53 protein-coding genes and 1 tRNA gene (1 of these 54 running past the window's edge) are annotated in these 57,671 nt (G+C 65.5%); 12 read left to right on the forward strand and 42 right to left on the reverse strand.

Annotated elements, in window-relative coordinates:
- From VN706_21770 to rsmH, 3 genes are all read right to left on the reverse strand, one after another.
- A partial coding sequence (locus tag VN706_21770; protein HXT18275.1) for a penicillin-binding protein 2 occupies positions 1–1,659 on the reverse strand: 1,659 nt, incomplete at its 3' end.
- The gene (locus tag VN706_21775) at positions 1,646–2,008 is read right to left on the reverse strand and encodes a hypothetical protein (protein HXT18276.1); all 363 of its coding nucleotides are present in this window, start codon (positions 2,006–2,008) and stop codon (positions 1,646–1,648) included. The genes VN706_21770 and VN706_21775, both read right to left, overlap by 14 nt.
- Positions 1,987–2,919: a 16S rRNA (cytosine(1402)-N(4))-methyltransferase RsmH gene (gene rsmH, locus VN706_21780; GenBank protein ID HXT18277.1), complete on the reverse strand. Its 933-nt coding sequence runs from the start codon at positions 2,917–2,919 to the stop codon at positions 1,987–1,989. The genes VN706_21775 and rsmH overlap by 22 nt, the downstream gene beginning before the upstream one ends.
- On the opposite strand from rsmH, the gene VN706_21785 reads away from it, so the two are divergent.
- Entirely contained in the window at positions 2,918–3,811 is an 894-nt protein-coding gene (locus VN706_21785) for a YegS/Rv2252/BmrU family lipid kinase (protein HXT18278.1), read from the forward strand. The two genes, rsmH and VN706_21785, sit on opposite strands and share 2 nt — an antisense overlap.
- An 87-nt stretch (positions 3,812–3,898) precedes the next feature.
- Here VN706_21785 and VN706_21790 read toward each other — a convergent pair whose 3' ends face one another.
- From VN706_21790 to tilS, 35 genes are all read right to left on the reverse strand, one after another.
- Positions 3,899–5,647: a hypothetical protein gene (locus VN706_21790; GenBank protein ID HXT18279.1), complete on the reverse strand. Its 1,749-nt coding sequence runs from the start codon at positions 5,645–5,647 to the stop codon at positions 3,899–3,901.
- A gap of 121 nt (positions 5,648–5,768) precedes the next feature.
- Positions 5,769–5,842, reverse strand: a tRNA-Val gene (locus VN706_21795).
- A 289-nt stretch (positions 5,843–6,131) separates the two neighbouring features.
- Positions 6,132–7,133, reverse strand: a complete 1,002-nt coding sequence (locus VN706_21800; protein HXT18280.1) for a hypothetical protein — start codon at positions 7,131–7,133, stop codon at positions 6,132–6,134.
- A gap of 32 nt (positions 7,134–7,165) precedes the next feature.
- Complete coding sequence (locus VN706_21805; GenBank protein ID HXT18281.1) at positions 7,166–8,023, reverse strand: tetratricopeptide repeat protein; 858 nt, start codon at positions 8,021–8,023, stop codon at positions 7,166–7,168.
- Entirely contained in the window at positions 8,016–8,534 is a 519-nt protein-coding gene (locus VN706_21810) for a chemotaxis protein CheW (protein ID HXT18282.1), read from the reverse strand. The genes VN706_21805 and VN706_21810 overlap by 8 nt, the downstream gene beginning before the upstream one ends.
- Positions 8,531–8,998, reverse strand: coding sequence for a chemotaxis protein CheW (locus VN706_21815; protein ID HXT18283.1), 468 nt, complete (start codon positions 8,996–8,998; stop codon positions 8,531–8,533). The genes VN706_21810 and VN706_21815 overlap by 4 nt, the downstream gene beginning before the upstream one ends.
- Positions 8,988–10,067 (reverse strand): chemotaxis response regulator protein-glutamate methylesterase, encoded by a 1,080-nt coding sequence (locus tag VN706_21820; protein HXT18284.1) that lies wholly within the window; start codon positions 10,065–10,067, stop codon positions 8,988–8,990. Before VN706_21820 ends, VN706_21815 begins: the two co-directional genes overlap by 11 nt.
- Entirely contained in the window at positions 10,057–10,545 is a 489-nt protein-coding gene (locus tag VN706_21825; protein HXT18285.1) for a chemotaxis protein CheD, read from the reverse strand. The genes VN706_21820 and VN706_21825 overlap by 11 nt, the downstream gene beginning before the upstream one ends.
- 10 nt (positions 10,546–10,555) lie before the next feature.
- The gene (locus VN706_21830; protein HXT18286.1) at positions 10,556–11,371 is read right to left on the reverse strand and encodes a protein-glutamate O-methyltransferase CheR; all 816 of its coding nucleotides are present in this window, start codon (positions 11,369–11,371) and stop codon (positions 10,556–10,558) included.
- A gap of 2 nt (positions 11,372–11,373) precedes the next feature.
- A complete protein-coding gene (locus VN706_21835) occupies positions 11,374–12,993 on the reverse strand; it encodes a DUF4388 domain-containing protein (GenBank protein HXT18287.1) in 1,620 nt (539 codons plus the stop codon).
- Positions 12,993–14,906 (reverse strand): DnaA/Hda family protein, encoded by a 1,914-nt coding sequence (locus VN706_21840; GenBank protein HXT18288.1) that lies wholly within the window; start codon positions 14,904–14,906, stop codon positions 12,993–12,995. The genes VN706_21835 and VN706_21840 overlap by 1 nt, the downstream gene beginning before the upstream one ends.
- A 6-nt stretch (positions 14,907–14,912) precedes the next feature.
- The gene (locus VN706_21845) at positions 14,913–15,515 is read right to left on the reverse strand and encodes a GTPase domain-containing protein (GenBank protein ID HXT18289.1); all 603 of its coding nucleotides are present in this window, start codon (positions 15,513–15,515) and stop codon (positions 14,913–14,915) included.
- The gene (locus VN706_21850) at positions 15,512–16,027 is read right to left on the reverse strand and encodes a hypothetical protein (GenBank protein HXT18290.1); all 516 of its coding nucleotides are present in this window, start codon (positions 16,025–16,027) and stop codon (positions 15,512–15,514) included. The genes VN706_21845 and VN706_21850 overlap by 4 nt, the downstream gene beginning before the upstream one ends.
- Positions 16,024–16,374, reverse strand: coding sequence for a roadblock/LC7 domain-containing protein (locus tag VN706_21855; GenBank protein HXT18291.1), 351 nt, complete (start codon positions 16,372–16,374; stop codon positions 16,024–16,026). Before VN706_21855 ends, VN706_21850 begins: the two co-directional genes overlap by 4 nt.
- A complete protein-coding gene (locus VN706_21860) occupies positions 16,371–17,195 on the reverse strand; it encodes a tetratricopeptide repeat protein (GenBank protein HXT18292.1) in 825 nt (274 codons plus the stop codon). Before VN706_21860 ends, VN706_21855 begins: the two co-directional genes overlap by 4 nt.
- Entirely contained in the window at positions 17,188–18,138 is a 951-nt protein-coding gene (locus tag VN706_21865; protein HXT18293.1) for a DUF4388 domain-containing protein, read from the reverse strand. Before VN706_21865 ends, VN706_21860 begins: the two co-directional genes overlap by 8 nt.
- A 2-nt stretch (positions 18,139–18,140) precedes the next feature.
- Complete coding sequence (locus VN706_21870; protein ID HXT18294.1) at positions 18,141–20,843, reverse strand: tetratricopeptide repeat protein; 2,703 nt, start codon at positions 20,841–20,843, stop codon at positions 18,141–18,143.
- Positions 20,844–20,845: 2 nt separating this feature from the next.
- Positions 20,846–21,472 (reverse strand): chemotaxis protein CheC, encoded by a 627-nt coding sequence (locus VN706_21875; protein ID HXT18295.1) that lies wholly within the window; start codon positions 21,470–21,472, stop codon positions 20,846–20,848.
- Positions 21,473–21,511: 39 nt separating this feature from the next.
- A complete protein-coding gene (locus tag VN706_21880) occupies positions 21,512–23,470 on the reverse strand; it encodes a chemotaxis protein CheA (GenBank protein ID HXT18296.1) in 1,959 nt (652 codons plus the stop codon).
- A 45-nt stretch (positions 23,471–23,515) separates the two neighbouring features.
- The gene (locus VN706_21885) at positions 23,516–23,878 is read right to left on the reverse strand and encodes a response regulator (GenBank protein ID HXT18297.1); all 363 of its coding nucleotides are present in this window, start codon (positions 23,876–23,878) and stop codon (positions 23,516–23,518) included.
- Positions 23,879–23,917: 39 nt separating this feature from the next.
- Positions 23,918–24,436 (reverse strand): chemotaxis protein CheW, encoded by a 519-nt coding sequence (locus VN706_21890; protein HXT18298.1) that lies wholly within the window; start codon positions 24,434–24,436, stop codon positions 23,918–23,920.
- Positions 24,411–25,412: an RluA family pseudouridine synthase gene (locus tag VN706_21895; GenBank protein ID HXT18299.1), complete on the reverse strand. Its 1,002-nt coding sequence runs from the start codon at positions 25,410–25,412 to the stop codon at positions 24,411–24,413. Before VN706_21895 ends, VN706_21890 begins: the two co-directional genes overlap by 26 nt.
- A 66-nt stretch (positions 25,413–25,478) precedes the next feature.
- Complete coding sequence (lspA, locus tag VN706_21900) at positions 25,479–26,057, reverse strand: signal peptidase II (protein ID HXT18300.1); 579 nt, start codon at positions 26,055–26,057, stop codon at positions 25,479–25,481.
- A gap of 11 nt (positions 26,058–26,068) precedes the next feature.
- Positions 26,069–26,632: a signal peptidase II gene (lspA, locus tag VN706_21905; protein ID HXT18301.1), complete on the reverse strand. Its 564-nt coding sequence runs from the start codon at positions 26,630–26,632 to the stop codon at positions 26,069–26,071.
- A 7-nt stretch (positions 26,633–26,639) separates the two neighbouring features.
- A complete protein-coding gene (locus VN706_21910) occupies positions 26,640–27,071 on the reverse strand; it encodes a TraR/DksA C4-type zinc finger protein (GenBank protein HXT18302.1) in 432 nt (143 codons plus the stop codon).
- 2 nt (positions 27,072–27,073) lie between these two features.
- Positions 27,074–30,304 carry an isoleucine--tRNA ligase gene (ileS, locus tag VN706_21915; GenBank protein HXT18303.1) on the reverse strand — a complete coding sequence of 1,077 codons (3,231 nt, stop codon included), beginning with the start codon at positions 30,302–30,304 and terminating at the stop codon, positions 27,074–27,076.
- An 11-nt stretch (positions 30,305–30,315) separates the two neighbouring features.
- The gene (locus tag VN706_21920) at positions 30,316–31,158 is read right to left on the reverse strand and encodes a purine-nucleoside phosphorylase (protein HXT18304.1); all 843 of its coding nucleotides are present in this window, start codon (positions 31,156–31,158) and stop codon (positions 30,316–30,318) included.
- A 17-nt stretch (positions 31,159–31,175) separates the two neighbouring features.
- Entirely contained in the window at positions 31,176–31,706 is a 531-nt protein-coding gene (locus tag VN706_21925) for a DivIVA domain-containing protein (protein HXT18305.1), read from the reverse strand.
- Positions 31,703–32,368 carry a YggS family pyridoxal phosphate-dependent enzyme gene (locus tag VN706_21930; GenBank protein HXT18306.1) on the reverse strand — a complete coding sequence of 222 codons (666 nt, stop codon included), beginning with the start codon at positions 32,366–32,368 and terminating at the stop codon, positions 31,703–31,705. The genes VN706_21925 and VN706_21930 overlap by 4 nt, the downstream gene beginning before the upstream one ends.
- 47 nt (positions 32,369–32,415) lie before the next feature.
- The gene (locus tag VN706_21935; GenBank protein ID HXT18307.1) at positions 32,416–34,398 is read right to left on the reverse strand and encodes a DUF2723 domain-containing protein; all 1,983 of its coding nucleotides are present in this window, start codon (positions 34,396–34,398) and stop codon (positions 32,416–32,418) included.
- Positions 34,373–35,197 carry a diadenylate cyclase CdaA gene (gene cdaA / locus VN706_21940; protein HXT18308.1) on the reverse strand — a complete coding sequence of 275 codons (825 nt, stop codon included), beginning with the start codon at positions 35,195–35,197 and terminating at the stop codon, positions 34,373–34,375. Before cdaA ends, VN706_21935 begins: the two co-directional genes overlap by 26 nt.
- Positions 35,170–36,024 carry a dihydropteroate synthase gene (gene folP / locus VN706_21945; GenBank protein ID HXT18309.1) on the reverse strand — a complete coding sequence of 285 codons (855 nt, stop codon included), beginning with the start codon at positions 36,022–36,024 and terminating at the stop codon, positions 35,170–35,172. The genes cdaA and folP overlap by 28 nt, the downstream gene beginning before the upstream one ends.
- A 117-nt stretch (positions 36,025–36,141) precedes the next feature.
- The gene (gene ftsH, locus VN706_21950; GenBank protein HXT18310.1) at positions 36,142–38,127 is read right to left on the reverse strand and encodes an ATP-dependent zinc metalloprotease FtsH; all 1,986 of its coding nucleotides are present in this window, start codon (positions 38,125–38,127) and stop codon (positions 36,142–36,144) included.
- Between the two features lie 5 nt (positions 38,128–38,132).
- Positions 38,133–38,654, reverse strand: coding sequence for a hypoxanthine phosphoribosyltransferase (gene hpt / locus VN706_21955; protein HXT18311.1), 522 nt, complete (start codon positions 38,652–38,654; stop codon positions 38,133–38,135).
- A 10-nt stretch (positions 38,655–38,664) separates the two neighbouring features.
- Positions 38,665–39,969, reverse strand: coding sequence for a tRNA lysidine(34) synthetase TilS (tilS, locus tag VN706_21960; protein ID HXT18312.1), 1,305 nt, complete (start codon positions 39,967–39,969; stop codon positions 38,665–38,667).
- A 126-nt stretch (positions 39,970–40,095) separates the two neighbouring features.
- Between tilS and VN706_21965 the strand changes: the two genes are divergently transcribed.
- From VN706_21965 to VN706_22010, 10 genes are all read left to right on the forward strand, one after another.
- On the forward strand, positions 40,096–40,281 hold the full coding sequence (locus tag VN706_21965) for a hypothetical protein (protein HXT18313.1): 186 nt from the start codon (positions 40,096–40,098) through the stop codon (positions 40,279–40,281).
- Positions 40,282–40,359: 78 nt separating this feature from the next.
- Complete coding sequence (locus tag VN706_21970; protein ID HXT18314.1) at positions 40,360–43,203, forward strand: hypothetical protein; 2,844 nt, start codon at positions 40,360–40,362, stop codon at positions 43,201–43,203.
- Between the two features lie 155 nt (positions 43,204–43,358).
- Positions 43,359–44,768: an outer membrane protein transport protein gene (locus VN706_21975; GenBank protein HXT18315.1), complete on the forward strand. Its 1,410-nt coding sequence runs from the start codon at positions 43,359–43,361 to the stop codon at positions 44,766–44,768.
- A gap of 18 nt (positions 44,769–44,786) precedes the next feature.
- Positions 44,787–46,031 (forward strand): SGNH/GDSL hydrolase family protein, encoded by a 1,245-nt coding sequence (locus VN706_21980; protein ID HXT18316.1) that lies wholly within the window; start codon positions 44,787–44,789, stop codon positions 46,029–46,031.
- A gap of 203 nt (positions 46,032–46,234) precedes the next feature.
- On the forward strand, positions 46,235–47,266 hold the full coding sequence (locus VN706_21985) for a nitronate monooxygenase (GenBank protein HXT18317.1): 1,032 nt from the start codon (positions 46,235–46,237) through the stop codon (positions 47,264–47,266).
- Between the two features lie 41 nt (positions 47,267–47,307).
- Positions 47,308–47,868 carry a sigma-70 family RNA polymerase sigma factor gene (locus tag VN706_21990; protein ID HXT18318.1) on the forward strand — a complete coding sequence of 187 codons (561 nt, stop codon included), beginning with the start codon at positions 47,308–47,310 and terminating at the stop codon, positions 47,866–47,868.
- Entirely contained in the window at positions 47,865–48,716 is an 852-nt protein-coding gene (locus tag VN706_21995) for a hypothetical protein (protein ID HXT18319.1), read from the forward strand. The genes VN706_21990 and VN706_21995 overlap by 4 nt, the downstream gene beginning before the upstream one ends.
- A 10-nt stretch (positions 48,717–48,726) precedes the next feature.
- Positions 48,727–50,118 carry a HEAT repeat domain-containing protein gene (locus VN706_22000; GenBank protein HXT18320.1) on the forward strand — a complete coding sequence of 464 codons (1,392 nt, stop codon included), beginning with the start codon at positions 48,727–48,729 and terminating at the stop codon, positions 50,116–50,118.
- The gene (locus tag VN706_22005) at positions 50,115–50,849 is read left to right on the forward strand and encodes a HEAT repeat domain-containing protein (protein HXT18321.1); all 735 of its coding nucleotides are present in this window, start codon (positions 50,115–50,117) and stop codon (positions 50,847–50,849) included. The genes VN706_22000 and VN706_22005 overlap by 4 nt, the downstream gene beginning before the upstream one ends.
- A gap of 11 nt (positions 50,850–50,860) precedes the next feature.
- Positions 50,861–51,607 carry a HEAT repeat domain-containing protein gene (locus tag VN706_22010; GenBank protein ID HXT18322.1) on the forward strand — a complete coding sequence of 249 codons (747 nt, stop codon included), beginning with the start codon at positions 50,861–50,863 and terminating at the stop codon, positions 51,605–51,607.
- A gap of 83 nt (positions 51,608–51,690) precedes the next feature.
- On the opposite strand, the gene VN706_22015 is transcribed toward VN706_22010, so the two are convergent.
- Positions 51,691–52,476 (reverse strand): CPBP family intramembrane glutamic endopeptidase, encoded by a 786-nt coding sequence (locus VN706_22015; GenBank protein ID HXT18323.1) that lies wholly within the window; start codon positions 52,474–52,476, stop codon positions 51,691–51,693.
- 700 nt (positions 52,477–53,176) lie between these two features.
- The gene (dut, locus tag VN706_22020) at positions 53,177–53,689 is read right to left on the reverse strand and encodes a dUTP diphosphatase (GenBank protein ID HXT18324.1); all 513 of its coding nucleotides are present in this window, start codon (positions 53,687–53,689) and stop codon (positions 53,177–53,179) included.
- Positions 53,690–53,779: 90 nt separating this feature from the next.
- Between dut and VN706_22025 the strand changes: the two genes are divergently transcribed.
- Positions 53,780–56,431: a M1 family aminopeptidase gene (locus tag VN706_22025; protein HXT18325.1), complete on the forward strand. Its 2,652-nt coding sequence runs from the start codon at positions 53,780–53,782 to the stop codon at positions 56,429–56,431.
- Here the strand turns inward: VN706_22025 and VN706_22030 are convergent.
- A complete protein-coding gene (locus tag VN706_22030; GenBank protein HXT18326.1) occupies positions 56,338–57,606 on the reverse strand; it encodes a glutamate-cysteine ligase family protein in 1,269 nt (422 codons plus the stop codon). The genes VN706_22025 and VN706_22030 overlap by 94 nt on opposite strands.
- A protein-coding gene (gene egtD / locus VN706_22035) for an L-histidine N(alpha)-methyltransferase (protein ID HXT18327.1) crosses the window boundary here: on the reverse strand, positions 57,603–57,671 show its final stretch. Its footprint extends 909 nt past the window's final position; the window shows 69 of its 978 coding nt (coding positions 910–978); its start codon lies off the right edge, out of view; it ends in the stop codon at positions 57,603–57,605. Before egtD ends, VN706_22030 begins: the two co-directional genes overlap by 4 nt.

Below are 57,671 nucleotides of genomic sequence, written 5' to 3' on the forward strand. Positions count from 1 at the left end.
CACGCTTCCCGCCAGCTTCCCGCGATCGAGCGCGGCGTTCTGCGCGGCGACCGCCGCCTCGAGAATCGCCTTGCTCACGGGCGCCGCCGTCTGTGCCGCATAGATCGAGCTCTGCGGCGCGGTCATCTTCACCACGATGACGTACTGCGGATTGTCCGCGGGGAAAATGCCGACGAAGTTCGGATTGTATCGGCCGGCGACGTACCGCCCCTTCACGGTACTGCGCGGCGTTCCCGTTTTTCCGGCGAGCGAAAAATTGTCGACCGCCGCTTGCAGCGCGGTGCCTTCGTCGACGACGTCGAGCAGCATGTGCCGCACCTTGTCGGCCGTCGCCTGCGAGACGACGCGCCGGACGATGCGCGGCTGGTGCTTGTAACGAACCGAACCGTCGGGCCCGATCACTTCCTTGACGAGCGCGGGCTGGACGAGCAAGCCGCCGTTCGCGAACGTCGAGTACGCGGCCGCGAGTTGCAGCGGCGTCACGGAAACCTCATAGCCCATCGCCATCGAAAGCGGCGACTGGCTCGACCAGCTTTTCGGCGAGCGCAGAATGCCGCCCGACTCCGTCGGAAATGGCAGACCGGTCGGCACGCCGAAGCCGAAATCGCGAATGGTTTCGTACTCTTCGCTGCCGCTCAAGCGCGACGCGAACTTCACGATGCCGATGTTGCTCGACCAGCGCAGCACGTCGGATAACGGCGCGCGGCCAACGAGATGGTCGTCACGAATGGGATTCGAGCGGCCGGGCACCACGAGGACGCCATTGCCCGTGTCGACCGAGTCGCGATCGGTCACGCGATGCCGCTCGATCAACCCCGCCGCGATGAACGGCTTGAACGTCGACCCCGGCTCGAACGGTTCGGTGATCACCGTTGCCGACGTTTGCCGCGGATCCAGGCGCCGGCTGGCCATCGCGAGAATGTCGCCGGTGTGCGGATCGAGCACGACGATGTCGCCACCCTCCGCCCCCATCCGCGCCACCGCGTCGGCCAGCGACTTCTCGGCGATCTCCTGCAGATCCGCATTTATTGTCAAAACGATACTATTTCCCTTCACCGGCGCCGTACCCGGCGTGACCGGCGACTCACGACCCTGGCCGCGCGAATCGCGCACGATCGTCGCCGCGCCGGGCGTGCCGCGCAGCAGCGTGTCGAGCGCGAGCTCGAGACCGTCGATCGGCTTGTTGTCCGCGTCGACGTGGCCAAGAATTCCCTGCGCGCCCTGCGACACGGCGTACGACCGCGCGATCGTCGCGAAGCTGTGCACGCCGCGGAGCTGCATCGCGGTCGACGCATCGACGGCCAGGAAGCGTCCCGGGATCGTCAAATACTTCGACGACGTGTCGACCGCGCGCGCGATCGTTTGCGCATCGACGCCGAGCGAGGCGAGCGCCGCGCGGAGTTTGGCGGGCTCGCTGACTTCGCGCGGCGCGACTTCCAGGCGCACCATCTCCCGGCTCTGCGCCAGCACGCGGTGCGTCGCGTCCAGAATCTCGCCGCGCGGCGCGGGCACGGTGCGGTCGGTGGTCTGCTGCCGTTCGGCGCGCTGCCGCCACGCCTTGCCCTGCACGAGCTGCACGTTCGCCGCCTTCACGAGGCAGGCAACGGCGAAGATCGCGAGCGCGAGATGTGCGAGACCGATTCGTCTAGAGCGAATCATGCGGCGTAGAAGTGGAACGGCGCTGCGGTGGCGGGGCGAGGATCACCTGCTCCTGCGGCGTCGCGATGTGCATGTTCAAACGTTGCTCGGCGATCGGCTCGAGAACTTGCCGGCTCGATGCGTCGCGAATCTCGCCATCCAGCCGAATACGGTCGGCTTCCAGGGCGTCACGCTTCTGCTCGAGCTTGCGAATTTCCGTCTGCTGCTTCACGCCGATCACTCTGCGCAGTATGACGACGGTCGACACCGCGACGAAACCGATCAGCACGAGCGCGAGCATGCCTCGCGTCGACGGACCGCCCGATCCCTTCCCCGCGCTTCGCTTCGCTACTCCGCGCTTCGGCGCCATGCGCGAAGTTTAGCGCTGCGTGCGCGTGCGTTGCGAATGATTTCGTCCTCGGAGGCCGTGAGCCCGCGCTTCGTCAGCGTCTCGCCGAGCGCGCGGCCGCGGCACGTGCAGATGGGATGCTTCGGCGGGCAGATACAGTCGCTCGACCACTCGCGAAAAAAGTTCTTCACAATTCGATCTTCGCCGGAATGATATGTGATCACGGCGAGGATTCCGCCGGGCGACAACCTGTCGCGCAGCGCCGGTAAGGCACGCTCCAGCCCGGGCAGCTCATCGTTCACCGCAATGCGCACCGCCTGAAACAATCGTGCAAACTCCGGCGCGCCGCTTCGCGGACCGAGCACCGCGCGAATGGCGCCCACGAGATCGTCGCTCGTCTCGAACTGACGCGTCGCGCGGCGGCGCACGATTTCGCGCGCCAGGCGAACGGCGTGGCGCTCGTCACCATAGTCGCGAAATACGCCGGCCAGAGTCTGTTCGGTCTCATCGTTCAACAGATCGGCGGCCGTGGCCGCGGCGTCGCTGCCCATTCGCATGTCGAGACGTGCGCCGGGCCTGAACGTAAATCCGCGGGTCTCGGCGTCGAACTGATGCGACGACACGCCGAGGTCCAGGAGAACTCCGTCGAAGGTCATGCCTTCGAGTGCTGGCAGTTCCGCAACGCGGGCATAGTTCGACTCGAGCGCCGAGAACCGGCCGGCTTCCGCGTAGTCGTGCAGGCGCGTCGCAGCGGCGGCGAGTGCCTCGGGATCGCGGTCCACGCCGACGATCTGTTCGACGCCCGCGTCCAGGAGCGCCAGCGAATGGCCGCCGCCGCCCAGTGTGCCGTCGAGGATGCGGCGCCCGCGGCGAAGCAGCTCGATCACCTCGGTGACGAGCACAGGCGCGTGATATGCGCTATCGATCGGCATGAACTCCAAGCATATCGCGCTGATCGTGCACGGCGGGCGAGCGGACCGTCCCGATGTTCGTCATCTGATCAACTGGGTCCGGGATAAGGGGCACTTCGTCGAGCCGCACGCAACATTCGAGACCGGCGAAGCCGCGGCGATCGCCTCCGATGCCGCGCGCCGTGGCGTCGACGTGGTCGCGGCGGCGGGTGGCGACGGCACCGTCAACGAAGTCGTGAACGGCCTGGACGGATACGACGTCCCGCTCGGCATCATTCCGTTGGGGACCGCGAATGATTTCGCGCGGCAGGTTGGGATTCCGGCCGACGCCGATCATGCCATGGATGTTATCCTGCAACGCAAGCCCACGCGACTCGACACCGCATCGCTGAACGGACGGCGTTTTCTGAATGTCTCGACGGGCGGCGTCGGCGCCGAAGCAACGGCCGAGACTCCGTCGGAGATCAAGGAGTCGCTCGGGCCCGTCGCGTACGCGATCAGCGGCATGCGGAAGTTCGCGGGATTCAGCGCGTCGTACGCGCGGTTCGAGGGCGACGGGTTCTCATACGACGGCGAGTTTCTCATGTTCGCCGTGGGACTCACGCGGTCGACCGGCGGCGGAACGATGGTCACGCCGATGGCGTCGGCGACCGACGGACTGCTCGATCTCTGCATCGTCGAGGGCATGTCACGCGGCGAGTTCGCGCGCACGGTGCTCAAGGTGAAGCGCGGCGAGCACGTTGGTCTCGATGGCGTGCGCTACGTACAGCTCAAATGGGTGACGATCGACGGACGCGATCCGATCGCCGTCAACGTCGATGGCGAGATGTCGAACGCGACACGGCTCACCTATCGCGCACGGTCGCGCGATCTCTGGGTGCACGTCGCGCATTTGCCGGGGGAAGAGGCGTGATGCTGTCATCCTGAGCGAAGCGAAGGATGCCCGGTCAACAAGAAAGGGCTGCCGTGTGGCAGCCCTTTCTTGTGTATCAGCAAACGCTTACTTGCAGTGGAGCGCGTTCTTGACCTGCGTCGCGAACTCGCTGTACTGCGGCAGCGACTGGAGCAGCTGCCCTGCCGTCTGCGGGTCGGCGCGTCCACCCTTCGGCAACGCTTCCTGCGCGATCGCGAGATTGTCTTCCGCGACCTTGATCTCGGAGCAGGTGGTCGCCTTCTCTTTCGTGTTCTTATAAATCTTCTGAACGTTCTGCAGCGCGTCACCGGCGATGCTGTACGCCGCGACACCGATGTAGAATGAGCTCTGCGGCGACGGCGCGATCTGATCGACCGTCTGGAACGCCTGCAGCGCCGCCTGGAAGTCCGCGCGCGTCTTTGTTTCCTGCGCCTTCTTCAGGGCCGGTGCGGCGATCGCGAGCAGCGATGCACCCAACGTGTCTTTCGGCACGCCGGCGGCAATCGCCTTCTGTGCCGAGGCCAGCGCGCTGTCCGGCTGGCTCATCTGGCTCTGAATGGAGATGATGAACTGCCACGCGCCGGTGTTCTTCGGATCGATCTCGGTGGCGCGGCGGGCCATGGCGAGCGCTTGCTGCAGCTGTCCGGCCTTGTAATAACCTTGCGCGGCGAGCAGCGGGAAATCGATCGGCACCTTGTTGCCGAACTTCTGCATCGCCTGCGCGATGAGCTGCTGCTGCATCGCGACGTTGCTGTCGAGACCGGCCGCGGCGATCGAGCGCTGGAAGTAATCGAGATCTGCCTTCGACGTGTCGGCCTTCACGTACTCGGCGCCCGTCGCGAGCGCGGCCTTGTACTGCTTCGCGCGCAGCTGGAGCAGCCATTTCGTCTTCAGCATGCCCACGTCGCCGGGGTTCTGCTGAATGAGCGTATCGATGATCGGAATCGCCTTGTCGGGCGCGCCGGAGTTCGCGAGCACTTCGATGATCGTCGTCACGGTGTTCGTGTTCGACGGATCGAGACGGTAGATCGAGAGGTACGTGTTGATCGCGTTCGCGGTGTCGTGCTTCGCCATGTACGCGTCGGCCAGGTTGGCCAGCGCGACCATCGCGGTGGAGTCGACGTTCCGGATGGCGGTCGCGACGGCGATGATCGAGTCAGGCGACGCCTTGGGCGTCTGGTTCGTGTACGCGAGCAGAATGCACTGCTGCGCGAGCACCGACTGCGGGTAGAGCGCCAGACCCTTTCGCGCATCGGCGATCGCGTCGGAATACTTCGCCGCGCGGAGATCGTTCGTGCACGTGCGATACGCCGGGAACGACTTCTGGGCGTCCGTCAGCTTTTGCTCCAGCTGCTTCACCGCATCGCCGACGTCCTTGGCGTTGATGCGCGGCAGCGGCTGCGCGACGGTCTGCTGGCCGCTCCGCATGAGCACGCGCGCATCGACCTGAATGCCTGCACCAACCTTATTTGCGGTGCCATCGATGACCTGATCGCCGCGGAGCGTCTTGGCGAGCTCCATGAGGTCCGACGCGCTCAGCGCCGAGTCCGCGCGATAGCCCGAGGCCTCGAGCGTGTTCTTGATGTTCTGCTGCGGAATGACATACAGCTCCTTCGCTGCATGCTCCGAAATCAGGCGGCGCCGAAACTCGTCGCCCATCTGCACGCCGAGCTGCCGGTCCGTGCTGTGGAACGTCGTGACGAGAATGTACGGGGTGTCCTGCACCGGCGGTCCGCCGCGCTGCTGCTGCCCCGCTTGGCCGAGCAACGGTGCACCGGCGAGCGGAAGCGCGACAAAGCCGGCGGCCAACGCCGCACGGCGAGTGAATGCCTTCACGGTTTCTACCTCCCAAACGTTGAACAAAATACCCCGTGGCTTCGACTTGGGTTCGCGAATTGTAGGGCGAGCCCTGCACTGTAATGCGCGCGGCTCGTCACGTTCGCTAGTAGCCCCTCCATGGGCGAAGAGGGACTCGAACCCCCGACCCCCTGCGTGTAAGGCAGGTGCTCTAACCAACTGAGCTATTCGCCCCACAGGTCGCCGGGATCGGTGTCCGACTCTACTTCAAAATCGCAAGCGGAACGAGCACGCAATATCCGACGGTCAACAAGATCGGAGCGATCGTTTCCCCGCCGCGCGCCAGGTCCGCAAACCCGGCCAGGAGGACCACGACCGCGATCCCCCACCACATCAAGCCTCGTGTACGAGGCGGCGTCTCGCTCTCGACCATAGGGGAAGTAGTGTAGACCTTCTCGGGAACAGTGTCAAGCAACGTGCTGACGCGCAGTTACGTCACGATGTATCCGAGATTAACGCCGGATTAAGACGTCTCCGCTTCGGACCTTTTGTCCCTGAAATCCGGCCCTTCGTCCCCAGCCAGGAGAATGTCCAGCACGCTCTGCCGTGCCGCACGCTCGGCGGCCTCGTCCGCGGCAAGGAGCGCCGCCATGCGCTCCTTCTCCCGCCGGCGCCGCGCGAAGTAGAGCGGCAGCACGATCACCAACATCACGAGTCCGCCCAGCGTCAGATCGCTCGCCAGCGCGAGCGCGCCATACCGCCGCCGCGTGCGCGCCTGCCAATCCTTCTCGAATCCGGCGAGCGTCATGCCGTACGACGCGCGAATGGCGCGATCGAGGTTCCGCTGGACTTTCCAGTTCTCGAACAACCGCGCCAGGCCGCGCGCGGTGTCGAGCGCCGCGAGATCGACCACCGCGCGATACGCCAGCGCATACGCGTTCTCCGCGGTCGTCGCACCGGCGCCGAAATCCGCATCGAGCTCCTCGAACGTCGGCACGCCTTTGAGCGCCAGCGCCACGTTCGCCGACAGTGCGTCCTCGCGACGCCACTCGTGCGCGGCGAAACTGGCGTACCCTTCGTCGAACCACCGCGGCGGCAAGTCGTCGAGATCCTCGTGCAGCGCGAGATGCGCCAGTTCGTGGCGGAGAATCTCGCGCGGATCGCCGGCCGCGTTGCCCGCGGCGCGGCCTTGCATCACGATGCGGCGCGATTCGGGAAACGTGATCGCGGCGCCCCATTCCGGCGCCGACGGCCCCGCCCATTCGCGAAACCGTTTGAGATCGGGCGCGACGGCGAGCAGCACGCGCTGCGTGGGCCGTGGGAGTCCGGGAAACGTGTCGGTGCGGACGGCGTAGTCGAGCAGCGACTGCACGAGCGTCGCGTCGCTCGGATAATAGACCGCGGTGAATCGCCCGCGATCGACGCGCTGCGGCGCGTCCTGCGCTGGGAGATGGGCGGTGGGCGTTGGGCGGTGGACGACGGGCGTGAACAGCCAAGAGGCGAGCAAAATTGTGCGACGGAGCAACCGCCCATCGCCCAACGCCCAGCGCCTACCGCCTACGGTTCCCCGCCTTCCTCCACCGTCTTCAGCACGTCCGCGCAGCGTTTTCCCCACGGATTGAACTTGTTGGCCGCGAAGCCCGCCTTCCAGGTGTCGATCGCCTCGTCGCGCTGCCCATTGAACCAATACGCGCGCCCCAGCTCGTAATACGCCTCGATCAGGTTCGGACCGAGCGCAAGCGTTTTCTGAAAAAACGTCTGCGCGTCCTCGAACATGTCACGCTCGAGATACACCAGCCCCAGATAGAAGTGCGCGTAGAGCGTGGCCTTCTTGTCGTTGTCCAGCCGAATGGCGCGCGACAGATGCTCGATCGCCTCGCCGAAGATCCGCTTCTTCAGGCAAATGTAGCCCACGTTGATGCGCGCCACCGCGTTCTGCGGCTCACGCACCAGCACCTTCTGAAAATTCAGCAGCGCGTCGTCGAACTTGTCCTGCAGCATCAACGCCCAGCCGAGCAGCGATTCGGCCTGCGGATCGTTCGGCGACAGCTGCAGCGCCTTCGCCAACACCTGCTCGGCGCCCTCATAGTCGCCCGCGGAGATCTTGCCCCAGCCCTTCTCGATGAACGTCGACGCGCCGATGTGATCGGCGTGCACCGACGGCTTTTCCCCCGAGAACTGCGGCACGAACGACGGTCGCGCCGTTCCGTTCTTGAGACCCTTCCACTTCTCGACGAGCGCGAGCACGTCGTCCTTGAGCGTCGTGAGCTCGGCGAGCTCCTGCTCGACGCGCTTGAACAATGTCGCAATGTCGTTCTTCAGCGCATCCAACTCGTTCGCCGCGCTCGGCGCGGTCAATCGCGCTTCGAGCGCGTTACGGCGTTCGCGAAGCTCGTCAGCCGAACGGTCAGGCACGCGCCGCGACCGCGGGTGCCGCGGGCACCGCGGGCAGCGACTGTTCGCCGGCTCCGGACGCGCGATCGAACGCGATGCGCGCCGCGCTCGTCAGCACGCGATCGACGTCCAGCACGACGATCAACTGATCGCGGACCTTCGCGATGCCGCGCACGAATTCCGCGGACAGGCCGCGAAACAGCGCCGGCGGCTGCGTCACGCTCGTCGCGGGAATCGACGCCACTTCGTGAACCGCGTCGACGATCGCACCAACCCAACCGTCGGCGGTGGTCAGCACCAACACACGCGTGTCCGGCGTGATCTCGAAATCGCCGAGACCGATGCGGCGGCGCATGTCGACGACCGGAATGACCTGGCCGCGATGCTCGATCACACCCTCGATCCACTCAGGGACGTCCGGCACCGCACTCGGCGACGTGTAGCGCAGGACGCGCTCAACGGAAAACACGTCGGCCGCAAACAGATCGAGGCCGAGCTGAAACGTCACGAGCTTCACCATGTCGGTCTTCATGATCTGTCCCCTCCGTCGGTCGCGACGGCCATTGCCAGGTCGAGCACCGCATCCACGTCCAGTACCGCGATCAGATCCGCGTTGCGTCGTACGACTCCGAGCAGCGTGCGATCCGATGCATCCGCCCCCGGGATCGCGCGCAGCTCGTCCTCGGCAACGGTGATCGCGTCGTGCACGTCGTCGACTGCCAACCCCACACGCCTCGCCTCGCGCTGAAACAGGAGGAGCGTGCCGCCCTGACCGCTGTCCAAAGTGTCGGCACGCGCGCGGAGCACCTGAGCCGCGCCGTAGACGGTGATCACCTCGTCGCGCAGCGTCGCGAGTCCCAGCTGGGTGGCCGATGCATCGGGCAGCGGCTGGATTGCCGGCGCTTCGATGACCTCGTCCACCGCACTGAGGGGCAGGCCGAAGTGCTCGGATCCCACGCGAAAGACGAGAAGGCGCGCGGTGCCGTCACGAAACATGACGCACCGCCTCGACCAGTTCGGCGATCTGCCCACCGATGTCGTTGAGCGGCGCCACGCGATCGGCCCCGGCCTGCTGCAGCGCCGCCTGCGGCATGCCGAAAATGGTGGCCGTTTCGCGGTCCTGCAGCAGCGCGCGGCCGCCGCCGTCGCGAATGACGCGCGTGCCTTCAGCGCCGTCGCGGCCCATGCCGGTGAGCACGACCGCAACCGTCGAGGGCCCGAATACCTGCGCCGCCGAGCGAAACAGCTTGTCCGCCGCCGGACGCACGCCCCAGATCGACGGTGTCGAATCGAGCTTGATCGCCGGTCCCGCGCCCTCGTCGACGACCGTCATGTGGAATCCACCCGGCGCCACGTACCCCCGCGAATGCACGATCGGCTCACCGTCTTCAGCTTCGCTGATCGGAAGAGGGCTCATGCCATCGAGCCGGTTCGCGAGACTTCGCGTGAATCCCGCCGGCATGTGCTGCACGATGAGCACCGCGGCGGGAAGGTTGCGCGGCAAACGCGGCACGATGGCGGCCAGCGCGCGCGGTCCGCCGGTCGATGCGGCGATGACCACGGCGCTCGTCGCGCGCGACGTCGTCACCGACCCGCTCGTCGTGTCCGGCGCCGCCGTGCGCTGAAGCATGCGCAAGCCGGACGGATTCGCCGCGACGGCGGCGCGAAGCGCGTCGAGCAGACGCTTCGAGATCGACGCCACGTCGAGGCTGATCGAGCCCGACGGCTTCAATACGAAGTCGACCGCCCCGAGCTCGAGCGACCGCAGGGTCGCTTCCTGGCCGCTGTGTGTCGTGCCCGCGCTCAGCATCACCACCGGCCGCGGCGTTTCGCTCATGATGTAGCCGAGCGCGGCCAGGCCGTCGAGCTCCGGCATGTCGACGTCGAGCGTCACGACGTCCGGATCGAGCGCGTGAATCTGCTTCAGAGCATCGAAGCCGTTGCGTGCGGTACCGGCGACGATGAATTCGCCGGAGTCGTCGATGATCTCCGACACCATGCGGCGCATGAATGCGCTGTCGTCGACGATGAGCACGCGCGGCTTGCCCGCTCGGCTAGAGGACACGCGATCCTTTCCTCAAGGACCGAACTTCGACACGACCGTCACACACATGAAAAAAGACACTCCGGCCATAGTCGCTCCCCGTATCCTCGGCGATAATGGGTACATTGGCGTCCGACAACGCGTCGCGCACGGCGACGATGTTCCGCTCGCCGATATTGATCCCGCCGGGCGGCAAGAGATTCCCGAACATGCTCGCGCCGCCGACGATCTTGGCGCGCACGCGTTGGAGACTTGCGCCGAGCCGCCGCATTTCATCGAGCAGCAACGGAATGGCGGTGCGGGGGAACTTGGCCGGGTTCGAGCGATCGCGCGACATCGTCTCGCTCGGCAACAGCACGTGCGCCATGCCGCCGACGTGGGTCGAGGCATCGTACAGCATGATCGCCACGCATGAGCCCAGGCCGATCGTCGAGATCGTCCCGTCCGCCGTGACGGCGTAGTCGGCGACCTTGACCCGGATTTCGCCGTTGCCATTCATATGAGTTTCCTCATAGCCGGCGGAAGATGCGCTCGCGCGCGTCGACGGGGGCGAACTTCGTGCGGGCCGCGCCCAGCAGCGTCTCGACCTTTCCGAGCACGAGAAATCCATCCGGCCTGAGCGCCGCGTGAAACTTGTCGAACAGGCGCTCCTGCGTGTCGCGATCGAAGTAGATGAGCACGTTGCGGCACACGACCATGTCGAACTGCCCCGACGGCGCGGGGTCGCTCAACAAATCGCGCCGCTCGAACTGCACCAGCGGGCGAATGGCCGGCGAGACGGTATGCGGCGCCTCGGGCGAGAAGTAGCGCGAGCGCAAGTCGTCCGGCGTGTCGGCGAAATCGCCCTCCTCGAACTGTCCTCGCGCCGCCGCCGCCAGGACCTGCCGGTCGATGTCGGTGCCCACGACCTGCACGCGCGACAATTGCGCGAGCATGCCGTGCGTCGCCGCGTAGCGATGGAACAGAATCGCGAGTGAATACGGTTCATCGCCCGACGAACAACCGGCGCTCCAGACCCGAATGTGCGACGTCTCGCGATGCCACAGCGCCGGCACGACGTTCGCCGCCAACGACGCGTAGACCTCCCAGTTACGGAAGAGCTTCGTGACGTTGATCGTCAACGCGTCGAGCAGGCGATCGTACTCACCCGCGTCGTCGTCGAGAATACGCGCGTAGTCGGTATACGTATGGACACCCCGCGCGCGCATCCGAACCGCGATGCGGCGCCGCAGACATTTTTCCTTGTAGCTCGCGCAGCCGAAACCGCGCTCCGACGAAATCTTCCGGGTCAACTCCGTGAAGTCACCCGGGGACTGCTGTTCCACCATCAAAACACCTGTCGAACGGATTCCAGGTTCGTGCGCACGATGGCGTTGTCGGGATCGAGCTCGAGAGCCCGCTCCCAACACCGCAGCGCTTCATCACGTTCCTGTCGGCGTAGCCGGATGTTACCAAGCTTCAAATAGACGTCGGCGCCCAGCGCGGGATTGGCCTTCGTCGCGCGCGAATACGCCTCGAGCGCGTCGTCGTACCGTCCCGCGCGATAATACAGGTCGCCGAGATTCTTGTGCGATTGCCCCACCCCGGGGTCTTCCTGAATCCCGTGCTCCGCCGTGGCGCGTGCGGTTTCGTAATCGCCCGCACGCTCCAGGACCGCGGCCAGGTTGTTCAGAAGCACCGCCGCGTGCGGATACGCCTGGCCCCCCTCATTCAGTATCGACGCGGCGCGTGAAACGTCGCCGAGCAGTGCGGCGGTCAGCGACATATAGTGAAACCAGGCCCCGGTGGGCGGCCGCTTCCCGAATAAAGGCCGGGCCGCCGATAATGCCGAGTCCGCTGCGGCCAGGTCGCCGTCCAGCAGACTGACCACGCCCAGGGACGTCTGCACGCGCGCGTCGGTCGACCCGCCGCGACGGACCGCTTCGTCCAGCGCCACCCGCGCCTCCGCGAAGCGATTCTGCTGCTCGTACGCGTATGCGAGATTGTGAAACACGGCCATCTTGGCGCCGGGTTGCGCCGCCGCTTCGGCGAACGCGGCGATCGCGTCCTCCCATTTCTGCTGGCGCGCGTGAACGAGCCCGATGAAGAAGCGCGCCGTTCCGTCGCCCGTGCGCAGCTCCAGCACCCGGCGAAACTCGCGGATGGACTCGTCGAGCATGCCAGTTTTATAAAAGGCGATGCCGAGATTGCGGTGCTCGTCGGCGCGCCCTTCGTTCAGCACCACGGGCACCGCGGTCGTCTTGCCGATGCGGTGAATGAATCCGGCGTTCACGAGGCCGTACAGCACCTTGCCGACCTCGAACTCGACCAGGCCCGACGCGTCGATGATCGCCTGCACGTCGCGCGTGCCGTCCACGAGCTCGAGCACCGCCCGCTGGTCTTCGGTGAGTTCGATCTCGCTCGTCAGCACCTTCGTCCGGTCCGTCTCGAAGACCAGATCGAACGACGGAATCTTCTTCTCGACGAGACTCCATTCGTCCACGCGCCGCGCGCCCTCGAGCAGCAGCGACTCGGGATTGATCGAGACGACGTGATCGTGCGGATCGGGCAGCACGTCCGCCTCGAAATTGAACGTGCCTTGATTCCACGTGAACAGGAAGTACACCGCTTCCTGGATCTGCACTTCGATCGCATCGTGCAGATCCTGTAGGGTGATCACGCCCTGCTCCACCAGCAGCTCGCCCAGCCGCTTGTCGCGCCGCTTGTCCTGCAGCGCGACCGCGGCATCGATCTGCGCCTGCGTCACCGAGCCGATCTTGATCAGCATGTCGCCCAGGCGGTCGCGCCGATTCACGATCGACGCGTAGCAGATGCGGCCCTTGTCGAAGTAGATGTAGCCGAAGCTGTTTCGATGCGTGACGCTCAGGCAGCCCGTCTTCTTGCCCATCGACAGGAGCTGCAAGACGTCAGGCAGGCTGGCCTCTTTCAGACTTCCGCGAATGGCCATTAGCGGAATTCCTCGATGAGACGGGCCGACGCATCGGGCCACTGCCACACGATCTTTTCGCGGTCGAGGAAGAACGTATCCGCCGCGCTCTTGAGCGCCGCCGTGCGCGAGGCTTCGCTGTCATCCGGCTCGAGCTGCGCGCGAATGAAGCCGATCGTCACGGGCACCGCCGCCACTTCGGCCGACGCGAGAATGCGATTCGCCGTTCCAATGATCTCGCGCACGCTCGCCACCGGCCGTTCGGCGAGATACGACAGGATCTCCGGCGTCGGATCGACGCCCAGGTCGCGCATGAAGCGAGCATACAGCCGCTCGCGGAGCGCGCGATCGGGCGACTGCATCTGGACGACGAGGCCGCCCTCGAAGCGCGAACGCAGCCGCTCCTCGAGACCCGACAGCTCACGCGGCGGTCGATCGCTCGCGATCACCAGTTGCTTCCCGTCCGCGTACAACGCATTGAACACGTGGAAGAGCTCTTCCTGCGTCCGCTCCTTGCCGGCGACGAATTGCACGTCGTCGAGCAGCAGCGCCGAGGCCGCGCGATAGCGCGTGCGCCAGCGATCCACCGTGCCTTCCTGGAGCGCGGCGATCAACTCGTCCACGAACAATTGCGCCGGCACGCATGCGATGGCGCCGCCCGTCGCTTGCACGAGGCCGTTCCCGATCGCGTTCAACAAGTGCGTCTTGCCCACGCCGCTCGGCCCATGCACGAAGAGCGGATTGTAGCGGCTGCCCGGCACACCGACGATCGCATCGGCCGCCTTCACCGCGAGCTGATTGCTCAGCCCGACTTCGAAGCCGCCGCGTGTGAATGCGGCCGATGGCCCCGGAGGCGGCGCCGACGTGCGCTGCGCGCGCTCGAGCAGTTGCTCGGCTTCGCTCAGTCGATCGGGATCGCGAAGGACGTCGTGCGACGCGAGCGTGGCGTCGATGCGCACGATCTGCTTCTCGAGCTCGCGCAGCTTCGACACTGTCGCCTCGAACTCGCGCAGCAACGTCTCGACGCTCGGCGGAGGCGCCGGGTCGCTCAGCGCGCGCTCGAGAGGCCCCGTCTTGAACCCTTCGCCGCGCCAGTAGTCGATGCCCTCGCTCAAGCGCGCCTTCCACTGCTCGACGTGCTGCGACACCACCGACGCGATGTCCGTGAGGAAAGTCGCGAATTCGCCGCTCAGTCGCGGCGGCGCGCTTCGCGCGCGCTGATCCGCGAGGTCCCCGAGAATGCTCAGCACCTGTTCGGGCGCGATCTGCTCTCCGCCGAGCGTCTGGAACGCGATCAATCGGTTGAGCGCGCCCTGTAGCTCGCGCACGTTCTTGAACTCGATGCGCCCGACCTCTTCGGTCACGCCGGCCTTGAAGCGCACGCCGCGCTCCTCGCACTTCGCCTTGAGAATCGCCATTCGAGTTTCATAATCAGGCGTTCCCATGTCCACGATTAATCCGCCCGACAGCCGCGTGAGCAAACGCTCATCGACGTCGGCGATGTCCGTGGGCGGGCGGTCGCTCGTCATCACGATCTGACGGCCGTCCGCCTGGAGCGCGTTGAAGATGCGCAGCAGCTCGTTCTGCGTCTCCTTGTGGCCGGTCAGGAACTGCATATCGTCGATCAGCAGCAGCCCGACCTTGAGATACTTCTCCTTGAAACGCTCGGTGTCGCCCGCCGCGACCGCCGCGTGCAGCTCCTCGACGAAATCGTCGAGCGTCACCAGCTCGACGACCGCACCACGCTTCGCGACGACGTGGTTGCCGATCGCGCTCATCAAATGCGTCTTGCCAAGCCCCGACGAGCTGTACATGAACAGCGGGTTGTACACGGCGCCCGGCGCATCCGCCACGGCGCGCGCCGCCGCGACAGCCAGGCGATTCGCCGAGCCGACGACGAAATTGTCGAAGCGAAGTTTGGAGTCGATCTGCATGGGCGCCTATCTCGTCGCGCCGTTGCCGGCGAGCCGCTTGAGCACCAGCTCCGAGATCGACTTCAGCGTCTCGAACACACCCGGGCCGTGCAGCGCATCGGCCGAGAACTCGGGCACCCCCCGAAAGTTCAGCGCATCCGACAATTCGTTCGTGCTCAGGATCAGCTCCGGCGGTAAATCCTGCTTGTTGTACTGAATCACCAGCGGAACACTGCGGGCTTCCACGCCCTGATCGGCGAGGTTCGCATGGAGATCCTGGAAGCTCTCCACGTTCTCGTCGAGCTGGCGCGACTGGCTGTCGGCCACGAACACCACGCCGTCGGCGCCTTGCAGCACCAACTTTCGCGTCGTTTGATAATAGACCTGTCCAGGCACCGTGTAGAGCTGAAACTTCGTCGTGAACCCGGAGATCATCCCCAAGTCGAGAGGCAGAAAATCAAAGAAGAGCGTGCGATCCGTCTGCGTCGCCAGCGACACCATCTTGCCTTTGCGGTCGTCCGGCACCTGGCCGTAGATGTAATGCAGATTCGTCGTCTTCCCGGACCGCCCCGGCCCGTAGTAGACGATCTTGCACGTGATCTCGCGCGTCGCGTAGTTGACGAGACTCATGACAGCGGCACCCCGCCGGGCCGCTTCGTGACGCTCGGCTCTTCGCGCCCGAACAGCGCCGCGAGATTGCGATTCAAATCCGCTTCGAAATCGACCGCGAGCGCGGGCGCGGCCACCGGCTCGCTCGCCGGCGCCGCCGCGGACAACTCGCGCTGCAAGTCGTCGAAGTAAATCCGCACGAGCCCAAGCGAGCTCGCCGAGTCGAACACCGTCAGACAAACGTACGCGCCGCGTGTCGTTTCGATCGCCGCCATGTAGAGTTGCTTGTCCGGGCCGGCATAGTGAAGACCGCGAAATGGTTTGCCGTCGACGCGACGTCCGAGCTCGCCCGCCGTCGCGTGCGACGCGGCCGCGAGCGCGCACGCCGTCATCACGTCGACCTCGCGCGTGAATCCCGCCTGGGCCATGACCTGGCCGGAGGGATGCAGCAACAAGGCGAGACGCGCGCGCGCATCGTCCACGAACCGCCGGAGCGGTGCTTCGACCCACGCTTCGACCGCGGCGATGTTCATTCGAGCGTCTCCAGCGCCTTCAGCAATTCCATGCGGATGAGACCGACGTTCGCTGCCGCATCCGCAACGACCACGATCACGAGGTCACTACGGCCACCGACGGCGCAGATCCGTCCGCGCTCGGCATCGAGCTGCAGGAACGCAACCGCGCCCAGTCGTGCGGCGCGCGCCGACAACCGGGCTTTCCGGTACATGGAGGCCGCCAGGGCGGCGACCCGCTCGCCGTCCTGGCCGAATCGCAGGTTCGAATCGACGACGAGTCCGTCACTCTCGGAGACGATCAAGCTCGCCCGTACGCCACGCTGCCGCGTCAGAGAATCGAGCATTTCGCTAAAGGGCGTGCTCACTGGCGGTCTCCCCCGTTCCGCTCGACGCCGAGCCACACGGCGGCCCGGTCGGCGCAACGTTCGAGGAGCCGGCGAAGCAAGCCCAGCGGGGTCGCGCGACTGGCGGCCACGACCATCAAGCTGTTGTCGCGTCCGGGCGCCATGGCGACGACGGCTGCCTGGGTCTCGAACGTGATCGCCTTCCAGTCGCCGATGTCGAGGTGCCGCGCCGACCGCAGCACTTCGTCCGAGATGCCACTCAGCTGCGCACCGACGTCCTGCGCGACGTTGGTCCCTTCGGCGTCGAGATACACACCCGCCATCACGTAGCCGCTCGCATCGAGGAGCAGCGCCGTCTGTCCCGCGTCGACCAGCAGATCGGCGAAGAGATATTGGGGATCTTCGGCCTGCGCTTCCGACGGCAGCGTCGGAGCGAGCATGCCACCCGACGAGCGACGCACCGTCGCGAGCGCGTTCGACACATCGCTGCCCGCGCCGCCCGCCGCCGCTTTGCTGAGAAATCGCTCGGCATCCTCGAAGCGGCCCTGCTGGAAACAGACATAGCCCAGGCCCTTCATCGCGCCGAGATGCGCCGGCTTGATGCGCAGCACCGTTTCCCACTCTTCCATGGCGCGCGCGAAGTCGCGGCGATCGACCGCGATCCGCGCCACGAGATCGTGCGCATCGGCGTTCATCTGATGCCGATCGAGACCGCGCAGCGCGATCTTGAGCGCCACCTCGAGCTGTCCCTGCCGGCGCAACGCTTCGCCGAGTTGCAGGAACACCAGACTCGAAGGATCGCGCGCGAGCTCATCGCTCCACCGCCGGACGTCGTCAGCCATTGGGCCGCACCTCCAGCACGCGTTGGAGCTTGGCGATCGCATCGAGCGCATCGCGCGCATCGGCCGCCACCGGACCACTCGGCGACATCTTGAGCAGTTGCTCGACCGCGCTGCGCGCCGTGGTGAGATCCGCCGCGACGAAGCGAATGGTCGTCATCGGCAGACTCGGATCGTTGGCGGCGTACACCGGCGAATCCGGTGTCGCGCGCGTGGACTTGGCCGCTCCCGCAACGACGACACCCGTCGTCGCCAATCCGTACGCGATCTTCGCGATCTCGAATTCGTCGCGGCCGAGCGATGCCGCGATCGCTCGCAGATTCCGCTCGCCGTCGATCATCGTGAGCACCTGCCACTCGTGCGGCAAGAGATCGAGCATCGTGCCTTCGCGATCGTTCTCGACCGGCGCGAGCTCGGGCACCACGTCGAGATTCGGAATGACGTCGTCGATGCGCGACCATTCGTCGATGCGCCGCGCGCCCTCCATGAGCAGCGACTCCGTCGAGACGCTGATGCGCGTTTCCACCGCGATCTCGTCGCGTGGACGCTCGTCGAAACGGAAGAACCCTTCGCGCCACGACATGAGCTCGAACACCACGCTCTCGATCTGCAACCGAAGCTGCCGCTCGAGCTCGCGCTGCGTGATCGCGCCGATCTCGACGAGCAGATCGACGACATCCCGATTCGCGCGGCCGTTCTGCTGACACGACCGCGCGCGCGCGACGTCGGCTTCGCTGACGCGCCCCGCCTGCATCAGCGCCTCTTCGGTCGTCACCGGCTTGCTGCGAATGGTCGCCTGCACGACGCGGCCGTTGTCGAACGCCACGACGCCTTCGTCTTCGCGAAGATCCGAGGTGACGCGCAGCGTCCCCGTCTTCCGGCTCAAATCCAGAAGCTGGAAGACGTCGTGAATGCCGAGCTCGCGGAGCGGTCCTTCGATCGCCATGGCTATGCGGCTCCGCGCGCGCCGAAGACGCGTTGCAGGTCGTTCGCCGTGCGAATCTCGCGGCGCGCGCGACGGGCGTAGTCGCTCGTCGGCGCCAGCGCGAGCACTTTCTCCCACCGCTGCACCGCATCGCGATACCGGCGCTGCTCGGCGAGAATCGTCCCTTCGTGAAACAGCGCGCCAACGTGCGTCGGATCGAACCGCAGCACGCGCGCGAATGCGTGGATCGCATCGCGCTTCCGACCGAGGGTCAAGAGCGTCTCGCCGAGTCCGATCAACGCGTCGAAATGATAGGGATCGCGCTGCAGGAGATCGATCAACAGCGACAGCGCATCCGACGTCCGGCCAATGCGCCGCCGCAGGCCCGCCAGCTCGAGCGTGGCTTCAGCGTACGTCGGCACGGCATCGAGCGCCGCGACGAGCTCCTGCTCAGCTTCGCGCGTATTCCCCTTCGCCTCGAGGAGCTTGGCAAGATGGAAGCGCACGACGGCGAAATCCTGATCGAGCTCGAGCGCGTGACGGTACGCCGCGATCGCGCCTTCGTTGTCGCCGAGCGAACGCGCGATGTCGCCCACCTTTTGCTGCACGTCGGCCCGCATCGGCGCCACGCGCCGCGCGGCATCGAGCAGCGCCAGCGCCGCGGCGGGATCACCCGCTTCCGCACACGCCGTCGCCGCAAGCATGAGCACGTCGGGATCGTCACCGTGTTCGTCGAGCAGACGTTCCGCGATCGGGCGCGCCTCGAGCGCGCGTCCGAGTCGCACGAGCGACCAGGCTTCGCCCACACGCGCCGAACGGCGTGTGGAATCCAACCGCAGCGCTTCGCGATAGCGCTCGAGCGCTTCGCCGAACAATCCTTGTTTCGCGAACACGTCGCCGAGCAACGCCATGCCATCGGCGCGCGCGTGACCACGGCCGATCGCGCGATTGATCTCAGCGGACGCGCGGTCGTACAAGCCCTTCGACAGGTAATCGGCCGCCATCGCGAACGGCGACGCTTCCGTGCTGCGTGCAGGCGTCGGCGTGGCGGGCGTCGGCGCCGGCGTCAACTCCGTGAAGAGCGTGTCGAGGGACTGCGGATCGAAGTTGAAATCGGCGACGGCCGTATCGGTCGGACGCTCGCCGCCCAAATCCGGCTGGATCGAGAGATCGGGATCCTCGTACTCGACGTCCATCGCCAGCTCGAACTTCTGCGCGACGTAGTACGGATCGAGCTCCAAGGCGCGCTTCGTCTCACGCAACGCGCCCTCGAAGTCGCCGAGATTCGAGAGCGTGAAGCTCATGTTGTAATGCGCTTCGGCAAAGTCCGGACGCGCCTGAATCGAGCGGGCGAATGCATTGCGCGCATCCTCGAACTTGCGCAGCTCCGTCAGCACGAGGCCGATGCCGTTCCACGCGACGGGATGCTCCGCCTCGGTCGTGAGCACCTGGCGATACGCGTCGAGCGCGAGCGGAAAGCGCTTTCCGCGGCACAGGAGCAGCGCCAGGTTGAGGCGCGCCTTCACGAACGTCGGCTGCCCATCGAGCGCCTGCCGAAATGCCGCGATCGCGCCATCGACGTCGCCGCTGTGATACAGCGCGACCCCAAAATTGTTTTGCGCGATCGCATACCCCGGCTCGACATGCAGCGCACGCGCATAACTCTCGGCGGCTTCCGCGTAGCGGCCTTGTTGATGCAGCGCGACGCCGTGCTCGCTCCACAGCTTGGGGCTCTGCGACTGCCGGTGCAGAAGCTCCTCGTACACGGCGAGCGCCTCGTTCGGCTGTCGCATGAGCAAATGCACTTCGGCCATCGCCTGCAGCACGAGGTCCCGCTCTTCGCCGCGCTCCAACGCTTTCGCGTATTCGCGCAGCGCCTCGGCGTAGTAGCCCTTGCTGCGGAACGCGAGGCCGAGATTGTACTGCGCGAGCTGGCTTTCACCGCTGACCTGCAGCTCGCGCTTTGCGTCGGGCAGCTGCGCGGCATCCCGCGCGATCCCGCCTTGCCGCTGTTGATCGATCGCGAGATTGGCGTGCGCGCGGGACAGCGCCGGGTTGAGCTTGATCGCGCGCCGCGTGACGGCCTGCGCGTCGGTGTGCCGGCCGATGTCGCCGAGCACGAAGCCCATCAGATACAAGGCGTCGTGATTCTCGGGATTGAGCTCGATCGCGCGCTCGAGCGCGCGCAGCGCGTCGTCGTTCAGGCCGCGATGATACAGCACTTCGCCGAGCGTGAAATGCAGCAGCGAGCTGTCGGGATCGAGCGAGAGCGCGCGCTCGACGTACGACTGCGCGCGCTCGATGTCGCCCGACAGTTTCTCCGCCAGCGCGAGCTGCAGGAGCGCGCCGACGTCGGTCGGATTGAACTGGAGCAGCGACCGAAACTCTTCGGCCGCCTCGTCCTGCTGGCCGAGCAGCGAGAACGTGCGGCCGAGCTCCCAGCGCGCGTCGCGGTCGTCGGGCTTGAGGCGCAGGCGGTCTTTCAGTTCTGGTATTCTAGTATCGTAATAACCGGTGTTGAAGTACGCGACTTCGAGGTTGCGCTGCGCGACCTCCATCTTCTGATCGAGCTCCAGCGCCTTCATGAACGCCGCGACGGCCTCGGCGTACAGGCCCTTGTTGTAATAGAGCACGCCGAGGTTGTTGTGCGCCCCCGCGTCCGACGGATCGATCCGCCGGGCGAACGACCGAAGAACTTCGCGATCGCGTTCGGAGGTCAGCACCATGATCAAGCGACGCGGACAGCCTTGAGAATGGCCTGCAGCGAGGCGGGATCGGGAAGCAACAGGAAGAATCCGCGCAGCTTCTCGTCGGTGTCGTTCATGTAGAACTCGCTCTCGACGCAGAACACGTAGTCCCGGTCGGAACCGAACTGCAAGTAGGTCGTCGTCAGCACCGCGTTCGACATGTCCACCGCCAGCGCCGGCGGCGACGGCAGGAGCATCATCCCCATGAAATCGCTGAGCGCGTTCATGTACGCGGAGCTCAGGATGTTGCCGGCTTCCTTGATCGCCGACTGATCCATCTCCGAAAACTCGTCGCTGTCCGGATCGACGACCGGGCGGCGCATCAACATGCCCGCCAGCCGCCGCGCCGTGCGCCGCGGAAAGACGAGCAGCGTGCGGCCCGTGAGATCCCCGAGCATGTGCATCAACACCGCCGCCACGGGCTCGTCGGGCGCCGCGACTTCCGGCCCGACATCCTCGAGCGGCGACACGTTGATCGTCGGCACGCTGATCATGATCGTTTCACCGACCATTTGCGACAACGCCGTCGCCGCATGACCAGCGCCGATGTTCGCGACCTCGCGCAGCGCGTCGAGCTGAATGGCCTTCAGACTCCGCAGATCGTCCATGAGTTCCTCAAAGAGGAGTAACCACACCACGCACACGCATCACAGCAGACTGCTCACATCGACGATCAACGACGGCGTGCCGTCGCCGAGCAGCGTGGCACCGCCGAAGAACGTCGGCCCATCGTGCACGGCATCGTACTGCTTCACCACGATCTCTTCCTGGCCCGTCAGCTCGTCGATCACGAGCCCCGCCCGACGATCGCCGACGTCGATCACCACGACCTGTTCGAGATCGATGTCGCTGCGCGGCTCATACGCCGGCAAATCGACGAGCGAACGCAAACGAAGCAGCGGCAGCACTTCGTCGCGCGCCAGCAGCACCTCACGCCCCTTCACCGTTCGCACCACATCGGCTGTGAGCTCGATCGTCTCGTTCACGTGCACGAGTGGAATGGCGTACGTCTCGTCGGCGACGCGCGCCAGCAACGCGCGCACGATCGCGAGCGTGAGCGGCAGACGCAGGAGCATCGTCGTGCCTTGTCCCTGCACCGACCGAATGTCCATGGCACCGCCGAGCGACCGAACGCGCGTGTACACCGCATCCACGCCGACGCCGCGACCGGAGAGATCCGTGACCTTCTCCGCCGTCGAAAACCCCGGCCGCGCGATGAGTCGCAGCAGCTCGTCGGGGCTCAGATCCGTCTTGTGCTCGTCGACCAGCCCATCGCGCTTCGCGCGCGCCAGGACCTTGTCGCGGTCGATGCCTTTGCCGTCGTCGCTCACCTTGATCACGACCGCCGAGCGATCGCGGACGGCGCTGAGCGTCAGTCGGCCCACAGGCGATTTGCCGGCCGCTTCACGCACGGCCGGCATCTCGAGCCCGTGATCGATCGAGTTGCGCAGCAGATGCACGATCGAATCGCCGATCTCGTCGAGCATCGAGCGATCGAGCTCGATATCCTTGCCCTCGACGATGAACTCGACCTGCTTGCCGACCGCACGCGCCGCGTCGCGCACGACGCGCGGAAAGCGATCGAAGACGTGCGACACCGGCACCATGCGGCTGGCTGTGATTTCGTCGCGCAGCTCGGTGATGAGCCGCGACGATTGCGACACGGTCTCCTCGAGCGCGGCATCGCCGATCTCCGCGGCGAGCTGCGTCAAGCGTCCGCGCGCGATCACCAGCTCGCCGATGAGATTCATCAAGTTGTCGAGCCGCCGCACGTCGATGCGCACCGACCGCGCCGGCGCCGCTGCAGGCGCACCTGGAACTGCACCTGGACCTGCCCCGCCCTGCGGCACGGCGGCGACACTCGTCGGCGTCGGCGAGCGGGGCGCGGCGGCGATGGGCGCGGATGCCTGCGCCGCCGCATGCTCCTCGTCCTCTCCGACCTGCACGTCCGTAACATCGCCGGCGCTGCGCGCGACACGATCGATGTCGGCGGCGCCCGACGGCGTCAACAGACGCAGCGCGAAATCCGCATCGAAGCCGTCGATTTGAATTTCCTCGAGCGGCGGCTCGGTGCCCGTCACTTCGCCGATGCGCCCGAGCGCCTGCACGATGATGAACGCGCGCACGCCCTTGAGCGGCGTGTCGGGCGCAAGACGCACGCGCACCAGCGTGCCGTCGCCCGGCGGCGCGTCGACCGTCCACCCTTCATCGCCCGCCTCGTGCTCGACCATGCCGCGCAGTCGCTCGACGAGCTCTGTCGTGACGACCGCGCCTTCGCGTCCGGCGACCGCGGCTTCGACCGCTTGCTCGAGGACGTCGGCCGCGCGAAACAACACGTCGGTCACGTCGCCGTCGATCGCGAGCTCGTTGCGCCGCACACGATCGAGCACGGTCTCGAGCTCGTGCGCGAGCTCGGCGACGATGGCGTAGCCCATCGTCGCGCCCATGCCCTTGATCGTGTGGACGGAGCGGAAGATCGCGCCCACCGCCGCCGTCGCCGACGCACCCCCGCCGCCCTGCTCGAGCTCGAGCAGCGCCTGATTCACCGCGGTGATGTGCTCGCGGCTCTCGGTGAGGAATAGCTCCGCGTACTGCTCGTTATCCACGAGACGTCACACCCTCGGCCGGCATGCGAATGCGTTGCACCGCGCTCAGCCGAGTACGCGCTGAACCGCTTCGAGGACGCGGCTGGGTTGAAACGGCTTGACGACGAAGTCCTTCGCGCCGGCTTGAATGGCTTCGACGACGAGCGCCTGCTGACCCATCGCGCTGCACATCAGAATGCGCGCTTGCGGATCGAGCTTGCAGATCTCGCGCACCGCGTCGATCCCGCCCATGTCGGGCATGACGATGTCCATCGTCACGAGGTCGGGACGCAGCTGCTGATACTTCTCGACCGCCTGCACGCCGGTCTCGGCCTCGCCCACGATCTCGAATCCCGCCTGCTGCAGAATGTCGCCGACCATGGTGCGCATGAAGATCGCGTCGTCACAAATCAGAACGGTGTGGCTCAAGTACGCCTCCCTGGAGTGCCTGTCTTCCCGCCGACGATCCTACGACAGCAGGACTTGCTTGAATAAGAATTCGAGATCCAGCAGCACGACTGCCTGTCGCTCGCCATCCGATAAATCGGCCGCCATGCCGTCCTTGCCCTCGGCGCCTTCGACGGCTTCGACGCCTTCGTCGGATTCCGCACCCGCGTCACCGACGGTCGCCACGCCGCGCACAATGCCCTCCTCACGCGGCTCGACGTCCAGCGCGCGCACATCCGCGACTTCCTCCACGATCAAACCGACCAGTCGCTCGCGATGCCGCACCAGCAGAATCGATCCGTCGGTGATGGGCGCGCGCGATGGATCGAGCCGCATCCCGAGATCCAGCACCGTGACGATGGTGCCGCGCATGTTGATCAGCCCGCGCACGAACGGCGGCGCGCCGGGAAGGCGCGTGATGCGTCGCAGCGGAATGATCTCCTGCGCGGCACTGATGTCACACCCGTACAAATTCGCCCCCACGCGAAAGAGCAGCGCGGAAGCAGCAATGAGATCAGGTGTCGACGTTGTAGAATCCAAAGAACTCGAGCGGGTTGGCGTGCTGCTGGTCGGTAATCGAAACGTCGGGGCCGGCGGCGGCCGCGAGGGCGCGGTGCAGATCTTCGGGCAGCGGCGCGCGCAGGTCGATCGTCTCCCCCGTTTCAGGATGACGGAAGACCAGCCACGCAGCATGTAAGAAGTGTCGGCGCGAGGGGAGATTTACCAACCTTCGCCCTCCACCTCCGCCGTACGTGTCGTCGCCGACGACCGGGTGCCCGATCGAAGCGAGATGTACTCGGATCTGGTGGGTCCGTCCCGTAAAGAGATGTGCCCGAAGCAGATCCGCGGAGTCGAAGCGCGCGAGACGAGTCAAATCGGTCCTCGCAGACCGTCCGGTACTGACGATTGCCATGCGCTTTCGGTCTCGCGGATCCCGAGCGACCGGCTTCTCGATCGTGACACGGTCGTCGGTCAGATGCCCCCAGCAGAGAGCGGCGTACCGCCGCACGATTTTCCGAGCTTGCAGCGCGGCGCCGAGGACACGATGCGCCCGGTCGGTTTTGGCGACCAAAAGGAGGCCCGACGTCTCCTTGTCCAGGCGATGGACGATTCCCTCGCGTCCTTCCTCGGAAGCCTCGGAGCCCTCGGAACCCTTGGAAAGCGGGCCGCCGCGCCCTTTGAGCGCGTTGACGAGCGTCCCGGACCAGTTGCCGGGCGCCGGATGCACGACCATCCCGGCGGCCTTGTTGACGACCAGGACGGAGTCATCCTCGTAGACGACGTCGATGGGGATGTCCTCGCCTTCGACCTTGATACCCCTGGGTTCCGGGATATTGACGGTTACTTTTTCTCCTGGTCGAGCCCGGTACGCCGATTTCTCCCGCCGGCCGTCAACCAGCACATGCCCTTCGGCAATGAGCGTCGCCGCCTGGTTCCGGGAGAGATCGAGCGCGCCGGCGACCAGCAGGTCGAGGCGAGGCGCATCATCAGGCGTGTCGAGGGTATGGGTCGGCATGGGGCGGGAAAGATACTCGCACCCATGTCATCCTGACCCGATCTTCTTCTCGACGCGCGGGTGAAGCTACTCTTTCGCCGGAACCGTCTCGCCGGGGTCGAAATCCCGCGCCGCCGCTTCCGCGGCCTGCATCGCCAGCTCGCGCCGATCCTCGCGCCACAGCACGAAGGCTAGCAGCAACGCGCCGATCGTCACCGCCGAATCCGCGACGTTGAACGTCCAGAAACGCCAGGTGCCGACGCCGATATCGATGAAGTCGACCACACCCTCGGCGTTACGGAAGCGGTCGAGCAGATTACCCGCCGCACCGCCCCACGCCAGCCCGAGCGCGAGCACGCGCACCATGTCGCCGGGCAGCGTCGTGCGATAGAGCCGCCACAGTATCACCAGCGCGATCACCGCGAACGCGCCGAAGATGTAACGCGAGTGTGGGCCCAACCACATGCTGAACGCCGCGCCCGGATTGAACGCCAGCGTGAAGCGCACGACGCTGCCGATGATGTCGTGCGGAATGTGCTGCGGCATGAGATGGCGCACCGCGAGCATCTTTGAAACGATGTCGAGGACGAGAACGAGGACGGCCGCGGACCAGAACACGCGGCCGTTCGTGCTGCGACCGGGCTGACGAATGGCGGGACTGGTCATGAGGCCTTGGCTTACGTGAGCTCCCGCGGCTCGCCCGTCACGGTCGCGGGCGCCGGAACGCGAACCATGTCCGTGTCGGCGTCCTCGCCCCACAACACCCACGCCAGCAGGAACGCGCCGAGACTCACCGCCATGTCGGCGATGTTGAACGTCGGCCAGCGCGAATCGCCAAAGCCAATGTCGATGAAATCGACGACGCCGAACGGCGAGCGAATGCGATCGAGCAGATTGCCGACGGCGCCGCCGCACACGAGCGCGAGCGACAGCGTGCGCACGACATCTCCCGGGCGCGTCGACGCGTAGAGCCGGCCGAGGATCACGAGCGCGACGATCGTCAGCAGCATGAAGATCCACCGCGAGTACTGCCCCACGTGCAGCCCGAACGCCGCGCCGGGATTGTGCACCAGCGTGAATCGAATCCACTCCCCATAGACCGCGTGCGGCAGGCCCTGCGGCAGAAGGCGCGACGCGGCAACTGCCTTCGTACAAAAATCCACCGCGGTCACGAGCACCAGCACCGGCCAGAACAAACCCCCGTTCGCCGACGGACTGCCGTTACCGCCAAAGCCGCTCATACCACTGCTACTTCTTGGCATCTTCCTCACGCTGCTTGCAGTCGATGCAATAGCGGGCGTGCGGAAGCGCATCCAGGCGCTCGAAGGCGATCTCGTTGCCGCACTGATGGCATCGGCCGAAGGTTTCCGGATTGCGAATCAACCGCCGCAGCGCTTCGTCGATGTGCCAAAGGAATCGTCCTTCCTGGCTCGCGAACAGAAACGCTTTCTCGCGCTCCATGGCATCGGTCCCTTGATCGGCCATATGGAACGAGTAGCTGCTCAGATCACCGTCCGCCGACTGCGGCGTCGCACCAAACGCCTCGTCGTTGCGACCGAGCTCCTTGAGCACGCGCTTCCGCTCCTCGAGCAACCGCTTCTCGAAGTGCTGCAGCATCTTCTTGGTCATTCCCTTCGGCTTCTTGGCGCTCGCGCTATTGGCGCTGTTCGCTGTCGGCATTGCTACTGTATCCTGGTGATGGCCACGTGGGCCGTGATCCCGTCGAGATCGATCGCGTTGCCGTTCGTGATACTCTCCGCCCCATCTCCCGCGAACACGAGCTCGGTAGCCAGCACTTCATCCGCGATCCACGCACCGTGTGCGTCGATCGCAGCCTTGACGTCCGCGCCGCCCGCCACGGTCAACACGATCCGGTCGCTGACCGCGTACCCCGACTCTTTTCGCATACGCTGTACCCGGCTAATCAACTCCCGCGCGTACCCCTCTTTCTTCAATTCCGGCGTGATCGTTGGATCGATCGCGGCGAAAAATCCCGCGTCCTCCTGGACCGCCAACGCGCCCGACGCTCGGCGAATGATCGTCAGGTCGTCAACCCCAAGCTCGTGCGACTCGCCCTCAACGCTAACAACGAGCGGCTCGCCCCGCTCGAACGCCCGCACGTCATCGCTCGTGAACGCCGCGACCGCTTGCGCGGCCAACGGCGTACGCTTGCCGAACTTCTTACCCAGCGAACGGAAATTCGGTTTCGCTTCGAGGGTCACGAGCGCGTCACCCGACGTAGCAAACTCGACCTGCTTCACGTTCAGTTCCGCGGCCAACAGGGACACGAACGGGGCCAAAGCGGCCTCGGAGACGTTCGGCGCCACGCACACCATTCGCGATAACGGCTGCCGCACCTTGATCCCAATTTCTTCGCGCGCCGCGCGGCCCAGGCGAGCCAGCGTCCGAATCGCCTGCATCGCGACGTCGAGCGTCGCATCCACCGCCACGAGGCGCGGCGCCACGAACGGCGCCAGATGCACCGACTCGCCGGTCAGTTCGCGATGGATCCAGTCGCTCACGAACGGCGCGAACGGGGCCAGCAGCCGGCACACCGACGCAAGCACCTCGTGCAACGTCGCGAACGCCGCGCGATTGTCGTCGCTGTCGACTTCATAGAAGCGCGAGCGATTCAGCCGCACGTACCAGTTGGCGAGATCGTCGTCGACGAATTCGATGATCGCCCGCGCGGCCGTGGTCGCATCGTATTGCTCCAACGCCTCGTCGACCGTGTGTTCGAGATGCGCCAGCCGCGCAATCATCCAGCGGTCGATCGCCGGCCGGTCGGCCAGCGCCGGATCGTCGTCCGAGGGTGCCCAGCCGAAATTCGCGTATTGCGCGAAGATGCCGCTATACACGTTCTTGAACGTCCGCACGAAGCGCCCCGCCTGCTCGGCCAGCACTTTCTCGTCGAAGCTCCGCGGCACCCAGGGATTGCTCGCCGCGATGAGGAACAGGCGCACCGCATCCACGCCGTGACGCTCGAACGCGGCCCACGGATCGACGATGTTGCCGCGGCTCTTCGACATCTTGAGCCCCTCGCCGTCGAGCACCATGTCGTTGACGACGACGGCGCGATACGGCGACGCCCCGGACCGGTCGCTGTTGTTCGGCAGCGCGGGCCCAAGCGCCGTGGCGATCGCGAGCAGCGAATAGAACCAGCCGCGGGTCTGGTCGACGCCTTCGGCGATGAAATCGGCCGGGAACTGTGTCGCGATCGTATCAGCGTTCTCGAATGGATAGTGCCACTGCGCGAACGACATGGAGCCGGAGTCGTACCACGTGTCGATGACTTCCGCCGCGCGGCGCATCGTGCCGCCGCAGCCGTTCGCGCGGCACTTCCACGTATAGCGATCGACGTGGTGCTTGTGGGGATCGAAGTCCGTGGGCAGCGGCGCGCCGATCTTGTCGGCCAGGTCCGCGAAACTTCCGACGCACTCGACGTGCGACGCGTCGCCGTCGCAGATCCACACCGGCAGCGGCGTGCCCCAGTATCGGTCGCGCGAGATCGCCCAGTCGATGTTGTTCTTGAGCCATTCGCCGAAACGCCCTTCGCCGATGGCGGGCGAATGCCAATCCACGCGCGCGTTGCGCGCGAGCATGGCGTCCTTGATCGCGGTCGTGCGAATGAACCACGACGAGCGCGCGTAATACAGGAGCGGCGTGCCGCAGCGCCAGCAGTGCGGATACGAGTGCGTGATCCGCCCGGCGCGAAAGAGCACGTCCCGGCGTTTGAGCTCTTCGATGATGAGCGGATCGGCATCCTTCACGAACTCGCCGCCGACGACGGGCATCGACGACGGAAATTCACCGCGCGCGCCGACCGGCTGCAGAAACGCGAGATTGTGCCGCTGGCCCGCCGCATAGTCGTCGGCGCCGAACGCCGGCGACATGTGCACGACGCCCGAGCCGTCGTCCGCCGAGACGAAGTCTTCGCCGACGATGATCTCGTGGTTGGTGCCCGCGGGATAGTCGAGCCAGTCCAATGGCCGTTTGTAGGTCGTTCCGACCAATTCGGCCCCTTTGAGCCGGCCAACGAAATTCCAGCGATTCTCATAGTCGCCGCCGAACACCGCCTGCACGCGCGACTCGGCGAGGATGAGCGTTCTCTGATCCTCGCCCTCCTTGCGCACCAGCTCGACGTAGTCGAGATCGGGATGCACGGCGAGCGCCGTGTTGGAGACGAGCGTCCAGGGCGTGGTGGTCCAGACGAGAATGCGTCGCGCGATGGGCGATGGGCGTCGGGCGATGGGCGCGGTCTCGTCGCCGCCCAACTCCAGCGCGATATAAACGCTCGGGTCCTCGACGTCCTCGTACCCTTGGGCGACTTCGTGGCTCGACAGCGCCGTCCCGCAGCGCGGACAATACGGCAGAATCTTGTGCCCGCGATACAAGAGATTCTTGTCGAACAGCGTCTTGAGCGACCACCACACGCTCTCGACATAGTCGTGCGTGTACGTGACGTACGGATGCTCGTAGTCGAGCCAGTACGCCATGCGCGCGCTCAGCTTCTCCCAATCGCTCCGATACTTGAACACGCTCTCGCGGCACAGGCGATTGAACTCGGCGACGCCGAGCGCTTCGATCTGTTGCTTGCCGCTGATGCCGAGCTGCTTTTCGACTTCGATCTCCACCGGCAGGCCATGCGTGTCCCACCCCGCCTTTCGCTCGACGCGAAAGCCCTTCATCGCGCGGTGGCGGCAGAAGAGATCCTTGATCGTGCGCGAGAAGACGTGATGAATGCCCGGCTTGCCGTTCGCGGTCGGCGGGCCTTCAAAAAACACGAAATTCGGCGCGCCCTCGCGCGCGGCGAGGGTCTGGTGGAAGAGATCTTCTTCTTCCCACCGCGCGAGCAGCTCGCGCTCGACCTCGTCGGCCGGTCGCTCCGGCGGCAACGGTTGGTATTTCGTCATTGGCGACGCGGTCATAGAGCGTGGAGGACTCCCTTCACCACTTCGGTCAACTTCGGCTCCGCCGTATTCGCGACCGAAAGGATCCGCTCGAGCGTCGCCGGCTCGAGCGCGTCGGGGAGACACATGTCGGTGATGATCGATAAGCCAAGCACGCGCATGCCGCCGTGAATCGCCACGAGGACTTCAGGCACCGTCGACATTCCCACCACGTCGGCGCCGATCGCGCGCAGAAAACGATACTCGGCGCGCGTCTCGAGATTCGGCCCCGCGACCGCGACGTACACGCCTTCGCGCAACGCGATCTGTTTTTCGGCAGCAACCTCGCGCGCGCGTGCGCGCAGCGACGCATCGTACGGCGCCGAGAGATCGGGAAACCGAGGCCCGAGCGCGTCATCATTCGCGCCGATGAGCGGACTGTCGCCCAACAGATTGATGTGGTCGGCGATGAGCATGACGTCGCCCGCGCTCCACAGCGGATTCAATCCGCCGCACGCATTCGACACCATGAGCGTGTCCGCCCCAAGCGCGCGCAGCACGCGCACCGGAAACGTGACCTGCTGCAGCGAGTAGCCTTCATACCGGTGAAATCGCCCTTGCATGGCGATCACCGTTTTTCCGCCGAGCGTTCCGCAGAGGAGCCGGCCGGCGTGCGACTCGACCGTCGACAGCGGAAACCCCGGGATGTCGCCGTACTCGATCACCGTCTGCGATTCGATGTCCGCGGCTAGGCGGCCGAGGCCGGTGCCGAGGATGATCGCCGCGTCGGGCCGACGGGCGAACCGTTCACGCACGACGGCAGCGGCCCGCTCGATCGACGCGGACGAATGCAGTGCGACCGGGAGCGTGGCTCCCACCGAATACGCAGTCGACGTCATTCCTTGACGAGCGATCCCATCCAGGCCGGCGCGTTTCCATCACGCACCGCGGCATCGTTGCCAGGCGTCTGCTCGGCGGCCGTGATCTCCGAGAGTTGGCGCTCGACGAGCGCGCGGATCTGCGCCAGATAGGCGCGGCGCGCGCGATCGAGCGACGCGAGCTGGTCCTCCATCCGCCGCACTTCGGCACGCGCTTCGTCGATCAAACGGTCGCCCTCGGCGCGCGCTTCGCGGACCACGAGCTGCGCCTCCTTGTCCGCCTGCTCGCGGATCTCCCCGCGCAGCTGCTGCGCGGAAACCAGGGCTTCGTTGATCGCCTTGTCGCGCTCGCGAAAGGCGCGGAGCTGTTCGTGAAAACCGCGCGCCTTCGCGTCCAGATCCTGATTCAGGCGCGAGAGCCGCTCGAGCTCTTCGGCAACCTGTTCGCGAAACTGCTCGACGCGATCGGGATCGTAGCCGCGCAACGCTTTACCGAACTCATATCGGCGAACGTCGAGGGGGGTGAGATGAAAGGTCTCGTCCATCATGCGTTAGGCACCTCTGGTCCCTCTCTCGCTCCGAAGAGAATCGTACCGAGCCGAATGAGCGTCGCGCCTTCCTCGACCGCGACCTCGTAGTCGTTCGACATGCCCATCGACAACTCAGTGGCCGGATGTCCCGCGGCGCGGAAGATGTCCCGCGCTTCGCGCGTTCCGGCAAAGACGTTTCGCAAGATACGGTCGTCGGCGTTCAGCGGCGCCATCGTCATGACGCCGCGAACGGTGACGTTGGTGAGACCGCGCATCCGTTCCGCTTCGGCACGCCACTCGGGACGCTCGAAACCGCCCTTGGTCTCTTCACCGGCCACGTTCACTTGCACGAGCACAACCGTGGCCTGGTGATTTGGCGCGTCCAGCTCGTTCACCGCGTCGGCCAACCGGGCGCTGTCCAGCGAATGGAGGAGATCGAAGCGAGGGAGGGCCTTCACCTTGTTCCGCTGCAGATGTCCGATGAGATGCCAGCGCACCGGCGCCGTGGTCGCATCCATCTTGGGAAGCGCTTCCTGCACCCGATTCTCCCCGACGTCGCGAAGCCCGGCGTCGTACGCCGCCTGAACGGCATCCGGGCCGTGCGTCTTGGTGACCGCCACGATCGTGACGGCTTGGCCGTGACCGCCGCGGCGCCGCGCTGCCTCGATTCGATCGCGCACCTCTCGAAGCCGTTCCGGGAGGTCAGAAAACGGCATAAGACACCAAGTTACCGTAAGTTACAGAGTGAATCAAGGGAAGCGAGTTGGACCTTGGCCGACGCCGGATCGAGCACTGTGCGCGGACAGGAAAGGACGTTCACAAAATACTCGTTCACCGGATCGGTAGACGGCCGGACATCGCGCCCGTGAAACAACGAATCCACCCACTGAGCCGCGCGTCTCGTGGCAGCCAGGTCGATCGACATAACCTTCAAATGCTGTTTTGAAGGGTCCAAGCTGGACGCGTCGATTGCCACATGGCCCAAAAGCGTCCAACTGATCGCCAACGGTTCGCGCTCGGCCGCGTCGACCGTGATTGCCGCGGCGACCGGGCGGCCCTGCCCTCGGGCCATCGCCGCAATGCGCTCGGTACTCGGACCAATGAGACCATACCGGCGGCGCAGCTCCTCGAGGTACCAACCCGCGCCAAGCAGCGGCAGTGTCACGGTAACAACGTCGGGTCGCACGTGCTCGACCTGCTGGGCGTACCAGAGCGGATAGGTGTCATTGTCGCCGGATACGAAGAGCACCGACCGTGGCGGGAGCGGCTCGAGCAGTGCCAGCGCGACGGCGCGCGGCAACGCCGCCTCGGGCATCGAACGACGCGAGACGGCGCTCCAGTTGAGCGCGACGGGAAGCGCCGCGACGAGAACGCCCAGCGGCGCCGGCCACCGCAGTCGGCGTGCGAGAGCAACCGCACCCGCGCCCGCCCACAATCCCCACGCCCAGAAGCCAAGCACGAAGAAGTAATCGCGATCGCGCGCCTCGTGATTGTCGGCGTTCGGCACGAATTGCCAGCCGAACGATGTACCCGCCTTGAGATTGAGATAGACGATCACGCCGAGCGAGCCGCAGAGAAAGAGCAGGAGCGTCGCGCGCCAGGTCCGACGGTCGCGCGCGCGATGCCAGCGACTGCCGGCGACGCCGAGGCACGCAAAAACGACGGTCGCGGCAATGCGCGCCGCATTGGGGATCACGGTCGGCGCCAGCGACAGACCGAATTGCCAATCCGCGTACTCGAACCAGTTGGCGATCTGCAGCCAGAACGGCGCCTGCCGCGGAAGCATCCCCTGCACGGCGTATTGCCGCCGCGAAACCGCGTAGGCAAGCGCGTCGAACGTCGACGGGTTGCCCTGGTTGATCGCGGGATCGTGCCGCGCGCGAAGCAGGAGGAACGCAAGTCCGGAAGCCCCCACCGCCACGGCGGCGAACGATGGAACCCACTCGCGCACGGTATCGCGAACGGCGGCGTTGGCGAACGTCGTCGACACGGCGAGCCCCGCCACCCCAATTATGAAAATACTAATTGACAGTTTACTCATGGCGACGACGCAGAGGGTCACCGACAGGAGCACCCAGCCAGCCCGCCAATCCCGCTCGCCGTCCTGGCGCTCGCTCGCGAGCTGGATGACGACCGGCGCGGCGACGAGCGAGCTGAGATGCAGCGGCAGCGCCAGCGCCAGGCAGTACGCGGCCAGCGCGACCCACTTGCGATCCCCGGTGCGCCCGGCGACGTCCGCCGCGGCGATCGACACCATCGCGAGCGCGAGTGACGCCGCGTACACCTCGGTCTCGGTGGCGTTCTGCCAGATCGACGACGTCGCGCCGGCGGCGATCGCCGCGGCGAAGCCCGCGGTGCGCGAGCCCGTCGCGCGCGCGACGAACCACGCGGCGACGCCACCCGCCGCCGCCGTCGCGACGGCCGAGAACAGATTCGTCGCGACGGCGTATGGCAGAAGCGCCAACATCCGCGCCCACGTGTTGAGCAGCACGATGAACAACGGCGTGCCGGGCGGATGCGGAATGCCCAGCGAATGCGCCGCCGCGATGAATTCGCCCGCGTCCCAGAAGGTTACGCTCGGCGCGAGCGTCGCGACGTACACCGCGAGTAGTGTCGCGGCCGCGGTCAACGCGGTGAGTCGCTGTGTCGCCGCCAGGCTCATGCGAAGCCGCGACGCAGTGCCGTCAGGAAGAGATGCCAACTTCGGCATCGCGGGACAGTTGCCGCAGCGTTCGTCCCGACACGAGCTCGCGCACCTGATCGATCGCCATATCACGGCCGAGCCGGCCGTTCTGCGCGACGGTGATCGTCGCCGTCTCCTCGGACACCACGATGACCAGCGCGTCCGTCTCTTCGCTCAGGCCGAGTGCGGCACGGTGGCGCGTGCCGAGCGACCGGTCGAGCGCCATCGTCTGCGACAAGGGGAGAATGCAGCCCGCGCCGACGATCGTGTCGCCGCGGATGATCACGGCGCCATCGTGCAGCGGGGAGTACGGCGTGAAGATCGTCGCGAGCAAATCGGCGGAGACCGTCGCCTGCATCTCCGATCCGGACTGCACGTATTCCTCGAGCGACACCTCCCGCTCGATCGCGATGATCGCCCCCACCCCGGAACGACTCAGCCGCCCGACGGCGTCGGCCACCTGATCGGCGATCTCCGATTCACGCATGTGTCCGAAGAGCCGGGACATCGGCGAACGTCCGATCTGCGCGAGCGCCGCGCGCAACTCCGGCGCGAACACCACGAGCAGCGCGATGGCGCCGTAGCTGAAGATCAGTGTCAACAAGTACACGATCATACCGAGCCGCAGGACGTAGGCAATGCCATAGGCCACGGCGAGCACGATGATGCCCACCAGCACCTGCATCGCGCGCGTGCGGTGGATGAGCAGCAGCACCCGATAAATCACGACGGTGACGATCGCCACCTCGAGAACGTCGCGCCAACCGGGATGCAGCAGCTGCAATTGCTCGAACACGTTCATGCGGCGCTGGCCATGATCGCCCACGCCACGTCCAGGGCATCGCGATTGGGTTTCACGTCGTGCACACGAAAGAGGCGCGCGCCGCGCTCGAGCGCGGCGACATTCGCGCCGACGGTGCCCGCAACGCGCGCCGACGGAGTGGAAACGCCGGTGAGCTCCCCGATGAATCGTTTGCGCGAAACGCCAACGAGCACGGGGAAACCCAACGATGCCACGCGGCCGAGCGCCGCCAGCAGCGCGAGAGAATGTTCACCGCGCTTGGAGAATCCAATGCCCGGATCGAGCACGATGCAGTCGCGCGAAACCCCGGCCCCCACGGCCTCCGCGACACGCGCGCTCAGCTCACGCACCACGTCGCCCGCGACGTCGTCGCCATACGTTGCGTGCGTGAACGTCGCCATGTCCGACACGCCGCCGCGCGAATGCATCAATACCACGCCGGCGCCGCGCTCTGCGCACAACGCGCCCATGGCGGGATCGAGACGAAATGCCGAGACGTCGTTCACGATCGAGACGCCGGCGTCGAGCGCCGCGCGCGCCACTTCGGACTTCACGGTGTCGATCGACACAGGCAGTGCCGGGTGGACCCGCCGCACCGCTTCGATCACCGGCATCACGCGATGCAACTCTTCATCGGCGTTCACGGGAATCGCGCCCTGCGGCCGGGTGGATTCACCACCGACGTCGATGACGTCCGCGCCTTCGTTCACCATCTGATCGACGTGCCGCAACGCGTCGTCGAGCGACCGCAATCGCCCGCCGTCGCTGAAGCTGTCCGGCGTGACGTTGACGATGCCGAGAATGCGCGGCTTGTCGAGTGACAGTTCTCCGGTCGCGTGGTGCCAGGGCATGCGGGGAAAATAGCGGGCGTATGGGCGCATGGGCGCATGGGCGAAACGACAAAGGGCGACGGAGTACCCCGTCGCCCTTTGCAGTTACACCCATCGCCCAGCGCCCAACGCCCATCGCTACGCCGGGCTCGGCTCCGGTCCGCCCAGCAGCGGCGGCGGACTGCGGCGTGGCTCGACCACCGGCGCCGGCGCGACAGGCGCCGGAAGCGGACCCGCGCCCGACGTACGCGGCGGCAGCGTTTCGCCGCGCGAAAGCATTTCGATGTCGTCGCGCGTCAACGTCTCGCGCTCGAGCAGCGCCGCGGCAACCTTATGCAGCAGGTCGATGTTCGCCTGCAGCGTCGCCTTGGCCATGTCGTACGTGCGCTTGATCAGCGCCTTCACTTCAGCGTCGACCATCTGCGCCGTCTGCTCCGACACTTCTCGGCGATGCTGAATCTCGCGGCCGAGGAAGAGCTCCTGCTCGTTGTCGCCCACGAGAATCGGGCCGATTGCGTCCGAAAGTCCCCACTGCGTGACGTACCGCCGCGCGATCGACGTCGCCTGCTGAATGTCGCTCGCCGCGCCTGTCGTCACACGATCGTGGCCGAAGATGAGCTCTTCCGCCGTACGGCCGCCATACGCCATGACGAGACGCGCCTCGAGCTGCTGGCGCGTGACAGACACGCGATCATCCTCAGGCAGCGTGAACGCCAGCCCCAGCGCACGCCCGCGCGGTACGATGGTCACCTTGTGCAGCGGATCGTTGCCGACGACGCGCATGGCGCAGATGGCGTGGCCACCCTCGTGATACGCGGTCAGGCGACGCTCCTCTTCCTTCATCACCATCGACTTCCGCTCGGCCCCGAGCATGACCTTGTCTTTCGCGTCCTCGAGATCGACCATGTAAATCTTCTCATGACCGCGACGGACGGCGAGCAGCGCGCCTTCGTTGACGAGGTTCGCGAGATCGGCGCCCGCCATGCCCGGCGTCCCGCGCGCCAGCGTCGTGATCTCCACGTCGTCGGCGATCGGCTTGTTGCGCAGGTGCACCTTGAGAATGCCTTCGCGCCCCTTGAGGTCGGGCGCGTCGACGACGATCTGGCGATCGAAGCGGCCAGGCCGGAGCAGCGCGGGATCGAGCACGTCGGGCCGATTCGTGGCGGCGATCAGAATGACGCCGTCGTTCGACTCGAAGCCGTCCATCTCGACCAGCAGCTGATTGAGCGTTTGCTCACGCTCGTCGTGACCACCGCCCAGGCCGGCGCCGCGATGGCGGCCGACCGCGTCGATCTCGTCGATGAAAATGATGCAAGGCGCATGCGCCTTGCCCTGCTCGAACAGGTCGCGCACGCGGCTCGCGCCCACACCCACGAACATCTCGACGAAGTCGGAGCCCGACATCGAGAAGAACGGTCGCGCGGCTTCGCCGGCCACCGCCTTCGCGAGGAGCGTCTTACCCGTTCCGGGCGGGCCAACGAGCAAGGCGCCCTTTGGCAATCGTCCGCCGAGCTTCGTGAACTTCTGCGGATCGCGCAGGAACTCGATGATCTCCTGGAGCTCCTGCTTCGCCTCGTCGGCGCCCGCTACGTCGGCGAACGTGATCTTTGGCGTGTCGCCGGTGAGCAGCTTCGCTTTCGATTTCCCGAAAGAAAAGGCCTTGTTGCCCCCCGCCTGCATTTGCTTGAACAGGAAGAGATAGAAGCCAATCAGCAGCAGCCACGGCACGAAGTTCAGAATGGTGCCGAGCCACGAAATGTTCGCGTCCTTGGCTTCGATCGCCACACCCTTGGCGTTCAGCGCCGCGACTTCCGACTCGGAATTCTCGACGGGCAGGCGAACGGTGAAGTTGCGCGCCTCACCCTGCGTTCCGACCGTCACGCGATTGCGGAACTTGCCGGTGACGAGCTTGCCCGCGGTGATCGTGACGCTCGCGATGTTGTCGTGCTCGAGCTCGTCACGATACTGCGTGTACGTGATCTGCTTCGTCGCCCCGTCCCGATTGCCCGAAAGCTGAATCAGAACGACGGGGATGAGCAGGATGAGAATCCAGAAGGACAGGGTCTTGGAGAACCGGCCCCAACTGAACTCCTTCTTGTTGCCGTTCTTTGGAGAAATTGGCACTGGCATTACTGCAAGCTCGCGATATACGGAATGTGCCGAAAATTCTCGGCGTGATCTAACCCATACCCCACCAGGAACTCGTTGGGTGCATCGAACCCGATGAACCGCGTCGGATACCGGAGCTCGGTCGCGATGTGCTTATGCAGCAACGCGCATATCTCCACCGAACGCGGTTTCCGTGCCTGCAACAGGTCCATCAGCCGGCTCAACGTCCGGCCGGTGTCCACGATGTCCTCAACGAGCAAAATATGCTTCCCCTCGAGCTCGGTCTCCGGATCGTACAACAACCGGACGTTCCCGCTGGATACGGTGGAATCCCCGTAGCTGGATGCCACCAGAAAGTCGACCTGCAGCGGCCGACCGATCTCACGCACCAAATCGCTCAAGAAAATAAAACTTCCCTTCAACAGCCCGAGCACCAGCAACTCGCCTTCCGGATACGCGCCGGTGATCTCCGCGGCCATTTCGCGGACGCGCTCGGCGATCTGTTCTTTCGTGTAGACGATACGGCGAACCGTACGTCCCATCAGTCGTGGATCAGCGGTTGATGTATTCACAGATGAAAGGTAAACCCGGCTGGCCCGGCCGTGCGGTCGCCGCCTCGCTGCGGCGCACTCCGGGAATCCACACGATGCGATCCCCTGCCAGCACTACGGGCCACCCCGCCCGTTGGTGTCCCGTCACACCCGCATCCGACAAATAGTGTTTCACCTTTCGCGGCTCCGCACCTTCGCAAACGACCATCGAGTCGCCGGCCTGCCACGGCCGCACCACCAACGGCTCGTCGGCGGGCAACCATGCCGACCATGAATCATCGCGTTCCGTAGCGTCGGGGTGCCGCCGAAACGACCAGTCGCCCCAGTTCGTTTGGTTGGACAGCTCGAGCGCCGCCGGCGTTACGGCCTCGATATCCGACGGCCGCAATTGGAACGCGTCACGCGACCGAACAACTTCCCAACCACCGGCGAGCGGAATTCGTGCGCCGACACGACCAAGGCGCGTGAACGCCGCCAGTCGTTCGACGCCGCGGCGATCCAGAATCGCTCCGGCGCGCGCCGCAATCGCCGGCCACAGCACAGCGACTTCCACCTCCCGCCGCGACTCGAGCGCCGCGGCCGGAATATCGAGGCCACGGCCCGCCTCCCGCATGCGAATCCCGAGCTCTTCGACATACGCTTCGACGTCGGCGCGCCAACGGGCTGCCTTGCGCGCCACGCCAACCAATTCCTGCTCGATGTTCGGCCGCGCGCGCCGCATGGCCGGCAGTAAATCGTGTCGTACACGGTTGCGGAAATAGTCCGCCGACATGTTCGACGGATCTTCCACCCACTGCAGTCCTTCGGCACGCGCGTACGCCGTGACCTCGCGCCGCGACGTTCTGATCAGCGGGCGCAGATGCGGGCTTGCCGCAAACAAGCCGGCCAATCCTCGCGCCCCCGCGTCGCGCAAGGTGCGCATCAGGACGGTTTCGACCTGATCGTCCGCGGTGTGCGCCGTACTGACGACCGCCTCACGCTCGGTCGCGACGCGACGCAGAAAGGCCCAGCGCGCCTCGCGCAGCTCGGCCTCGGTGCGCAGCGCATCGACGGCGCGATCGGTCTCGAACTGAATTCCGAGCGAGGCAGATCGGCGCTCCACTTCGGCGCGCGCCGTCGCCGCGGCGACGCCGGTGCCATGATCGAAGGTGGCCACGATCAAGCGGTCGCGCGGCACCGCGTGCGCTGCGGCATCGAGCAGGACCATGGAGTCGAGGCCGCCCGACACGGCGAGAACGACACGTGCATGCGAATTGAACGCCGCGCGCACGGATTGACGAATGGATGACGTTTCCCGAATGCTCACCCTCGAAAGATAGCCGAGGGATTCGCGCGGGTCGGTCCACTGGAACGGCAGAACGGAGCCCACTATACTGTTCTGCGGTCGGCGCGTTGCGTCTTCTCTGGTTCGACGAGCTTCAGGAGCACTCGCTTGGAAACACACGGTCCACTCGGCACGCTCTGGGTCAGCATCGCTCTCGGATGCTTCTACATCGCGCTGATCTGGTTGAACACCCTGCTCGGCTTCTTCCTCACGCCGTTGTTCATGATTCCGGCGACGTGGGTGATGGACCGGCTGGGCGATCGCCGCGACGAGCCGAACACGTCGCGCGTTTAGTTCGGCCTGATTCGACGCGGAGCGTCGGTCGTCATGCGTGTCTTGTCGAGGACGGGGAGCTTCCCCGTCCTTTTTCTTTTGGCGGCAATCTCATTGCCGGCGCGCGCGCAGTACACGATGCGCACCTGGCTGCCGTGGAGCACGATCGAGACGGCCCACTTCGCGTTTCACTATCCCGCGGATCTCGAGCAGTGGACGCGCAGCCTCGCCACGCGCGCCGAGGCGATCCACGATGTCGTGCAGTCGATCGTTGGATATGCGCCGCCCAAGCGAACACAGGTCGTGGTCGACGATCCGTACGATCTGTCGAACGGATTCGCGTATCCGTTCATCGACGAGCCGGTGATCAATCTCTGGGCGGTCGCGCCCGATCCCCGCGAAGACGTCGGCGAGTTCCGCGGCTGGGGAGAAACGCTCCTCTCGCACGAGTTCACGCACATTGCTCATCTCTCACGGCCGTCGCGTAATCCGCGCACGCGACTCCTGACGCGATTGATTCCGATTCAGTTCGGTCCAATTCCCGTCAACGCGCCGCGGTGGGTCATCGAGGGATACGCCACTTACGCCGAGGGCAAAGCAACGGGCTCGGGACGACCGCATGGCGTCTGGCGACCCGCGTTTCTGCGACAGTGGGCACTCGAGGGCGCGCTTCCGCGGTACGAACAGCTCGACGGATTCGGCTCGTTCAACGGCGGCGAGTTCGCATACCTCGCCGGCTCGGCATTCCTGGAATGGCTGGCGCAGCGGCAAGGCGATTCATCGCTCGTCGCACTATGGCGCCGCATGAGCGCGCGGCAGCTGCGAACGTTCGACGACGCATTCATCGGCGTTTACGGCGAGAGTCCGCGCGCGCTGTATGGTCGATTCACGACCGAGCTGACGGGCAACGCCCTCGAGATCTCGCGCCACCTTCGCGCCGCGTTTCCCGGCGACACGGGCGAGGTCGTGCAGCGCCTCGCCTGGCAGACGGGCGATCCGTCCATCTCACGCGACGGCAAACGTGTTGCACTCGTCATGCGGGCGCCGAACCGCCCATCGCGCGTCGTGGTGTGGAGCACGGCGCCGCAACCGGACACGGGTCGGGCGAAACACGACTCGCTGCTCCTGGCGCGTGATCCCGAAGACGTTCCCGCTCGCACGATCTATCCTCCGCCGAAGCGCGTCCTCGCATCACTGCAAGCCAGGGCGGGCGCGCCGTACGACAATCCGCGCTTCCTGAAGGATGGACGCATCCTGCTATCGCGCGAGACGCAAATCGGCGACGGCACGACGCGTCCCGATCTCTACATTTGGAACCCGGCGAAGCAATCAGTCAAGCGCATCACGCACGGCGCAGCCGTCCGAAACGCGGATCCGATGCCCGACGGCCGATCCGCCGTCGCCGAGCGTTGTGTGCATGGATGGTGTGACGTCGCGGTGGTCGATCTCGAGAGCGGGCGCGTACGCGTGGTACTCACGGGAACACCGCGATTCACCTTCTACCACCCGCGCGTGTCGCCGGACGGCGGCCGCGTGCTCGTGTCGCTCAACTCCGATGGACGCTGGGAGTTGATCGCCTTCGATACGACGTACCACCACTCCGAGACGATCGGCATCACTCATCATGGAAACGTCTACGATGGAACGTGGACGAGTCCAACGACGATCGTCGCGACGTCCGACTCGAGCGGCATTCCAGATCTCATATCATACGAAATTGGTGCGTTCCGCGGATTTCGGACCTTGACCCACGTCACGGGCGCGGCGGTTGCGCCCGAATTCAATCCCGCCGACAGCTCGATCTGGTTCCTCTCGCTGTATTCGCGCGGTTACGATCTCCGACGCATTGCCACGCGGGGTGCGATCGATACGGTGACCGTCGCGTCCGATCGCCGCCTCGCGCCCGCGGCGCGCATCGCGGCGGAGCCACGCCCGCCATTCGATTCCGGCGCCGTCTCGCGACCGCGGCCCTTTGGCCTTGGGCCGCGGATTTCGCGCTGGTTCCCCACCGGCAGCAAGGATGCCGACGGCGCCGTCGGCATCCTCGGCATCACGAACGTCGACGTCATCGGACGCGGCGAGCTGATTGGAAAGTTCGGCGTGGGCGATCGCGCCTCGTGGCACGGTGCCGCGCTCGACGCAACGTGGCGGGGAACGCGACCATTCATTCGCGCCGAGGTCTTCGACGCGCGGCAGTCGCCAAGTGGCACGGAGACGGGCTCGCCTCCGGCCTCGAACCTGGATGCGGTCACCGCCGGCGCACTCGTCGGACTCGATGCACAAGCGCAGTTCGACGCCTCGACGGCCCGAGCGCGCGCGTTCGCCACGTCGTCGCGCCTGGTCTCGGGCGTCGTCACGTCGCGGACGATGTTCATCGTCGAGGGCAGCGGTTCGTACACGCAGCGCGGCATCGGCTGGAATACGTCCGAGTCGTTCAGCGCCAACATCACGAAGGGACGCAGCTTCGACTCGCGGTTCGATCGCAACGTCGCAACTGTCGGGTTCACCGCCAGCACCTTCGTTCCGGTACGCATCGCCGCCGCGGCCACCTACGGCTTCACGAGCGACGATGCGCCCGCGTTCGAGCGCATGGCGCTCGGCGGCTCCGTCTCGCCGATTCTCGATCCGGCGCTGCTCACCCAGCGCGTGCCCATGCCGGTGCTCCCGACGGGCGTCGCGACGGGGACATCAGCATTTGCATATAAAATCTCTCTTATCGAAAATCCGCTCGCGCTGTACTGGTGGCAGGGGAGCGCCACCGAGCCCGATCGGCGATTCGCCACATGGCACCGCGTCGCCGGCGCCGAGTGGACGGTGAACGTCCCGCAAATGCAGGCGGTGGGCACACCGGCCGCGCGGGCCGTCGTCGGAGGCGGTGAGTCGCTCGACGTCCCGCTCCGCCATCGCTTCAGCCTCTACGCCAGCCTCGTGCTCACGCCGTAAGCGGCGTGTATGGGCGCACGCGGTGACTGTGCGGCCGAAGCCGAACCGTGACGCACCAGCGACACAGCAGCAGGTTCATCCTATATTTCCCGCTTCCCGAACGTCCGGCTCCGTCGCCGGATTGGGCGACTGCGCCACAATCAGGAGGAAGCGCGATGATGGTTCACCGTGTCACACGGTTGTTCTTTGCGTCGGCGGCGTGCCTCGTTCCCGCCACGTTGCTCGGTCAAGGGTTTGGCCTCAACGAGATCGGCTCGTGCGCGATCGGCCGGGCCTTCGCCGTTGCGGCATCGCCGTGTCGCGATGCATCGACCATCTTCTGGAATCCAGCGGCCGCGACGTCGCTGACGGGATGGAACGTCACGGCGGGCGGCGCGTTCGTCGCGCTCAAGGGCTCGTTCACGCAGGACACGACCCTTCGAAAGTTCAACGCAATCCAGCCGACGGCGTTCGTCCCGCACGTCTTCGTCAACTATCACAAGGCGGGCAGTAGTTTGGCGTGGGGCGTCGGAGGGTACGTGCCCTACGGCCTCACGTCGGAGTGGGCGAATGATTTCCCGGGACGGTTCGAGGCCGAAAAGGCGTCGTTGCAGACGTTCTACATTCAGCCCAACGTCGCCTGGCAGATCAACAGCAAGTGGTCCGTTGGCGGCGGCCCGATCTGGGGACATTCGACGGTGGAATTGATCCAGGCCGTCGATCTGTCGGCGCAGCCGCTGCCAACCGGTGGTACGTTCGCGAATATCGGCGTCGCGACACCGACTGAGTTCGCCCGCGCGCACCTCAAGGGCAGCGCCACCGCCTTCGGCGTGCAGCTTGGCGTATCGGGCCAGATCAACCCGAATTGGTCGGTCGGTGCGCGGTTCCTTTCGCCACTCGAGTTGAAGTACGACAATGCCGACGCAACCTTCGACCAGGTGAAGACGGGCTTGATCGTCGGCGGAACGCTGCCCGGCCCCACGCAGCAGACAACGATTCCGGCCGGCACACCGATCGATTTGCTCGTCGGCCCGCAATTCCAGTCGGGCGGAGCGCTCGTCGCGCAGAAGGCGAACACGAAGATCACGCATCCCGCGCAGTTTCAGGCCGGCGTTGCCTACTCGGGGTATCGCAACTGGCTCCTCGAGGGCGACTACGCGTTCGTCGGCTGGAAGCGCTTCGACGCCTTGCCCGTGAACTTCGAGGGTCCGGCTCTCAACTCGAGCCGCACGCTGATCGAGCAATACAACAACTCGTCCGCCATTCGGTTGGGCGCCGAGTACACGATTCCGAGCGAGGGGTGGAAGCTTCGCGCGGGATTCGCCGGTGTCGCGAGCGCCGCGCCGCCTGAGACCGTGACGCCGCTGTTGCCCGAGCAGGACCGCACCTACTGGACGATCGGCGCGGGCATTCCACTGTGGAAGATGTGGACGCTCGATGCGTCGTATGCGCGTGTGGCCACGTCGGGTTCGCGCGGCCGCATCGTCGAGCGGATAAACGCCAGCCAGACCGCCGCGCAACTCAACTCGGGCGTGTTCGATTTGTCGGCGAACATCGTCTCGTTCACGCTCAAGGCCAACTTCTAACCCACAGGGGAAACGACGATGTCACGCACGCACGTTATCGCTCGCGGCGCCCTTCTGTTGGGCGCGGTTGGCGCGTTCGTCGCCGCTTGCCACAGCGACACGACGCTGTTCGCACCGCAGCCGAACAACCCGATTTTCACGAGCTATGTGGCGCTCGGAAACAGCATCACGGCCGGCTTTCAGTCGGGCGGAATCAACGATTCCACGCAGCATCAGAGTTACGCGGTGCTGCTCGCGAATCAGATGCACACGCGGTTCGCGATTCCGTCGCTCGCCGCGCCGGGCTGCCCGCCGCCGATCGCCAACTTGCTGACGGGCGCGCGCGTCGGTGGCGCCACGTCAACCAGCACCTCGTGCGCGCTCCGGACGGCCGCCTCGGCGACGGCGACGCTGAACAACGTCGCCGTCCCGGGCATCACGACCTTCGATCCGATCGCCATCGGCAACCCGGCCGACACGTTGCTGCAGAACAAGAATCCGCTCGTGCAGATCATCCTGGGCGGCGAGTCGATGGTGCAGAAGGCGCTGGACAACAAGCCGACGTTCGCCACGGTCTGGGTTGGCAACAACGACATCCTGGCGGCCGCGATTGGCGGCACGCCTGGCGCCGCGACACCGGTTCCGACCTTTACGACCAACTACAAGGCGATGATCGATCAGCTCGTCGCGGGCGCACCCGGCCTCAAAGGTGTGCTGATCGGCGTAGTACAGGTCACCGAGGTACCGGTGCTGTTCCAGGTTGGTGTGCTCCAACAGAACGCGGCGGCAAAGGCGGCGGCGGACCAAGTTGCGGGGGTCAAGCTCACGATCGATCCGGTGACGTGCGCCGGCGCCAACGCGGGTGCGTTGCTCGCGTTCAACGCCCTGCCCACCTACAAGACCCGGCCCGCTCCGGCGACGGGCATCGTCTTCTGTCAGAAGGTGGCCGGCGGCGGCGCGCTTGATCCGGGCGATCCCGGCATTCTCGACATCACCGAGCAGGCGACGGTCGCGAACACCATCAACGGCTACAACGCCTATATCAAGGCCAAGGCGGACAGCATCGGCTTCGCATACTTCGACGCCAGTCCGGTATTGGACAGCCTTCGCAAGGCGAATGCGGTTCCGGCGTTCCCGAACCTGACCAGCACCACTGCGCCATTTGGACAGTTTTTCTCGCTGGACGGCGTGCATCCCGCCGCGGCCGCGCACGTGCTGATCGCAAACCATTTGATCGACGTGATCAACGCGAAGTACGGCACGTCGCTCGTGCACGTGCAGTAGGCTTCGGCGTAGTCAACGAGTCATGGGAAGTCTGAACGGGGCGATCCGGAGATTCGGGTCGCCCCGTTGTCATTCAAGGTGCTGCGGCTCGCCGACAAGCCCCGTGTACACAGGGCGATAATATTTGTGATCTCGCTGGTATTAATTATACTAGTTGAACTTACGGACACTCCACTCATCTTCTTTAGCATATTGTTATCAACATGAGCCCGCTGCGCTACGAGACGGCCTTTACTCGGCAAGTCGGGATCGATCTCCCGATCATCTGCGGCGCCATGTACCCGTGCTCCAATCCCGAGCTGGTCGCCGCCGCCTCGGACGCCGGCGCCATCGGCATCGTGCAGCCCGTGTCGATGACCTACGTCTACGGCCACGACTTTCGAGAAGGCTTACGGCTGATCAAGAAGCTGACGCCCCGCCCTTTTGGCATGAACGCGCTCATCGAGCAATCGTCGAAGATGTACCGCGAGCGCGTCGAGCGATGGATCGACATCGCGCTCGAAGAAGGCGTCCGGTTCTTCGTCACCTCACTCGGCAACCCGCGCTGGGTGGTCGACCGGACGGCCTCCGTCGGCGCGATCGTCTATCATGACGTGACCGAAGCCAAGTGGGCGCGCAAAGCCGTCGACGGCGGCGTGCATGGCCTCATCGCCGTCAACAACGTGGCGGGCGGCCACGCCGGGCCCAAGTCGCCTGAAACGCTGTACGATGAGCTGCTGCCGTTTGGCCTCCCCATCATCTGCGCCGGGGGCGTGGGCGATCCGCGCACCTTCCGCCGCATGATCGACCTGGGCTACGCCGGCGTGCAGATGGGTACCCGGTTCATCGCGACGAACGAGTGCCTCGCCCACCCGGACTACAAGCAGGCGATCGTCGACGCCGACCCGAAGGACATCGTCCTGACAGAGCGCCTGACCGGCGTTCCGGTGGCCGTGATCAACAATGACTACGTGCGCCACTTGGGGACCCGCGCCGGCCCGATCGCCCGGTACATGCTCCGCCATCCGAAGATGAAGCACTGGATGCGCACCTACTACGCGCTGACGTCGCTGCGGCGGCTCAAACAGTCGTCGCTGTCCTCGGCCGGGGCCAAGGAATACTGGCAGGCGGGAAAGAGCGTGGGGGGCATTCATCGCGTGAAGGCGGTGCGGCAGATCGTGGATGAGTTCGCGGCGGCCCTGGCGGCCGATCACCGAACAGAACCCAACCCTCCCGGTGCGAACCGTGTCTCTTAGACGGTTCCGGACCTCGTAGGCCTACGATCGCTATCTCAGCTGTGACGGAAAATCCACGCCTTCTCGACCGACACCTCATCACACGGTGCCTTGCCGGCGAGCCGAACGCGGAGCGCGAGCTGTATGACGCGCACGTCGATCGGATCTATCGGCTGATGTACCGGATGGCGGGCGACGGCGATCTGGCGGCGGACTTCACTCAGGAAACCTTCATCCGCGTCTTCGAGCGGCTCAACCAGTACCGCGGCGATTCCTCGCTTGCGACCTGGCTGCACACGATTGCCGTCTCGGTGGCGCTGAACGGACTACGCAAGGTGAAACGCATTCACGGCCGCATGGACAACATCGACGACGCGCCGGCGCTGGCGGTCGAGCCCAAGGGTCCGACGTGGGACCTCAAGGCTCGCCTGCACACCGCGATCGACGCGCTGTCGGAGAAGCTGCGACCGGTGTTCGTGATGCACGACGTCGAGGGCTACACCCACGAGGAGATCGCCGGCGCGCTCGGCATTCCCGTGGGCACCTCGAAAGCTCGACTGTTCGACGCACGCGCCAAGCTCAGACTGGCGCTCGCGGCCTTCGCTGGAGATCACATCGCATGAACGACGATCAAATGGACGAACTGCTCATTCAGACGGCGCGCGACTACAACACACCCGGCGTCGTTCCGCGAGACGAAATGTGGCACGCAATCGCCGCGGCGCGACGCGGGAATCCGTCGGTCGTGACTCCGTCGGCGAGTCGACGCCACCTGTGGCTGTGGCCGAGTGTGGGCGTGGCTGCCGCGGCGGTGCTGGCGGTGGGTATCGCGATCGGTCGCTCCACGCGGAGCACGAGTCCCGAGATTCACGTCCCGCAGGCGACGACCGTGGCGGCAAATCCGCCGCGCGATTCTGCGGCCGCGACGGCGCATCCGGATACCGTCGTCACGCAACTGCACGAGGAAACCAGGAAAGTCGACGCCGCGGTGCGGCGGCTCGCCGTCGCGACGCCGCGCACGCAGCTAGCTGAGCCATCGCTGAACCGAACGCCGGCAAATTGGAGCGGCGGGAATTACGCGAACTCGGAGAACGCGGCGGCCGCACCGAGCACGGAGCAGAACCTGGCCTACCGTCTGGTGGTCCTTCGCCATCTCGCGGGCAGTGAAGCGCTCATCACCACCTTCCGCGCGTCGGCCAAGCGCGGCGAGATGGACGCACAAATCGCGCAGTGGTCGCGCGAGCTCCTCAGCACCACCCGCTTGCTCGAAGCGTCTGCTGCAGCGGACGATCCGGTCATGAAACGCCTGCTCGAAGATCTCGATCTCATCATCGCGCAGATCGCGCAATACGCGGCGCGCGGCACCAACAATCCCGAAGAGCTCGAGCTCATCGAGCAATCGATCAACCAGCGCGGCGTCATCACGAAGCTGCGCAGCACCATGCCCGCGACGCCCGCGGCGCATATGTGAGGAATCGGCGATGAAGAAGATTCTACTCCCTGCTCTCGTGCTCGCAGCCGGGGCGTTCGCGCCCACGGCGCGCGCCGGAGCGCAAAGCAGCCGTCGCGTACGATCGACGGCGTCGGTCATCTCGCTGCCCGTTGCCGAGCACTTTGCCGATCCCGCGGATTCGCTCTTCCGCACGGCGCGGCAGCTCATGAATTCGCACGAGTATCGCAAAGCGGCGAACATGCTGCAGCAGCTCGTCGATCGGTATCCGGACGCGCCGCAGGCGGGTGATGCGCTCTACTGGCGCGCGTGGTCGCTCTTTCAGCTCGGGCGCGACGGCCGGAGCCCGACCGATCTGGCCGACGCGCGGGCGGCGCTCGATCGATACAACAACATCTACGGCAAAGACGCCAAGATGGCCGGCGATGCGACGGAGTTGTACAGCAACATTCGTTCGGCGCAGGCGTCACTGGGCGATGCGAAGGCGGCGGGTGAAGTGGCGAGCGCCGCCGGAGCCCTTCGGCAGCCGGGCAGCTGCGGCTCACAGGCCGATGAGGAAATGCGCATGGCCGCGCTCGACGGGCTCTTGTCGATGTCGTCCGCGGAGGCCGTGCCGATTCTCAAGGAAGTCCTCAAGCAGCGCGACGAGTGCCGCGTGGACGCGCGGAAAAAAGCGGTGTTCCTGCTCGCGCAGAAACGCGGCGACGATATCGCGTCGACGCTGCTCGAGGTCGCACGCAACGACCCGAGTACCGACGTGCGCGGCGATGCGATCTTCTGGCTCTCGCAGACGCGATCCGACGTCGCCATCCCGGCGCTCGACTCGATCGTCTTCCAATCCAAGGACGATGAGCTGCGCAAGAAGGCGCTGTTCGCGCTCTCGCAGCAGGCGCACGACCAACGCGCCCGCGCCGCGCTCCAGCGGGCGGCCGAGGACGAGCACATGTCCGACGACGTCCGCGAGCAGGCGATCTTCTGGCTCGGTCAGTCGAGCATCGTCGATCTCGACTACTTCAAGGCGCTGTTCAAGAAGTCTCAAAACGCCGAGATCCGAAACAAGATCATCTTCGCGGTGAGCCAGCATTCGTCGCCCGAGGCCGCGGCATGGCTGTTCGACGTCGCCAAGGACAAGGCCTACGACGTCGAGACTCGCAAGCAGGCGCTCTTCTGGCTCGGCCAGCGGCGTTCGACGTCGATCGACATGCTGCAGACCATCTACGATCAGTCGAAAGGCGACGACGAGATGCACCGCCAGGTGATCTTCGTTCTGAGCCAGCGCAGCGACGCAGCCGCCGTGGACAAGCTCATGGACATCGCGAAGAACGACTCGGACATCGACATGCGGAAGCAGGCGTTGTTCTGGCTCGGGCAGAAGAATGACCCGCGCGTGCGGCAGTTTCTCCTCGACCTGATCCGCAAATGATTCGACTTGGGCTTCTGACCGCGGCCGCATCCCTGGCCGCGGCGCCGCTCCTTGGCCAATCGCTGGCGAGTCGAGTGGATGCCGTTCGCGAAGGCACGATCGAGATGACGTTCGCGTCGCGCCCCGACGTGTGTGGCGACGGCCGAGGCAGTATCTGGACGACGCGCGGCGGCGGATACAACTCGTACGAGTGCGTGCACGGACCGGTACGGGTCACGATCGGCCGCAGCGACGGTCAGACCGTGAGCATTCGATCGTGCGTCGCCTGCCGGCCGCGCACTGACGGCGCTACGCAATTCGGCGACGTACCGGCCGACGAAGTGGCCCGCTATCTCCTGACCGTTGCAGTCGGGATCGGCGGAACGAGCGCGGACAAAGCGGTGAGCGCGGCCGCCCTTGCCGATGCGAATGTCGGGGCGGAGCTCGCGCAGCTGGCGCGCAATGAGAACGCCACGATTTCGTCGCGGAAGCAGGCGTTGTTCTGGTTCGGGCAATCCGACGCCCCGACGAAAGACCTCATTGCGCTCGACCACGATCTGACGTCGGAAACACTGCGCAAGCAATACGTGTTCGTGCTGTCGCAGCGTCACGACGACGCCGCCGTCGACAAGCTGATCGACGTGGCGCGTCACGATCCGAACACGGACGTGCGGAAGCAGGCGATGTTCTGGCTGGGCCAATCGCACGAGCCGAAGGCGCTGGCCTTTTTTAGAGATATCTTAACGCGCTGAGGAACCGACCCATGCGACCGTTCTTCTTCGCCTTCGCGGCCACGCTTGCCCCGCTTGCCATGGCGCCGCTTGGCGCGCAATCACTCGCGTCGCGCGTGGTCGAACATGATGGCAGCGTGGAAGTCATCTTCCCGAGCCGGCCCGAGGCGTGCGGTGACGGCCGGTCATTCATCTCGCACGTCTTTGGCAATCGGAACGATTTTGGCGATCGTCCCTGCGTGCATGGCCCCGCGCGCGTCGAGGTGACCGTGATGGACGGCGAGGTTACGCGACTGCGTTCCTTCGTCGGGCCCGTTCCGCCGAGCGCCAATCGCACGATCACGGCGAGCGCCGCGGACGCCGGTGCGTGGCTCACGCAGGTCGTGAACGGCGCGTCGGCCCGTGTGGCGCAGGAGGCGGTCGTGCCGCTCGTGCTCGTGGACGAATTCGAGCCGTGGGACGTTCTCTTACGTGTATCTCGCGATGACGCGCGGCCGCTCGCCGTGCGCCGCGCGGCACTCAACTGGGTGGGATTCGATGTGAATCATCACCTCGGACTGGACGACGCCTCCGCGGACTCCGAAGACGACGAGATGCGCCGGCAGGCCGTGTTCGTCCTGTCGCAGCGAGCGAAGCGCGACGGAACGGCGGAGCTGATCGATGCCGCTCGCACGTCGAGGCATCCGAGCGTGCGGCGCGACGCGATTTTCTGGTTGAGCCAGGTGGGAGAGCCTACCGCGGTGGCGAATCTGTACGCGGATCTGTTGAAGTCGCGTTAACTGGGTCATCGTCAGCGAGTGAGACGAGCGAAGGACCCCGTTCCGCCGAGGAGAGAGGTCCTTCGCTACGCTCAGGATGACAACTAGGCGCCAAGAAGCAGGAACGAATCGTACAACGCGTGCGTCCACGCGGTGATGCCGAACCCGCGCACGAGATACAGCGCGCTGAACGCGAGTCCGCTCAAGAAGCGGAACGTAAAAGATTGCAGCTGAAACTGGTCGCCGTACGGTCCGATGTAGTGAAACGCCGAGAAGATGAGCGCACCAATGATCGCGGCGACCGTGCCCGACACTCGCTTGCCGGTGCCGAGTACGACGCGCGCTCCCGCCGCCAAGCCGGTCACCAAGAACACGCGAAAGAAGAGCTCCTCGTACAAGCCGGCGCCCAGTGAGAGCATGAGGCGCGTGGTCCATCCCATCTGGGCAATCGCGCCGCCGGGCGCCTGGCCGCCTTGAATCATCAACGAGTGCAAAGAGCCGAGCAACTTCGCTGTGGTCAGTCCAATCACCAAGCCGAACGCAGCCGCGAGCGCGGTCGACTCGGCGAGCATACCGACAAACACCGCCGGACGAATGCGATCACGGCTCGCACGCAGGTCTCGGACGACGAAAAAGAGACCGAGCAGGATGATCAAGGCCATGAAAATGAGCGATCCGCGCGGGCCTGCAACAGCGGTGAATGCGCTTCGCAGCAGAACGTCCGCTCCGTTGCGAAGTTCGGCGCCCGGCTGAGCGAGCAGAGCAGCGAGCGCTTCGTAGCCGAGCAGCAGCGGCAACGCGAACAACACGCTGTAGCGGTGCGCTCGGCTCACCGAGAAGTAGGATGTCTTGCGCGTCGCGACGGCGGCGCCGGTTCGTGGAGCGGTCATTACTCGAGCTTACGGAAGGGAGCGCCAGGAAGTTCTGGCAACGTCGGCAGAACGCGGAAAGGGAGCGCGAATCTTCGCGGAGTTCCGTGAAAGTACGTGAAAGTATGCGAAGTTCAGCCGGGATGTTGCGGAACCGTTTTCATCGCACTAGGGTACGAGTGTGCGTCGCGAAGGTCGCGACCAAGAGTTTATGTCGAACCCGCAAATCCGAGGAGGTGATCCATTGTCTAACGGGACTCGTAACGGCAGGATCGCCGGAAGCCGCTAAGCTTCTTTTCCTGGCTTAGAGCGCCGGAAGCCTGCTAGTTCCGGTGAAAAACTGAACAAAGGGGCCGCTGTGGATTTCCACAGCGGCCCCTTTGTTCATCCTGAGGCGCGTAGCGCGGAAGGATCTGCTGATGCGCGCGCTCAGCCCCCCGCCATTCCGTCCTGGAAACCCTGCGTGCCTTGCTGAAATGAATGCACGATGATCGGACCAGCGATCTTCACGGCCGCGGCGATCGCGACACCGATCAATGCGGCCAACAGTGCGTACTCAGCGAACGATAAACCGGACTCATCACGAACGAACCGCCGTACTGCTTCGCGGAACACCATCGACTCCTCGGCTGCGGTAGGTGGGTGTGCCCAAACTGACTTAAAGGCAGGCCCCATGCCGACGTGTTTAGCGAATCCGGGATGCAGGGACATCCTGCACGGATCACTGGCCGGTACTGCCGAACCCACCCACCCGGCTCGTTGAGACGGAAACGCTTCCCTGCGCAATGCCGAGCACCTCGTAGCGCGACAGCACCATCTGCGCGATGCGCTCACCGTGCTCGATCCGGATATCATGCGCCGCCGTCGGATTGCGAACGATGACCATCCATTCGTCGGGATAGTCCGAGTCGATCGTACCGGGCGCGTTGGGAATCTGGAGCGCCTTCTTGAAACTCGTTCCGCTACGCGGGCGAATCTGCGCCTCGACACCCATTGGCAGGCGTGCCTTGAAGCCGAGCGGAATGAGTGCCGCAACACCGGGCGCGAGCGTAAAGATGCCGTCTGACGGATCAGTATCCCAGACGCGCCCTCCCTCGGAGCACTTCACTTGCCGGCCAGTCAGGTACGCGCACAAGTCATAACCGGCCGAGCCTTCGGTCGCGCGGCGCGGCGGTTGGGCGTCGTCGTGCAGCAGCTCCACGACGACGGTGTCGCTCGAGTTTGTGTCGTTCATGCGCGGAATCTAGCGAACCGCTCACCCTTGCTCAGCCGGGCAACTCCGCGGTACCCTCACGACATGAACCTTATGAGCCATATGAACCTTATGCACCGCTTCGTCCGCGTGATGCCGGCCGGCGCTCTCGCCCTGACGGCGTCCGTCACCACCGACCCGTACATGGGGTCCGGCATTTCGCGCGAGCTCGCGACGCGACGCGCGCACGAGCTGAGCGACGTTCGCTACGCGATGAATCTGTCGCTCGTCGGCCGCGACACCGCGTCCGGCATTATCGCCATCCGCTTCGACGCCCGGACGGCATCGGACGTCATTCTCGACTTCCGGGGCCCGAGCCTGAGCAACGTTCAGGTGAACGGCGCCACGGCCGCGACGACGTTCAATGGCGCGCATCTGCGAATTCCGGCCGCGGCCATCCATGCCGGCATGAACGTCGTGACGGCCAACTTCAAGTCGATGATTGCGCCGGCCGGTGCGAGCATCATTCGCTTTCACGACGACAAGGACGGCAACGACTACCTCTACACGCTGCTGGTGCCGTCGGATGCGAACGCGCTGTTCCCGTGCTTCGACCAGCCGGATCTCAAGGCGAGACTCACACTCTCTCTGGTGATTCCGAAGAAGTGGAACGCGCTCGCGAATGGGATCACCAAGGCACCGGGCGACACGCTGTTCGTTTCGGACGGTGGGCAAGCTGTCGACGTCCGGGACTGGAAGGTCATGCGCTTCCGCGAGACCGATCCGCTGCCGACGTACCTGTTCGCGTTTGCCGCCGGCCCGTGGCACGAGTTCAAGGGCGGCCCGCGCAACACCTCACTGTGGGTGCGCGAGTCGCGCGCCAGGGAAGTCGAGGTCGATTCCCTGCAGGATCAGGTCGGCTCGGCGCTCAATTCGCTCGAGAAATACTTCGGCGTGAAGTATCCCTTCCAGCAGTTTCAGTACCTGCTCGCGCCCGCGTTTCCGTTCGGCGGCATGGAGCACCCGGGCGTCACGATGTTTAATGAGGATTCTTTTATTTTCCGCGAACCGCCGACGCTCAATCAGCGGTTGGGACGCCGAGCGACGATCTATCACGAAGTGGCGCACCACTGGTTCGGCGACGACATGACCATGCGATGGTTCGACGACCTTTGGCTCAAGGAAGGCTTCGCGACCTACATGGCGGCCAAGATGCAGGATATCGAGGGGCTGCCGAACCCGTGGATGTCGTTCTACCTCCGCAACAAGCCGGCGGCCTACGACGTCGACCAGACTGCCGGTACGACGCCGGTATGGCAGCAGCTCGCGAACCTCGACCAGGCCAAGAGCAATTATGGCGCGATCGTCTACAACAAGGCGCCCGGCATCCTCAAGCAGCTCAACTACCTCGTCGGCGATTCGGCCTTCCGCGCGGGACTTCACAGTTTTCTCATTGCCCACGCGTATGGCAACGCGACGTGGCGGGATCTCCTGGCGTCCATCGGGCAGGCGGCGCACCGCGATCTGACCGAATGGGGCCGCGACTACATCCTGAGGCCCGGAATGCCGGTGCTCGAGCAGAAGATCGACGTCGCCAATGGTCGCGTCACGCGACTGCTGCTGGTGCAGCATCCCGCCCAGGCATTGTCCGGTCGCGGCGCGTGGCCCATCCGCACGGAGGTCGAGCTGTGGACCGCGGGACAACAGCCGACCTTGATTCCCGTGGAAATTCGCGCCGAAACGACGGTGGTTGCCGCGGCGGCCGGTAAACCGGCGCCAAGTTTCGTGTTCGCGAACGCCAACGACAACGCGTACGGGCTCGTCATGCTCGACCGCGAAAGCACGGAGTGGCTGTCCGCGCACATCGGCGAGGTTCACGACACCTTCCTTCGCGCGATGCTGTGGGGCGCGCTGTGGGATCTCGTGCGTGATGCGCGGCTCGCGCCTGAGCAATTCATCGAGACAGCCATTCGCGAATTGCCTACGGAGCCAGACGAGCAAGTATCCGCCGGTATCGTCGGCCGCCTCACGCGCGCGACGTCGACCTATCTCTCTGCCGCGCAACTCCAATCCGTGGCGCCTCGCGTCGAGCAGTTGTTGCTCGCCGGCGCATCGGACGCACGCAAATCGTACGGCGTTCGGAAGAGCCAGCTCGACGCGTACATCTCGATCGCCCGTACACCTCAGGCGATCGCGCGCCTGAACGCGTGGCTCGACAGCGCATCCACCGCGGGGCTTCCGCTCCGCCAGCCGACGCGTTGGTCGATCGTCACGCATCTCGTCGAGCGCGGCGCGCCGAATACCGATGCGCTGCTCGCCAACGAGGCGCGGCACGACACCACCACGGGCCGCCTGCGCAGTGCGTTCGTTGCCGCCGCCGGACGGCCGACGTCCGCGACGAAAGCGGAATACTTCGACCGCTACTTCCGCGATACGACGCTGAACGAGGATTGGGCGACGGGGAGCCTTCGCGCGTTCAATGCGCCGGACCAGTCAGCGCTGAGTCTTCCCTATCTCGTCCCCGCGCTGGACAGCCTGCCCTGGATTCAGCGCAATCGCCGAATATTCTACCTCGGGTCGTGGCTCGGGGGATTCATCGGCGGCCAGCGCTCGCCCGAAGCATTGCGCGACATCGACACGTTTCTCACGTCGCATAAATCGCTGCCGCTCGATTTGCGGCAGAAGATTCTTCAAACGCGCGACGATCTCGAGCGCACCGTCCGCATTCGCGCGAGGTTCGCTTCGTCGGCCGGCGAAGCATCACGCGCCGTGAAGCGCGAGTAGTAATCGTCGCACGTGTCGAGCAGGTCCCCCGACACGTATCGCGATCCAAGGCGGCGCGCGCCCTGCAACCCAAGCTGGAACAGGTCGCGCGCCGTGCGAGCGAGCGAGGCATCCGCGAGACCAACCTGGCCCGCGGCGCGCAGCAGCACGCGACTTTCCGCGGCTAGCACCGCCGCTTCGCGCGAGGCACGGTCGTCGTATGCGATGCCCGACAGCAGCACGAGCGGCACCGCATACCACTCGACCGGTACGGCGTCGCACGAGCGCACTTCGAAGTGACCGCGCGGCCGGACTTCGGGGAACAACGTCGTGAGGTGCGTGTCCCAGCCAGACAGGTCGTTCGAGTGCTGCATCCACCACTCGAACGAACGCGACTCGCCGTGAATCGTCGTTCGCATCATGTCGTTGGCCGCGAGCGCAAACGCCGCGTATTCGTCGGCTGCGTCGCCACCGGCGCCGACCACACCGGTGCGCGTCGGATCCAACTGTCGCCAGCAGTGCGCGCGATAACTGCGATGCCCCGCTTCCTCGCCGAGATAATGCGACGAGTTGGCGAAGATCGCGATGAGGTACGGTGCCAGGTCGTTGAGCAGCCGCCATCGCGCCGAGGGAGTTGCTCCGCGGTCGAGCGACACCTGCATCGCCGCGGTTTGCCGCATCATGCGAATGCCGAACGGTCCAATGCGCTCGAAGTACGCCGTCATGCGCTCGTAGCGCGGCGCGTGCAACTGAAGCGGAATGTCGCGCGCGTCGTTGAACGGGTCGATACCGATCGACGTCAGTGTGATGCCACGCTCGAGCAAGTCCGCGCGCAGTGGACGCACGATGTCGTGCAACAATGCCACGAGCGCATTCACGGAGTCGCACGGCACGCTGCTGATCTCGATCTGGCCACCAGGCTCGAAGCTGACGAGTGCGCGTCCCGGGACGTCGAATTTCGTCATTCCGCCGACGGCGGCAATCTCTCGCCAGCCGTGGCGCTCGCCGTAAGCGCGCAGCGTTTCGATCAATCCGCCGCGCTCGGCCTCGAGCGCCACCGGCCGATTCGACTCGCTCCCCAGCGCCAGCAGTTCCACTTCCGCGCCGATGGCGCGCGTCTGGTCGCTCGCCGGCGTGAAGCACTGTGCATGAATGGCGTCACGCAACCGTCGATGTTGCTCCGGTGAGACGATCATCCCGCGGGCTCCAACAGCGACAACGCAAACCGATGTTGCGCATCGGTCAGCCAGGTCGCGATTCG

It is taken from the genome of Gemmatimonadaceae bacterium (assembly GCA_035606695.1).
Classification (GTDB): Bacteria; Gemmatimonadota; Gemmatimonadetes; order Gemmatimonadales; family Gemmatimonadaceae; genus JAQBQB01.

Coding starts and splice junctions, on each gene's coding strand:
- VN706_21775 (HXT18276.1), bottom strand. CDS start 2,008: ATGGCGCCGAAGCGCGGAGTAGCGAAGCGAAGCGCGGGGAAGGGATCG.
- VN706_21785 (HXT18278.1), top strand. CDS start 2,918: ATGAACTCCAAGCATATCGCGCTGATCGTGCACGGCGGGCGAGCGGAC.
- rsmH (HXT18277.1), bottom strand. CDS start 2,919: ATGCCGATCGATAGCGCATATCACGCGCCTGTGCTCGTCACCGAGGTG.
- VN706_21810 (HXT18282.1), bottom strand. CDS start 8,534: ATGAAGACCGACATGGTGAAGCTCGTGACGTTTCAGCTCGGCCTCGAT.
- VN706_21815 (HXT18283.1), bottom strand. CDS start 8,998: ATGTTTCGTGACGGCACCGCGCGCCTTCTCGTCTTTCGCGTGGGATCC.
- VN706_21825 (HXT18285.1), bottom strand. CDS start 10,545: ATGAATGGCAACGGCGAAATCCGGGTCAAGGTCGCCGACTACGCCGTC.
- VN706_21835 (HXT18287.1), bottom strand. CDS start 12,993: ATGGCCATTCGCGGAAGTCTGAAAGAGGCCAGCCTGCCTGACGTCTTG.
- VN706_21840 (HXT18288.1), bottom strand. CDS start 14,906: ATGCAGATCGACTCCAAACTTCGCTTCGACAATTTCGTCGTCGGCTCG.
- VN706_21845 (HXT18289.1), bottom strand. CDS start 15,515: ATGAGTCTCGTCAACTACGCGACGCGCGAGATCACGTGCAAGATCGTC.
- VN706_21850 (HXT18290.1), bottom strand. CDS start 16,027: ATGAACATCGCCGCGGTCGAAGCGTGGGTCGAAGCACCGCTCCGGCGG.
- VN706_21860 (HXT18292.1), bottom strand. CDS start 17,195: ATGGCTGACGACGTCCGGCGGTGGAGCGATGAGCTCGCGCGCGATCCT.
- VN706_21865 (HXT18293.1), bottom strand. CDS start 18,138: ATGGCGATCGAAGGACCGCTCCGCGAGCTCGGCATTCACGACGTCTTC.
- VN706_21870 (HXT18294.1), bottom strand. CDS start 20,843: ATGGTGCTGACCTCCGAACGCGATCGCGAAGTTCTTCGGTCGTTCGCC.
- VN706_21875 (HXT18295.1), bottom strand. CDS start 21,472: ATGGACGATCTGCGGAGTCTGAAGGCCATTCAGCTCGACGCGCTGCGC.
- VN706_21895 (HXT18299.1), bottom strand. CDS start 25,412: ATGCCGACCCATACCCTCGACACGCCTGATGATGCGCCTCGCCTCGAC.
- lspA (HXT18300.1), bottom strand. CDS start 26,057: ATGACCAGTCCCGCCATTCGTCAGCCCGGTCGCAGCACGAACGGCCGC.
- lspA (HXT18301.1), bottom strand. CDS start 26,632: ATGAGCGGCTTTGGCGGTAACGGCAGTCCGTCGGCGAACGGGGGTTTG.
- VN706_21910 (HXT18302.1), bottom strand. CDS start 27,071: ATGCCGACAGCGAACAGCGCCAATAGCGCGAGCGCCAAGAAGCCGAAG.
- ileS (HXT18303.1), bottom strand. CDS start 30,304: ATGACGAAATACCAACCGTTGCCGCCGGAGCGACCGGCCGACGAGGTC.
- VN706_21925 (HXT18305.1), bottom strand. CDS start 31,706: ATGATGGACGAGACCTTTCATCTCACCCCCCTCGACGTTCGCCGATAT.
- VN706_21935 (HXT18307.1), bottom strand. CDS start 34,398: ATGCCGAAGTTGGCATCTCTTCCTGACGGCACTGCGTCGCGGCTTCGC.
- folP (HXT18309.1), bottom strand. CDS start 36,024: ATGCCCTGGCACCACGCGACCGGAGAACTGTCACTCGACAAGCCGCGC.
- hpt (HXT18311.1), bottom strand. CDS start 38,654: ATGGGACGTACGGTTCGCCGTATCGTCTACACGAAAGAACAGATCGCC.
- VN706_21975 (HXT18315.1), top strand. CDS start 43,359: ATGATGGTTCACCGTGTCACACGGTTGTTCTTTGCGTCGGCGGCGTGC.
- VN706_21980 (HXT18316.1), top strand. CDS start 44,787: ATGTCACGCACGCACGTTATCGCTCGCGGCGCCCTTCTGTTGGGCGCG.
- VN706_21985 (HXT18317.1), top strand. CDS start 46,235: ATGAGCCCGCTGCGCTACGAGACGGCCTTTACTCGGCAAGTCGGGATC.
- VN706_21995 (HXT18319.1), top strand. CDS start 47,865: ATGAACGACGATCAAATGGACGAACTGCTCATTCAGACGGCGCGCGAC.
- VN706_22000 (HXT18320.1), top strand. CDS start 48,727: ATGAAGAAGATTCTACTCCCTGCTCTCGTGCTCGCAGCCGGGGCGTTC.
- VN706_22005 (HXT18321.1), top strand. CDS start 50,115: ATGATTCGACTTGGGCTTCTGACCGCGGCCGCATCCCTGGCCGCGGCG.
- VN706_22010 (HXT18322.1), top strand. CDS start 50,861: ATGCGACCGTTCTTCTTCGCCTTCGCGGCCACGCTTGCCCCGCTTGCC.
- VN706_22015 (HXT18323.1), bottom strand. CDS start 52,476: ATGACCGCTCCACGAACCGGCGCCGCCGTCGCGACGCGCAAGACATCC.
- dut (HXT18324.1), bottom strand. CDS start 53,689: ATGAACGACACAAACTCGAGCGACACCGTCGTCGTGGAGCTGCTGCAC.
- VN706_22025 (HXT18325.1), top strand. CDS start 53,780: ATGCACCGCTTCGTCCGCGTGATGCCGGCCGGCGCTCTCGCCCTGACG.
- VN706_22030 (HXT18326.1), bottom strand. CDS start 57,606: ATGATCGTCTCACCGGAGCAACATCGACGGTTGCGTGACGCCATTCAT.